Raw genomic sequence first — 57,671 nt, 5'->3', positions numbered from 1 at the left:
AAGTCCCATTTTGTGTGGTTTTATGCTCCGGAATTATATCAAAATTTGCACTTGTACTTTTTAGATGATATACTTCTTCTGTGCCTAAAACTGCAGCAGGAAGCTCAACCGATTCATCTTTGCCAAGGGTGTAAAATAATTGCGAGGGAACTACACTATACAATGCAATATTATAAAGTGTAGGCACAAACATGGCATGCTTGGTAAGATTACTAAACCGAGCATCCAGTGGCACCGAACACACATATACCTGACCTTTTACAACTTTGTTTTTACCAATAAAAACGTCCCCATTTTGCATTTTAAGCAAGTATTCTAGATTGGAATGTGAAGCTTTATTTAGAACATAATGTTGGTGCACAATTGGCAAATCGATGTTAGCTGTGGGCTTCCTTTTTTTATCAAAAACACCGGCGTAGAGAGGATGTGCAAAATTAATTTTATCAACACGTGTTCTTGCTGTATCGAGTCCCGTAAAATAGTTAGCAGGTAGGGGCGAAAGAAAATTTTGGTAAGAAACCAAATCCATTTCAATTGCAGGAAACACCAATAAACTTCCGCCTTTGCTCACAAATTTATTAAGCTCTTGACTTAAACCGCTAGAAACAGTTGTGAGCTCATTCAATACAATGAGTTCATTTTTTTGAAGTGAAGAATAATCAATGTTTTTTTCGAAAGCATTGCTTAGGGTAAAAACAGAATCATTTTTAAAAAGTGTTGAAATTGAATTGTTTTCAGTTAATCCATTAATGGCTAAAACATGAATTTTTGGAGCAACCTCAAAAGAAAAATAATAGCTATCGTCAAAGGTTACCGGGAAATCCGTAAGTTGTACTTGTGCATTTTGAATCCCGATTTCCTTGCAGGTGAAGGTTAATTTAACTTCAGCACTTGTATTGGCGTCGAGCGAAAAGCTGGCTAAGGCCTTTTGTTTTTTATTTAAAAAGAGTTTTATGGGAGCATTTTCTACTGCTACATCTGAAACATTAGTAACCCGCACAGTTAATACCTCAGGTTTATTGAGCTGTCGCGAAGGAGTTTCAAACCAACAGGAATCGATAAACAGGTTGTTGCGACTATTGCTCTGAATGGGAATTAGCCGCACTTTTAAAGCCGTGTCAGGAGTTACATTGCTCAAGCTAAAATTCGATTTCTGGAAATCTGAAATGACATAGGCACACTTGCTTTTTGTAGGGCTGGCTGCCAATAAATCCGCCTGACGCGATAGCACCTCGCTCACTGATTTTACACGTGCCGAGCTTTTTATTTCCTGAAGTGATTCTAAAAACTCCTCTTTGGTTAAAAGTCGTTGGTGTTTAGCCTCAAAGTCATTCGTTAGCAGTTGAAAGCGATCACTTGGTTTATATGCCGCTAAAATCTCAACCGCAGTTTTTTTGGCTTGCTCCAGCAAACTACCCGCCTTGCCTTGCGCATCCATGCTGAAGGAATTATCAATAAAGATACTTACAGCTTCTTCATTGCTGAGTTGTGTAGTTTTGGTTTGAGGGATAAAAGGTTGCGCAAAGGCAAATACTAAAAATGCCAAGGCCAACATTCGCGCAAGCAACACCAATAGATGTTTAAGTTGTGATTTCGACTGGGTTTCTTGCTTAATTTCACGTAAAAATTTTACGTTGGTAAAATAAATACGCTTGAATTTGCGAAAATTAAAAAGATGAATGATAATAGGAATGGCCAGTGCTGAAAGGGCAAACAGAAATCCCGGATAAATAAACTGCATAAGGGCTTCAAAGGTAAAAAAATTATTGGCTGTGGAAATGCTGTTTTAGTGGCTTTTGATTTGGATTTAAGAGTTTTTGGGAATTCAAAATATGTTGATTTTTAAAATCTGCTAGCGTCCAAGTACAAATTCTTTCGCACAAAAAAACAGCCAATGCATTGCATTAAATAGCAATACATTGGCTGAAAGATAGAGGAGTATTGAACTAGGAATTCAATAACGATTGCACCGTAATCTCTGCATTTAAAAGTTTAGAAACAGGGCAATTTACCTTTGCTTCCGCAACACATTCGCTAAATTTTTCAACTGTAATCCCGGGTATAGTAGCGGTTACTTCCAGGTGAATTTTATCAATCGTTCCATTCTCCAAATTCACAGTTGCCTTGGTATCGATGTTATCGGGAGTGAAGCCGGCAGCGCCTAAAACAAAGCTTAGCTTCATACTGAAACAACCTGCATGGGCTGCTCCAATTAACTCTTCGGGATTGGTTCCAATACCTTCTTCAAAACGGCTTCCAAATGAATATTGATTACTTTTTAACACACCACTTTGTGTGGATACTGTTCCTTTTCCTTCTTTACCGGAACCTTTCCAGTTGGCTGTTGCTGTTCTTTTCATAGTTTTTATTTTAAGAGATGATTTTAGAAATATTATTTACAATAAGCTGCGAATTTACAAAATGGCATGAACTCTTTACGAATCATTAATGGTTACGGATAACGAATCAATACGAATTTACGAAATGCTAAAGTTAACTAATCATTGCAGGTTACGAATAACGAATCCTTACTAATTCACTAAATTTAACGGTTAAGTATTGCTAAGCCTTGGGATTAAATTAAAGCTTTGTACTTTGTACTCGCGTCTCACTACTCACTACTCACATCTAAAATCTAATACTCAGAAGTAAAATGAAACTCAATATCCGGATTTTTCTCTTGAGCCATCTGTAAAGCCCAGGCACTTTCGGCTAAGAATACAAAATTGTCTTCCTTATCCTTGGCCATGTGCTGAAATTTATCGTCCACAAAAGCTTGAAGTTTTTTCTTGTCTTTACAAGTTACCCAACATGCCTTATGCAAGTTCATCGATTCAAAATTACAAGAGGCACTGTATTCACTGTTTAGTCGGTACTGAATTACCTCAAACTGAAGTGCTCCAACCGTACCTAATATCTTTGCAGCATTGCTCATTTTTGTAAACAACTGTGCAACTCCTTCGTCTGTTAATTGCTCAAGCCCTTTTGCTAACTGTTTGGATTTCATTGGGTCGGCATTAATTACATAACGAAACAGTTCAGGTGAAAAGCTGGGTATTCCTTTAAAGTTTAGTTTCTCGCCCTGTGTCAATGTGTCACCAATTTTAAAATTTCCGGTGTCGTATAAGCCCACAATATCTCCCGGGTAAGCAGCCTCGATTATTGTTTTTTCTTGGGCCATAAATGCTGTAGGGTTGCTAAATTTTAACTGCTTGGCTAACCTCGAATGGTAGTAATTGGTATTTCGTTCAAATTTTCCGCTGCACACGCGCACAAAAGCTAATCTATCTCTATGCCGGGCATCCATATTCGCATGTATTTTAAACACAAATCCGGTAAATTTATTTTCTTCCGGTTTAATCACTCGCACATCGGTTTCACGCGAAAGCGGAGTGGGGGCTATTTGTATAAAACAATCGAGTAACTCCCTGATTCCAAAGTTATTGACTGCACTTCCAAAAAATACCGGCGAAATTTTACCATCCAAATAATCTTGTTTGTGAAATTCGGGATACACACTCAGTAAATCCACATCTTCGCGCAATTTAGAGGAATAGCGTTCACCAATCATTTCATCAATTTTGGGGTCGTTTATGTCTTTTATTTCGAAAGTGTCTTTTTCTAATTTAGCCCCGCTTGGCGCGAAGAGTAATAGGCTTTTCTCGAAAAGAGAATATACTCCTTTAAAGGTTTTACCCATGCTGATAGGCCAACTGAGTGGGCAAACATTTATTTTTAATTTACTCTCGATTTCATCCAATAAATCAAAAGGATCGCGGCCTTCACGGTCGAGCTTATTGATGAACACAATCACCGGAGTGTTGCGCATACGGCATACTTCCAATAATTTTTCGGTTTGACTTTCTACTCCTTTCACGCAATCAATCACCATGATAACACTGTCTACAGCAGTAAGGGTTCGGTAAGTATCTTCACAAAAATCCTGGTGACCGGGAGTATCCAAAAGGTTAATTTTAACGCCTTTATAATCAAATCCCATTACGGAAGTAGCTACGGAGATTCCGCGTTGTCGCTCAATTTCCATAAAATCGGAAGTGGCTGCTTTGCTGTTTTTATTGGATTTAACAGCACCTGCCGTTTGAATGGCACCACCAAAAAGCAAAAGCTTTTCTGTTAAAGTTGTTTTACCCGCATCGGGGTGACTAATAATTCCAAAGGTTCTACGTCTTTCTATTTCTTCCTTAGCCGACATCACATTATTTTTTTGAGGGCGCAAAGATAATTAAATACCACTAGGGTAATTTTTTGCATTTAAACTTATAATAATTGAAAATTGCTATCGTTTTTTACCGCAGTGTTCGCGGAGAAGGTGCAAAGGACGCAGAGGGCTGAGAAATTAATATAGCTAATCGATTAGCTTAAAGTAAATTCAAATCACTAAGCCGAATCCAGCCTTTACTTATTTTTTTATCCCCATAATAAGTGCCATAGCCCCAATCGCCTTCGATGCGTTGAATACAAACAACATCATTTTTTACCAGGTAAGCTTTTGTTTTTTTATTATCGGATGCGGCAGAATAAAAATAAGTTTTAGGAGTTTCCACATAACGGATTTGAATCCAATCCTGCTTTTTTTCTAATTCAAAGATTATCGGCGCATCGGCAAAATGCTGCACATTCCAGCAACCACCATGTTCTTCTTGTAATTTGATAGACAGTAAGTTGTAGCTATTTATTTTAAGTGTTCCTTTAATTAGATCGCTTATTTTTTCGCCAGGATAATAGGTGTTTATTTCAAGGCTATCCCCTGCAAGGATGGACTCAAAATAAAAGTTACATGCAAAGCGCGGGGTTTTGGTTAATTCGTCCCAACCCGAATAATTTTCATAGTAACCGCTAAGTTTGTTTTGCACTGAATCGAATCCTAACTTCAATCCATTGCCATATTCGCCCGAAACTAATTTTTGTGAATAAGCGGTAAATTCACAAAACCCAAACAAAATCAAAATACTGATTCGTCCAAATCCACCTTCCATAAAACTATCCTATAAAAATCATAATCATCATAACAAATCAGCGTTCAATAAGCTAATTTTCGGTTAAAATCAGATTCTTTTAAACACATAGAAGCATAGCTAACATAGGTTCACATAGAGGTGATTATCACAAAATCTATCCAATAAGCTAATCAACAGAAAAGCGTTCCATTCCACCCCCTACCCCCGCCAGCGGGGGATACAAAATGCAACAAATTAGCTAATCTGCTAATCTGCTAATAAGCTAATCAGCTAATCAACTCATCAGCTAATCAATGCGGGTGAATAAAAAACTCCTGCTTCCCGCAAAGGGCTTTCACATGCGACCAATGCTTGGTTTGCAGATCAATATAAACCGCACCCGAAGTAGGAATATGTAAAATTGGAGGCATACACAACAAGTTGGCTAGCAATGTCATTCCCGGGTTATGCCCAACTAAAAACACTGTTTTGTAATCATCAGAAATACCTTGAATCACTTTTAGTAGAGTACTTACAGAAGCATTATAGATTAAAGAGTTTTGTTCAATTTTGTGCTCCGGATAATGCAACTTTTCCGAAAATAGGTGTGCTGTACTAATAGCACGCATAGCCGGACTACTTAAGATTAAATCGGGCGAAATTTTTTTGTCTTTTAGCAAATGAGCAATTTGGGGTACGTCTTCATAGGCCCTTTTTGCAAGCTTTCGGTCAAAATCGAGTTGACCTTGTTGCTGCACTTCTGTTTTTGCATGACGAATTATACAAAGCTTTTTCATTTAGATCGAAACATTTACGCTGTTGCAGTTTTACAATTTAATCCATTTTTTACTGAATTCCTTGTAACGGATACAATATACACCCGGTTTGTAGGTTGATACATCTAAACTTAGCTCATTTGCAACATCGGTATGTGTTGCAGCCACGCAATCGCCATTCGAATTATAAATAAAAACCTTGTCGGCCAAGGCATGCGTGTTGGTGAACTGAAGCGTGAGTTTATCTTGCACAGGATTAGGTATCAATTCGAATGGATGGATAGGTTCCACATTTGCAATTCCGGTTAGCGTGCCGCAAGGATTCACCAGATTACTAACAGTAACTGCTTCAGAACTGATAAAGCCACCCACTCCTTTTGGCACAAAAACCCAATATTTACCGGTATCAGTTACTTGAATTTGTTGGGTAGTTGCACCGGTATTCCAGATATAAGAGGCATGCCCGCTACCGGCATCTAAATAATAATTGGCACCGTTTTGCGCACAAGTAATAACCGGACGATTTAAATTCCATGGAAGCGAAGGGTAAGCATAGGAGCGGTATGCCGCCAGAGAATCGTCGAATCGAAGCTCAAAAACTTTTGCACCCGAAGGTTTCACCAAATTAAATACAACATCGCCATCTACTACATTGCCATAATTAACTAACGTGTTACCATTGACCAAACGTTGCGCATTTCCCATTGCTGTACTATTGGTTAAAGGGTTATTCACATAACTCCATACCAATGTAGCTGTTAAATTTTGTTCATCTATTTGATACTCTTTTGCTGCAGCCGGATGCATTGGAACTCCATTTTTACCATTATCGAAAAGACTAATGTTCCCATTTGCTAAGCGTCGAATATCGTGTTGTCCGGCAAATTTGAGCGAATCATTAATAAAGGTAAATTGATTGGCATTGCCACCCAATCGCCACATCACCGCGCCGGTGTTACGGTTGATTTTTGTGATTTCATTAAAATGACGGGAAGAGAGAAGTAAATTGCCATCGGTATCCAATTCCACGGCATTGCAATGTGTCCAATCCACATTGGCCGGACCAAACAAACGGGCCACATCCACATCAGCAAAGGAAAAATGATCTTTGGCATGCCACTCAAATACTACTTGTTTAGTTGCATCCTGCTCTTGAATAACTCCGGCTTTAACGTTTGCAGTAGTACTTCCCGGGCTTCCATTCCCACTAAATAAATTGTACCCGCTTAAATCCATGGTTACATTTTCCATTCCCAACAGCAAATAATGGCCGTTCGGTAAAATCTGCAAATCATGACCATCGTGCTGTATCCCATTTTTACAACGCACCGAATCGCGTTTCATGAAGGTACTGTCAAGGAGGTAAAATTTACTTGCGTTACTATATGAAATCATTCCATTGTCTTGTATTTTATAATCCGATGAAAAAACAGAATTGTAAAATACCACATTCCCTTGTCCATCTAAAATAAATTGAGTTTGTGGATAAGTTGGGCTCCCAAATTTATTGACCGATGTAAAATAATAACCACTTGAAGTGCTATCAAAAACCTGAGCAGTAAAGCTCGGATAATTTTGCGCTTTTATAATTTGATTACATAGTAGTAATACTCCTGTAAGCAGCAATTGGCAAGCCTTTAAGGTCATAATGTTAGCATTTTTGGGGCAGCGTTTATTTCTCATATTTAATTAAACGTAAGTATAAATTAACAAACGAATATATTAAAAAATATCAGCTTAATATTTCTTTTCTTTGCAAAATATGTCGCTTTTTATAAGTTCACTTAATTCGGGAAGTAATGGCAATTGCTACTATGTAGGCAATCACGAGGAGGCAGTTTTAATTGATGTAGGATTAAATTGTAAAGAAACGGAACTTCGCTTGAATCGCTTGGGGTTGCAGCTAGATCGTATAAAGGCCATTTTTATTTCGCACGAGCACACGGATCACATAAAAGGTGTTGAAGTGTTATCGAAAAAGCATGATATACCTGTTTATATTAGTAACCGTACTTTAGGAAATTCCAACTTAAAAATAAAGGAACATTTGATTCAGGATTTTGAAGAAGATGTGCCTATTTCTATTGGAAACTTAAGCATACATCCATTCAGCAAACACCACGATGCAGCCGATCCATATAGCTTTACCATAACACATAAAGGAACACGAGTGGCGGTAATTACAGATATTGGGCATGCCTGCAAAAATGTGATTAGCCATTTTTCGAGCTGTAATGCTGCATTTTTGGAAGCTAATTATGATGAGCAAATGCTCGAGAGCGGACATTATCCGCTTCATTTAAAAAAGCGAATTGCGGGAAAAGCCGGCCACTTATCGAATGCACAAGCATTAGAATTATTTATTAAACATCGCCCGGCAAATATTAGTCATTTATTGCTTTCTCACTTATCACAAGAAAACAATGAAATAGAATTGGTTCGAAATTTATTTATAAAGCATGCCGGTTCTACGCAAGTAGAAATCGCTTCTCGGTTCCAAGAATCAGAGGTGTTTGAAATAGTAGCCAAGGGCGCAATCCAAAAAAATATAAAAATAAAGGGCATGCAAACGATGCAGTTAAGTCTCTTTTAAGCTTAACTAAATTACATTATCGAGGAAACATTTGTGGCATTAAAAAATAAACCTACTTTTGTGCCGTCTTAATAAAAAAAACAGAATAAAGCAGGGCATTTTCTCCATACAAATCAGAGAAATAAAATCTAACCAAAACACCCTTCAGTCATGGCTTTAACAAACCCTATAGTTGAAACAAATACCGAAAAAAAAATGGTTCTATCACAAATGTCAATTCACAATCATGAGCAAGTAGTTTTTTGCAATGATAATGCTACCGGATTAAAGGCAATTATTGCCATTCACAATACTGTACTTGGACCTGCCTTGGGCGGAACACGTATGTGGGCTTACGAAAATGAAGAGCAAGCGCTAACAGATGTGCTGCGCCTTTCACGCGGGATGACTTATAAAGCAGCTATTTCGGGTTTGGATTTGGGTGGTGGAAAGGCTGTTATTATTGGTGATTCTAAAACCATGAAAAATGAAGCGTTAATGCGCAAATTCGGCCAGTTTGTAAATAGTCTTGGCGGGAAATATATTACTGCTGAAGATGTTGGAATTGGTACCAAAGACATGGAATACGTGAAAATGGAAACCAATTATGTTACCGGTTTGCCCGAAACGATGGGTGGAGGTGGAGATCCCTCTCCGGTTACTGCTCTAGGGGTTTACATGGGGATGAAAGCCAGTGCAAAAGAAATGTGGGGAAATGATAGCCTTAGCGGTAAAAAAATTATGGTGCAAGGTGTGGGTCATGTAGGTGAAAACCTGATTCGCTTATTGAAAAAAGAAAATGCAATTGTAAGTATTACCGATATTAACTTAGAGCGATTAAAAGAATTGAGCGCGGAGACCGGCGCAACAATTGTGGATGCCGATAAAGCTTACGACGTGGATATGGACATTTATGCTCCTTGCGCTCTAGGCGGAACAGTTAACTCCGAGACCTTACCAAAATTAAAATGCTCTATCATCGCAGGAGCTGCAAACAACCAGTTGTGGGATGAAGTAGTACACGGTAACATTTGCAAAGACAGAGGCATCATCTGGGCACCTGATTTTTTAATTAATGCAGGTGGATTAATCAACGTGTATTCCGAATTGCATGGATACAACCGTGAAAAGGCCTTGGCGCAAGCAGAAAAAATATACGATGTAACCTCCGAAATTTTGAAGAAAGCAAAGGCGGAGAATATCACTACCATTGAAGCGGCTAAGATTATGGCTAAAAAGCGTATATCAGATAAAATAGCCAGCTCAAAATAATACCTTATTAGTACTACACTCACGTTCTTTTCCTTATTTAATGCTAAACAGACGACACTTACGGATTAAAGTAATGCAGGCCTTATACGCCTTTTTTCAGGCAGATAACAATGATTTGCAAAAGGCGGAGAGGCAACTGCATGCCAGCATTGATAAGGTTTACGAACTCTATATTTTTATTCTTTCCTTGGTTCCTGAACTGGCTGATTATGCGGCTAAAACATTGGAAGATGCAAAATTAAAGCGTTTGCCCACCAAAGAGGACTTGAATCCCAATACAAAGTTTGTCGAAAATAAATTAAGTGCAGCAGTTGCGGCCAATAAATCCTTTCAAACGGCAATAAATACCTATAAAATTTCTTGGGCCAACGAACAGGAGCTTATTAAAAAGATTTTTCTGGAAGTGAAGGCCAGTGAGCTTTACAGCCAATATATGAGTTTGGGTGAAAGCAATTTTATTCAAGACCGTGATTTTATGGCCAAGGTGGTGAAGATTGTTTTAGAAGACTTTGAACCACTCAACTATTTTTTTGAAGAAAAAAGCATTATTTGGACCGATGATTTTGATTTGGCTTTTTCGATGGCCATTAAAACCATACGCCAAATTCAGGAAGCAAAGCCGGAGGAGAGTTTTTTGCTGCCTTTATATAAGGATGAGAAAGACGATCGTGCATTCATGGTAGATTTGTTTCGAAAAACAGTTTTGAACAACCAAGCCTATGAAAAACTAATTGGCGAAAAAACACAAAATTGGGAAGTGGAGCGTATTGCCATGATGGACGTGCTGCTCATGAAAATGGCCATTACTGAAATTCTGAATTTTTCAAACATCCCAACCAAAGTTTCCCTAAACGAATACATCGAACTTTCAAAAAATTACAGCACTCCCAAAAGCCAGATTTTTGTGAACGGCATTTTAGATAAGCTCTTGGCTGATTTTAAGGCCAATGGAGAGTTGAAAAAGACGGGTAGAGGATTAATGGAATAATGCAGTTGGCAGGCTTTTTATTTTAGTGCCGTTTGTAGTTTCTCACTCGCTAACTTTTGAATTTCTTTCGCAATCATTTTACTTTTAAATGCCCGTTCAAAGTTACCTTCATTTAATTGCTTCTCGGCGTCTTTATTGAGGCGAGCTGCAATTTCAAAGAGGGAATTGTTTCCACTAAGTACCAACGTTTCATGTTTATCCACAAATGAAAGTGCTCTGATTTTATCTGCTTTCATGCGATGAGAATTTAAGGTTATAGGCGATTAATTTGAACATCAGAAGTTCATTCTCAAAATTCATGAATGAATCGAAAGGCATGTTATAGAATTTCAAAAAAAGTTTATATCATTTCAACTAATGCAATAAAAATGCCGATGAGTTTAGAAAAAAAATCTCTTAATAATTGGAATTGATTTTTTAATTGATGTAATTTGTTGTAATAATTTTTCATTTATGTATGAGTGAAGCGTCTCAATCAAGTGATAAAATTACCATTCTCGACAGCATTCAATTGTCGCACAGCAAAATTGAGCTACGAAGCGACGGAATTGTGGTGCTATCTACCATAAGCGATTTTATGTTTAGCCTTAAAGAAACGGTGGAAGGAATTGATGCCATTGGTAAACTCAGTGGCGGAAATTTGGTAGCTGTAATGAAAATTGCAGGCTTAGGTTCAAGTGTAGATACCGATTCCCGTCATTATATTGCCAGTGGCCGTGGCTCACGCTATTCCATTGCCGAGGCAATAGTTATACAATCCATTGCCCAAAAAATAATAGGAAATTTTTATTTGAAAGTGGAAAAGCCGATTAAACCCACAAAACTCTTTACCGATAGAAGCTCAGCTGAGCTCTGGTTGTATGAACAAATGTTTCTTTCCAGTCAAAAATAATTGACCTTTTTATTGCCTAAAAGAAGCCAATTCGAATTTTTTTATTTTCGAAAATATCCTTTAAAAATATTGATTCCCAAAAGTAAATGAATTCCTTTAAAGCTAATACCATCAAACATTTTGGTATTGGGTATTAAATTAACTGCCCTAAATATAAAGGGTTCAAGAGGCGAAAGTATGGTATATGCGAATTTTTTCAACCCTCGGGTTTTATTTTCAAACTGCGTGTATCCCATGTCAAATCCAATTCTTATGGTGTTAGCACCATGGTAGTTTCGCTTTAACCAAACACGCAAATCTAATTTATCCACTTCGTTATGAAGCACAGTTTGATTGGGTTCTATAAATATTTTGATGCCATTTTTTTTCATCCTCGAATTAAACTCAAAATCCTCAAAACCCGAATGTGGAAAAGCTTCGTTGTAGCCTTCACAGCGTAAAAAATTGGAACGGGTAATTCCTAAAAAACAACTTGCACCCGAAGGGACTTCAAACAACTCATCAAACCAAGGTTCACCTCTTCTCCAGCCTTTTAAACTTACCAATTGGTTCGCAATCATAAATCTTCCAAATGCAGTTTTTTGGCAGGCTGCAATCAATTCGGGTGGATATTCCCAATTCAGATTTAAACAATTATTGGGCTGTTGTTTTAAGAAGTTTAATGTGTACTCCAAATGCGTTGCCTCAAAAACAATATCATCATCTACAAATAGTAGGAGTGGTGTTCTTGCCAAGGATTCGCCTAAATTTCGGGCGGCAGCAACACCACTCTTGGGATTGTTTACCAAACGGATTCTACCGTCATTTTCAGGAAGTATAGGTTCTGCTGTTTTTGAATCGTTTACTACAATAATTTCGGCATTTGCTTTTTCAGCGGCAGCAAGCGCAGCAGCTATGGTTCGGTTAAATACAGCAGGCCTGTCTTTTGTTGGAATTATTATAGTGATGAGTGCTTCGTTCATTTTGTGTTAGCGTATAATACTGCAAACTGGAAGCAGGATTTATCTTTTATCGATTGTAGTAAAAATTTAAAACTACGTAGCATTCTCACTGCAAAGGCATAGCGTGCACCTTTATAAGCTGTAATGAATTGCACTTCATTGCGAATTATGGTTTCAAATTTTTTGGAGTTTGACCCAAAATCACTTTTACCTAAGTGGTGTACTACTTTTGCATCGGCACAATAGTAAGCCTTTAAGCCAATTTGCATAAATTGATAGCACCATTCCATGTCTTCGCCATACATGAAGAATCGTTCACTCAATTTTTTTTGTTCCAGCAATTCTAAATCATCGTATCGAAACATAAAGAATGTTCCCCAAACCCAATCACAATAAGTGTTTTCCTTTAAGTTTAAAAATGCATTTAAATACCGTCGTGCAATTTTATCTCGGTCAAATAATTTATACAAGCGAGTTGTTTCAAGCAGTTCGCCCATGATGGAAGGAAAACTCTGACAACAATGCTGAAGCTTTCCATCGGGGTACTGCAATTGCGCGCTCACTACACCTATATCAGGATGATCATTTAGACAGTTTTGAGCAATATTTACCGCATTGTTTTTTAATTCTGTGTCACTGTTCAATAACAATACATGCTTGCCTCCAGCAGCCTTAATTCCTATGTTATTTGCTTTTGCGAAGCCAAGATTCTCGCTGTTTTCAATGAGTTGAATAAGTGGGTGCGTGTCTAACAGTTCTTTAATATTTCGGTCGCTGCATCCATTACTTACAACAATAATTTCAAACGCGGTATTGCGTGTATGCTCGTATATCGACGAAATACACTTTTCAGTATACGCGTAAGTATTATAATTGACAAGGATAATAGAAACCATGCAGCAATTTTTACTTTTTAGTGCACACTAAAATTTGATAGCCTTTTTGACGCTTACCAAATTCGGATTCGAAATAATTTTTCGATTGCTTTTCATACGCTGAAATAGTTGAAAATTTAGAAACAGCAAGTCGTGGAATTCCCATTACGGATTTTAGTTTTGAAGCAATTCTAAATAGCAATGAAGTATTTTGCAAGGGATACAATTGTACGTAAATGGTTTTAATTGTTAAGTACTCGGCAACTTCCGCTTGAAAGCGCTCAAATCCCCATTCTTGCACATGATAAGGGTTTTTAGGAGCTGCATCTAACTCAACAGCAGAAATTGGAGTGGACACAAGAAAAATACCATCTTGGCTAAGTGAACGATTAATGTTTTGCAAATAGGTTTTTATCTGTGGTAAATGTTCGATGGTTTCAAAACTGATGATAACCTCGTACTTATTTTCTTTCACAAATGCAGTGGCATCTCCCACATTAAAATTTAAATTGCTTGCAGGGAAGCGATGTGTCGCATAACGAATGGCTTCAGGATCCAAATCAATTCCATCCACCGAAAGGGCTTTTCCTTCGGTGGCAATGTAATGCGAGCCTTTGCCACAGCCCGATGCCATGTCAAGCACTTTTTTTTGGGTAGTAAATTGCGTTGCAAATTGATAGCGTTTAATATGACTATCCTCTGTAGTTGGGTCCGAAAATCCGGGCATCCAGCGTTCCAGTTTACCATAATTCACATAGGCAGCAAAAATCCTCGATTCGAGCTGGGTACAAAAAATTTCTTCTCTTAATTGTTCTATTTCACTATTCATTACTAAGCTTTTTTTCTCAAATAATAGGCAGCTGCATCGCCCTTGTTTTCTTTGTTTATGGTATCGGTAAATTGCTTCGCATTTTCAATTTCCTCCTTCGAAAGCAATTTTTCTGCATCCTCCATGCGCGTAAAGCTATAGCCTTTTTTTATCAACTCGCTTCCAATGGCGTAATACGGAGGGGTTTCATATTCCACTTTTACAAATTCCAAGGCAGTACCTTTTATCAATTCACGAATTCCTTTTTCGGTCGTTAAAAAGAGGTGCCGAGGTGCATCAAAACAAAGCCAATGTTCTTTGTATCGATCAAACCCACCACCGCGCACCGGCACTCGTATCATGCATTCACCGCCTGGCTTTAGTATGCTTGCAATTTTTTCGATGATTTCTTTTGGACGCAACATGTGTTCAAAAGAATGGTTCATCATCACTGCATCTACCGGCTCATTCCACTCAAAAATATCTTTTTTTAAAATAACCGGAACAGCATCCAAATAAATATCCTTCTCTATAAAGGGATCAATACCTGTGATACCTTTAAAACCAACCGATTGCATATACCTTACGATATTACCATTACCACTGCCTACATCCAATAATTTACTCTTTGCATTTTTTGCCCATTGTTTGAAGGCAAACTGATAGGCTTTAAATTGAATTTCGGTTTCAGTTAAGGGAAAAACAGCAATTAACCATTTTCCAATTAGGGAAGATTTTACCTTATAAAAATTTAAATCGCGCACTTTAATTAACCAACTCTTAACTGCTCCAAAGCGCTGCAGGGCGCGACTTATAGTGAATGAATAATAATCGTTAGGATAATAACTAGCTAAATTTTCGGGAATTTTTTCAATAATGAGGGAATCGCAAGTAAGGCAACTTTTGTAGGTAAAAAAATCATCTTTCCCATACATCATTTCCTTCACAGAAAGTGTTTCGCCAAATTCAGTATTCCCACAAACGCTGCACTTCATAGCTCCTAGTATACGGTTTCGATTTGCAATGCTACTAAACTTTCGGCATCCAAACTGCCTTTATCCACTAATTTCATCGAAAAATCGATGAGTCTTCCGCAGGCATTTCCATCGGCAAGGTAAAGTAATTCACGTTTTAATGCTTTTGCGTTTTTCAGCGTTTCATTAAGTGCTTCTGGGTTTGTAAATAGTGTATTCAAAAAAGCTTCTAACTCCTCCAAACGATGGTACTCATGAATTTTGTTTTTCTTATCGGCAAATAAATAATCGGCCAACGACTCACCCGAAGTAAGCGAAATAAACGCAAAGGGCTTTTCAAAATACACCGCATCTAAAATGGCACTGGAACTCTGACAACACATAAAATCCGCGAGCAACACCGCATCCGAGAGCGACAATTGCTCATTCGTAAATACTTTTTGATTCGGATAATTATTCTTTTTAATCACCTCATCGGCAATTAAATCAACTTCAACCGGATGTTTTTTTACAATTAAATTCCAATTGTTCTTATAGCAAGTCTTGGAAAGTCCATCAATTATGCTCGCTTTTTCATCGTCAAATATTTTGTTGCCCGAACACCATGTGCTTGCAAATAAAACAGTTTTTTGACTTGCATTTATGTTATGTTCTGCAGAAAATTGGATTTTGTCAGGGTTGCGTTTAGATAAAAAATCATGTTTGCAATAGCCCAAAACAAGTTCATAGCGGGAGGGATCGTTGTTTCTTTTCCAATTCGTGGCTGTGAGCGCACTAATGCAGGCGCGGGCAGTAAAAGGGATATTTGATTTAAGAAACGGACTATCGAAGGTAAAAGAGTATTCTACAAAAACACTTGGAATGTTTTTGTGACGCGCTACATGCGCTAAAACACGGCCCATTTCGGCTTGATTGGTGTAATAACAAATGCTTGGATTTGTTTTATCGAGCATATTACTTATCCATTCATAATGCAATTCACTGCCTTTAAAATGCAGGTTTTCGTCCAAGCTTTTAAACACAGAAAATTTTTCGGTGAGCATGGAAAAGAAGCTTTCATTTTTATTCTGACGCGCATATTTTCGGAATTCCTCAAAGCGAAATACCTCAATATTGCTGCAAGCAAAAGGCTGGAAACTATAGTTAAACTTGGCTTCCATACCGGTTGCGATTTGAACAATGCTCAAGGATAAATCTGAACTGTTTTTTACCAATTCAAAAAAATGCTGAAGCAAAAGCGCATCCGAAGAAACATCATAAGTAAGCAACAAGAAATGATACTTACCTCTTTTGATGCGCGGCTTTATTTTTGATTTAAGTGAAAAAAGTGTCTCATACAGTGGATAAGCCAATTTCTTTATCCGCGCAAATCGTGGATTGTATTTTCGAATGATGCTGCTATCGTAAAAGTTTGAACTTACAGTAAAGTTTGGAAAGCGATTAGCCAGTTCAGGAACAATTATTTTTAAATCGCTACTCAGTTCCAGGTGCAGCTGATTGCTGTCAATCTCCTTTGCGAAAGCTGCCACAAATTGCTCCAGCATGAGTAAAAACATATATTTGAGCAATACATATTTTTTAAAGTAGTCGTAAAAATAAGCGTACAACTGATCCCGTTTACTGAGTCCAAGCAAATATTTATTGGGAACAAATAAATCAATCGGTAAACTCAGAAACACTTTTTCAAGCTCCTCATGCATCGCACCGGCCGCTTTAAACTCAATGGTTGTAGCTGAGGTAAAGTTAAATTGGTCGATACTTGTTTGCAAAAAACCCTGCTGCTCCTTGATATAACAATCGTGGTAATACAACTTAAAAGGAGCATCAGAAGCACGAAAATGAGGAAGGTTATCAGTTACTAAAAACAAGGACATGAACAGCAGAATTCTAGGTAGTAGGATTAATTAGTATGGCTTTGACAGGATTTAAAAAATATATTCCCAAGTTAAAGGGCTGCCTTTTTTAATGTCTTTAATTACTTTTTTATTTTTTAATTCGGCATAATATTTTGGTTCTATGCCATTGCCGGGGCGCACAATGCGAGTGTTTTGCTCTGTAATGGCTTCACCTGCTTTTATATCCTCCGAAACATAAATGGAGCGCTTGTAAAACACATTTTTTTTCTCTGCTTCCTGAATCCCAAATTGCACAGTACCTAAAGCTAAATAGGCACGCTCACATTCCACAACCAAGCTTTTTAATTCTTCGGGCTCCAGCGAAAAGGCTGAATCTACGCCACCTTCGGCACGGCTCAAACAAAAATGCTTTTCAATTACCTTCGCACCCAAAGCCACAGCAGCAACCGAAGCACCAATACCCATGGTATGATCCGATAAACCAACTGTGCAGTTAAACACCTGCTGAAACATAGGAATAGTAAGCAAATTGGTATTTTCGGGAGTAGATGGATAGGTGCTGGTACACTTTAAAAGAGTAATGTCTTTTGCGCCATTAGCCCGCAAAATCCCCACCGATTCAAGAATATCTTCTAAGCGAGCCACACCAGTCGACATAATGATTGGTTTGCCGGTTTTTGCAACTTTAATAAGCAAAGGATGGTCGGTATTCTCAAACGAAGCAATTTTATAAATGGGACAATTCAGGCTTTCCAAAAAGTCTACAGCGCTTTCATCAAAAGGAGAACTAAAGCACAGGATACCTTTTTCATGCGCACGGTCGAAAATCGCTTTGTGCCATTCCCAAGGGGTGTAGGCTTCTTTGTACAAATCGTGCAACTCTTTTCCATACCACAGCGACTTTGGATCATCAATCACATAAGCCCCTTTCAGGGTCATAGTATCGGCAGTATAGGTTTGCAATTTTAAAGCATTAACTCCGCATGCAGCTGCTGCATCCACAATTTGCAAAGCTCTTTCGAGCGATTGATTGTGGTTACCGCTCATTTCGGCAATGATAAATGGAGCGCCCGGATATTTTGTATTGGTATTGGATAAAAAATTCATGTCTTAATCTTAGGAAATAGTTCTAATAATTGTGAATGCTTCGGCAAAGTTGGCACCAATGGCTACACCCCAACGCTGTGCTTGTATACGCAAGGCTTCAGGTGAGCGGGGGTGAGGGAAAGCTCGTTTTTCGAATTCATAACTTTCCATGCCTTTAATTTTGGCCGCTACATTTTTCTCGCTTACACGGATGAAAAAATTCGGTATAAAATTTTTGGGATCACTCGATGCACGCCATTCAGTGCCGGATGGTGTTTCAAACGTAATAATGGTTTTAACTCCTTCTTCAGCCATCGGGCGGCAAGCCGTAATTACAGCTTCAAAAGTGCGTTGGTGGTCAATGTTTAAATCGCCGCCGTGGTGCGTAAAAATCACCTCCGGTTTAAAAGCTTGCTTTTCCTTTTCTATCACTTTAATAAGATCGAGCAAATCCACGCTGTCAAAGCGATTGTCGGCAAAGTCGTAAGTGCTGGTGCTACCATAGCCGATTGCTTTCTGTGCCTTGGCAATATTTTGTTTGTGTGTTTTTAACTCAGCTTGCCAATTTTTACTATCTCGTTTATCGGAGCGGGAGGTAATGCCTTCACCCAAAATCACCACATGGGTTTTAACACCATATTTGCTAATTAATAAGTTCATGCTCGCACCTAATCCCAGCAATTCATCGTCGGGATGGGCAACCACAATAAGAATTCGTTTATTTTTTAGTGATTCTAACATTGGCGTTTAGTGTATTGTCGGCATTTCTGCGCACTTGGGTAAATTCGTATTTTAATTTTTCAGTTTCCAAATAAGCAGCAGGATAACCATCTGCATCAAGCATGCGAATGTAATCGTACACTTCTTGTGTATTACTGAGCTGTTGCAAATTGCTTTCAGCGGGTGTGCGCCGTTTAAATTGCAGCACTTCACCCGTTTGTTCCTGAGGATTAATTTTATCTTGTAGTATTTTTAAAATCATATCATTCACAATCGGAACACAGCGCTCAAATATTTCGCGGGCAGTGCCTTCCAAACTTAGTGGGACTTTTAAATACACAGGTCCTGCATCAAGTTCTTTCACCACTTTTAGCGCACTAATTTTTGTTTCGGTAATTCCGCGCACAATCAAATTTTGAAGCGGCGAACCCCCTCTGCCAAAAGGTAAATCTGTCATGTGAAACACAATGCAGGCATAGTTTTCAAAAACTTCGGCAGGAATAATATGCGACCAATGCGGAAAAAAAATGAAGCTTGGATTTACTTGTTTAAGATATTCCAGCGTCAATTCTTCCTTTTTGCTAATCACTTCTATTTTTTCCAATAAGCTTTCCTTCAGGCTTTTCACAAGGCCTTCGGTATAAATGGGATTAGTGGAAGCAATTAGTATGGGCATGTTTATATTCCGTTTTTCAATCACCTTATAGCATTAAATTAGCTAAGGATTAAAGCTATTTCAGCCTCAAAAATGGCGCTGCAAATTAAGCAAATAAATAGCACATTTTTGGGATGGAATTTCGATTTTCGATGAGCCGTTTTAATCGGATAAAGTTTGCTTTAATCAACTATTTGGGCGCCTGAACCGGGCTGTCACTACTCGCTTTTTGCTTGGCGAAAAGCCGGCGCAAAAGAGCTCAAACAGGCCGTTCCATCCCTGTCGCGAAAGCATCTTTCAAATTGAAAACTTTTATAGAAATGGTCGCACCACACCTACATGCCCATTGGTGGTCAAACTTTTATAACAACAATTCTAACGATATTTGTTATCCTAATAGCTGTAATAATACTTAATCTTTATATGGGGGCTTGTAATAAATCCAATTACATTTTTTATTTAACACTAGTCGTATGTACTCATTTTGGATGCATGTACACACCTATTCCAAAAGATTTAAAAAAACAATTTAATTCTTTTGGACAAAAAACAATTAATAAAGATGGCAATTTGAACTTAGAACGAAACCTTTATTGCGTAAGGATAATTCACTACCTGAATCCTTCTTACATAGACACAGCTCAGGTATTTAGATATATAAACAATCAAAAAATAAATGACACAATTATTAGAGGAAATGAAGTCTCATACAATGGCTTTATTTTTTTTAAAAATGGATTTTGCATAAAAGGTAAACTTTATGAAAAAAATAAAGGGTTTATACATGGCGATTATTATGAATTAGACTCTGTTAAATTAGATTATTCCAGCTCTATTGGAAGTTGTGGGTTTTACGAAATTTTGGGAGATACAATAAAAGTAAAAACTTTAATCCGAGGCTCATATTTGGCGGGTTCTGTTTCTGCAACAGAAGAGTGGTACAGATTAAAGGACAAAAGTCTCGTACAATTAGTGTATTATAAAGATTTAACTTGGGAGCATAATTATTCATCCGGATTAATCCCATATTATGATTCAGTGGCTTTAACTTTTTCAAAAAAATATCAAATAGATCAAGGTTTTATTAATCCAAACTCTACTTGGTTACTAAATAAATCGTGGTTCTGGAATGATAAAAAGGAATATTTAAATTGGAAAAATGATTATAAAAACAGGAACAATTTACATTAGTTATTTTTGACTAAAAGCATTTTCATAATTAGTTAACCATAAACAAATCCGCGTAAATTTTACTCATCCGCTCATCAGCGTTTTATTTATGCTAATTAAATAATTCTATAAATTGTTCTAGTTGCGGCAAGATGCCTATTAATAGCATCACTCGCAGGATGCGAGCGAAGGTGAAAAAATAGGTTAAGTTTTAGTAAACTAAATCAATTAACCGCGAACAAATCCGCGCAAATCTTAATCATCCGCGTTCTAACTAACCCACCTCATTTAAAATCCGAAGAAACTAAAAACGCTTGTCTTCCTTTTTTTATCGTTTCAAGAGCATCCTCAAAACCAACATTAAAGAGCAAATCCAACACACTCAAATAGGGAATAAATGTTCCGTGTAATTGGGGATATGGGGCAGGGATGTAATTTTGGTAAATTAAATCAAGTTCAGTATCAGCAAATGCGCCAGCCGGGTTGTGCTGCTCAATATACACATGTGCACCTCTTGGCGAAAGGTAGCGTGTTCCATTCAGTTTTTGGCAAATATTTACTAAACGAATATCTTTATCTCCACTGATATCAGCTAATTCAGAAGCTTTTACAAATTGGGTTTTAATCCCAATTTGGGGTGCAATGGCTTGAATTATTCCACAATTTAAATCGGATACTGTTGTACTATTATTTTGAATGAGTGGGCTTATAAACGAAAACACATCTTCAAAATGTGGCGCTTTTTTATAATTCATTTCTATCGAACGCAAATGCTTGGCTCTCCAGTTTTGACTGTCATCCAGCAAGGTAGTATTGAATAAAATTTCATTCACTTTTTGCTCCCCCTTTTTTATCGGACAGGCTAAAAACAATTCCCCTTGCGGCGTTTTAATCCGGTTGCGGCAATCAAAAGTGGTGGCGGTTTTGCGCACAATTTGCACATTGTCTAAAAACACAAACACATCCGCACAATCCATCAAATCAAAATAACCCAGCCAAGGAAGATAGGTGGGCTGCATCACTACAATGGTTTTCATTTTATTTTTGACGCAGCATTATTTGTATAAATACATCGCATATTCAAAAGGAATACTATTTTCTTTCACTAAATAATCGTGGCGCAGTGTAACTTTTTTTGTGAGATTTCTTTTACAAAAATCAAACACCTCCAAAGGATCGGTATAATATAAATTATCCGCCTGAAAATCTACGTAAGTGGACATGGCATTAAATGCAATTCCCTTTGTGCTGGCAGCAAACATTTTAGTGATAGCATTCAGCATAAACTCCTTGTTATTCGGCATTTTGTTGTTGAACACGCCACTTAATAAAATGTATTCATAATTGGCCGGAAAGGAATCGTTGATAATGTCAAACACTTGAAAGGCAGCATTGGCATCACTTGCGTAGTTTTTTTTATTGGCTTCAATAAATTCAGGAACAAAGTCCAAACCTAAATATTTTCCGCTGTAACCTTTGCTTTTCATGAAATCATACAAATGTGCCAAGCCACAACCCACGTCAATCATACTGTTTATCTCAGTTGATATTCCCGCGAGTATTTCAAAACGTTTGTATTGTGAAACACTGTCGCTATACTGCACAGCAGCAGAGGAGTTTCCGTGTTCTTGAAATAGTTTTTGATAGTGTTCTTTTAAAGATTCATCCATGGATTAGCAAGTTAAAATTAAGGTTACTAAATTTTCAGTGGAATTAGTGTTGAAAATGCGTTTAGAAGCTTCGTGAAAAGCAATATTTTCTTGGTGTAGTTTAATTTTAGTGAGTTTTTCCAAGGTAAAATCTGCATCAAAATGAAATGCCGTCCCAATATCTAAGGTGAGTTTTTCAGCTTCAAATAATTGTGTATCGGCATAAACACCTGCGGTTAGCGAAAGCGTTGCATTTAGCACCCCACAATAGGCACATTCATATTTTACTAATCCACCGCCTGAAATTATAAAATCGCTTTTGGCATACAATTTTTCAATCTCAAAACCGGGCTTTTGTTGCATAAAGGAATTGGAATTTACACTTTCCCATTCCAAGCTATCGGTTCGACTGCTCACCAGCAACAATTCCACATCTGTAAATGCACGGTCCACAATTTTAACCAATTCCGCCTCAAGTGGCCAATAATCCGGCATTGCGCTTATACAAAATGCAATTTTTTTAATTTCTGTAGAGGGTGTTTCAAGTTTCATTTCCCGAATTGCTTTTAACTCGGGTTTCACAGGAAAATAGGAAATTCCTAAAGCACATTTTTTTGCGTTGTAATCGAGGGTAGGGGCTTGAATAGTAAAATTCAATAGCAAATCTACTCTCGAATAATCGCTATGCGCACAAAAATCATCCAGTAAAATGAATTTAAATTGCTTGTTGCAAGCACTGTCAATAAAGGATTGTGTAATAAAATAGCTGTCTACCAAGAGATGCGTAAATGCATGCGCTTGTGCAATTACTTCATTGTTGTTTGCTTCTGTAAACTTAAATGCGATGCGTTCAAAATTAAATTTAACCAACAGCGATTGCGCAAATTCACTGTAATTTCCCATAAAAGTAATTTTTGCTTGCGGTTGCATTTGCAGAATTTCAAGAGCAATATTTAAGCAACGCGAAATATGTCCAAACCCACTTGTAGCATCCGCATCACATCGAAATAAGAATCGCAATCCGTTCATTCGTGGGTAGTTTTTTGTTGAATGTGGGCATTTATTTTTTGCAATTCCGGATGGGTTTCCAAGAGTAAAATCAATTCATCACAATTCAAATTGTCTCCATCATACTCCACAATTAATTTTTCAATCAAGTCAAAATCTGCTTGCGTATCCAGCGTTAAACGCAGATGACTGGCATTTTTTTTATAAGTGATGTTATTTAAAATTGTTTTACCGGAACAATTTTGAATGAGGTAAGGAGTTACATGTTCTTTCTGTGCTACTGTATCAGCATGCATAGCTGCATCTTTTAATGCGGAGTAAGAAAATATTTCAAAATCAAAACCTCGCGGAAAAGTTTCTTCCAAACCATTCGAAATATAACAATTGGGATTGTCGAGTTGCAGAAAAGTTTCGACTCCGTTTTTAATTAAGGCTCCATCCAATAAAGGACAATCTGAAGTAACACGCACAATAACATCTAATTTATTTTGCTCTGCACATTCCACATATCGGCTCAACACATTTTGTTCATCCCCGCGGTAATAAGGTAGGCCATGAGTTTGAGCAAAATCAACCAATACATCATCCGCAGCATTTGTTGTGGTGGCAATATAAACCGGATAAGTGCTTGCTTGCAAGCGATCGAGGTGATATTCGAGAATTGTTTTGCCATTAATTTTCATCAACACTTTGCCGGGCAAGCGCGTACTGCTCATCCTTGCTTGTGTTATGATTCCCACTTTTTGCATGCGCAGTGTTTAATAAAATTTAAACTTTAAAATCAGCATCCACATACTGTGTAATAAGCTTACGCAGACTTTCCACTGTTTCCCATTCAGTATTATCTTTCGAAGTGTAGGTAAATCCTTGTGGGACCAATTTGGCCGAAAAGTTTTTAATGTAATCGTTTAAATTCCAACACGGAACCTGAGGTAAAATCACATAGTATTTTCCTAAATCGTATGTACTAAAAGAGTCGGAACTGGTAATCATTTCTTCGTGAATTTTTTCACCGGGGCGTATTCCTGTTATTTTGTGTTCACAATTGGGAGCCACTGCTTTCGCAACATCCAGAATTTTGTAAGAAGGAATTTTAGGTACAAATAATTCACCACCCCAAGCCGTTTCCAGCGCATGTAAAACCATGTTTACCCCTTCCTGTAAAGTAATGTTGAAGCGGGTCATATTTGGATCGGTGATGGGCAATACACCTTCGCTTTTCTTCTTAATAAAAAAGGGAATAACCGAGCCATTTGAGCCCATCACGTTGCCATAACGCACCACCGAAAATTTAATTTCCTTTTTTCCTTTTACATTATTGGCAGCGATAAAAAGCTTGTCAGAGGTAAGTTTGGTAGCCCCATACAAATTTATGGGAGCACAAGCTTTATCGGTCGAAAGTGCTACAACCTTGCTTACATTGCTGTCGAAGGAAGCTTTAATTACATTATCGGCCCCGCCAATATTGGTTTTTACACATTCGTCCGGATTATACTCGGCAATGTGCACATGTTTCATAGCGGCGGTATGAATAACATAATCAATTCCGGTAAAAGCGCGTTTTAAACGTTCCAAATCACGCACATCACCAATAAAATAGCGCAATGCAGGGTATTTGCTTTCAGGAAACTCCTGTGCCATTTGAAATTGTTTTTGCTCGTCGCGCGAGAAAATAACCAGTCGTTTTACTTCCGGCCATTTTTCTAAAATTGTTTTCACCAGTTCTTTTCCAAGTGAGCCGGTACCTCCGGTAATGAGGATTGCTTTATTTGTTAGCATGTTGTAGTTCCCATTTTAGGATTTGACTTGTTTTTGCATTTCTACGATGTGCGCGTTGTGTTTTTGAATCCAATACCGTAAAGGATAATATATCACCCGGTTGATCCACCACAAAATTAACGGCAAATGAAGAAGTTATTGATAGATACACCAAATACTCGCCATGGGGCAGCACGTGGGGCTTAATTTTTAACTTGAATGAGGAAGTGCCATTTACAATGGATTCGAAGATATTTGGCAAAAAATCGGTGGTGTCAGTTTCAATAAAAACTTCCTCTTGGCGGCTTTTTACAATCACATATCCAAATGTATTTGGAAGTTTTTCGTTGCAGTTTAAAGTAAAGGAAAGTGTTATTTCTTCGTCAATTTCGAATTGCTCTTTTGATTTTCCTTCTTTATCTAACAGTGCTGCAGCGATGAGCTCAACTGTTTTTCCTTCAGGATTGGGTTTCTTAAACACCGATGTAATTCCACTATTTTGAGATAATCGTGAATAGGTATCAATCGCTGCCTGACTCAATCCCGTAAAGGCAATTTCTCCGGCATTCAACAAAATTCCTTTACTGCACAGGTGCGCAACAGACGCAAGGTTATGGCTTACAAACAAAAGCGTGCGACCTTCGTTGCGGCTTACATCCTCCATTTTGCCGAGGCATTTTTTTTGGAATTCGGCGTCGCCAACTGCCAATACCTCATCAATAATTAAAATTTCGGGTTCTAAAAAAGCAGCAACAGCAAAGGCCAAGCGCAATTGCATGCCACTCGAATAATGTTTTAAGGGGGTATCTAAAAACTTTTCTGTACCACTAAAATCAACAATCTCATCAAACTTCGCTTGAATTTCTTTGCGCTTCATTCCTAAAATGGAACCGTTCAAAAAAATGTTTTCACGTCCGCTAAGCTCTGAATGAAATCCTGTTCCTACCTCCAACAAGCTGGCAATACGGCCTCTCGAAATTATTTTACCGGAGGATGGGGGAGTTATTTTAGATAGTATTTTTAATAAAGTAGATTTTCCGGCACCATTTCTTCCAATAATACCAATGCTTTCGCCTGGAAATACTTCAAAGTTTATATTCTTTAATGCATAAAAATCTTCGCTGGTTGAAGTATTACTTTTAAATATCGACGTTAACGAATCGCGCAAACTTAAATAAGACTGCTTTTCGTGTTGGATGCGAAACTTTTTTGAGACGTTTTGTATTTCGAGTATGGGTTTCATGAATTAGGCTAAATCGGCAAAATAGGTCTCGGTTTTTCTAAAATAATATAATCCTGCAGCAAAAAATAGTAATGCAGTGCTTCCGCTAATCAGCAATAAATCGGGTTGAAGCGTTTTGTGCATAATCGAAAATCGAAACAATTCAATTGCCGAATACATAGGGTTTAGAGCCAATAAATACTTGGCAAATACATATTTTGAAGCAATGGAAACCGGATAAATAATGGGCGTTAAAAAGAAAAGCGCTTGTATTAAAAAGGGTATAACATACCTAAAATCTCGGTATTTAATATTTAAAGCCGCTAAAAAACTACCTATCCCAAATGTTGAAATGGCTGTGATTACTAAACTCAGCAACAACATCGGCACAAACACAAAAATATTAATAGGAGTGGAATAATAAATCAATAATCCAATAAACACCACAAAAGCCATCAAAAAATCAAATAAAGAAACCAATACAGAAGAAATAGGAATGATAAGTCTTGGAAAATAAATCTTCTTAATAATGTTGGCATTACTCACCATACTGTTTCCAGCGCCGGTTAAACCGGATGAAAAAATATTCCATAACAATAAGCCGGAGTAAACAAAAACAGGGTAGGGGGTTGGGTCGTTCGGATCTTTTAAAATGCTTCCAAAAAAGACCGAAAAGATTAGCATCATGGCAAAGGGCTGTAGAATTGCCCACACAAAGCCTAATGCAGTTTGTTTGTATTTAACTTTAATGTCACGCCAGGTAAAAAAGTAAAAAAGCTCTCGATACTGCCATAATTCGCGCAAACCAAGGCTCAACTTTTCATGTGGTTTAATCTCGTATTCCATAATTTTGCTTAGCGCGCAAACTTACGAAATGCATTTAGTTTTGAAACCAGAAAATCGATTGCAGTTCAATTTAATGGGATGAGAAGTTTTTGAGTTGTTTTACTGCTCCATTATTTACAACTTCACGCAACGTAATTTCGTGTGTTTTTTGTGGCCTTATTCTCGGTCTAATTTTTTCAACATCCACAAGTCACAACCAAAATGACCGCTGTTTCCTAGGGGCTTATCAAGATAAGTGAATCCCGATTTCTCATACACTTTCACTGCTTGACTGAGTTCCGGTAAGGTTTCGAGGTACATATTTTTAAAACCAAATTCTTGCGCTGCTTCGATGCACTTGTTTATCAGCATTTTTCCAAGTCCTTTTCCCCGCGCTTCAGGTAGGAGATACATTTTTACCAACTCGCAAGTATCTGCCGGTAGTCCACTTGTTGGAAATATTCCACCGCCACCTAAAATTTTATTTGAAGCAACAGCTACAAAATAGCGCGATTGCTCCGTTTGAAAAAGCGTATACAAATTGTCGGTAGCTTTATCGAAATAAACCGTACCCGGTCGATTAGCTCCAAATTCACTCAAACTAGCTCGTATAATGCTTGCGATAACGTCATTATCTTCAGGCACTATTAATCTGAGCTCAATGGAGGTATTCATTATTGATTGTAATACTTGCTGTTCCAGGCGCTATCGCTAAAGGATGCGTTAGTCATGGAGCCTAAGAATAAAAAGAAAAAGAAAAAGGCAATAGTAAAATGGGTAGTAAGCCAAAAACGAAATACATATTGGCTTTCGCGCGTAACATTTAGCCAATCGAAAGGAAAGCTTATCGCTACAAGGGCGGCTAAAAGTATGCTACTGAGAAAAAAAGTGTAAATACTTTGTAAAGGAAAATTTAAAATGCCGCGATGCCATTTTAAATCATGCCCCCATTTATGCAACAAGTAAAAGTTGTTATCACTCAATTGAGCAAATAACAAGGGGTCTTCATTCACATCCGTTAACTGAAACATGTCATACGGAGCAATAATTTTAAAGTGTTGAATTTTAACTTGATGTGTTTGCTCAAATTCCTTTATTTGATGCAGCGCTTCATAAGGATACTCCGCTTTAAAATGCTTGGAATCCAAAAATCGCAAGCGGTATTTAATACAAATTTGTTTAATGGATTCTTCTGAATATACCTTATTAATGGAAAGTTTGTCTTTTAGCAGCAGCGGCTTTTTATAATTTTCGGGTGACTCATTTAAACGCTTTAACAGCATCGAATCCTTGGTTTCGCCGGCTGTAAGCAAGGTTTGTATTTCCTGAAGAATTTTTTCTTCCGGTTCTTGCTTAAGCGAGAGTTCTTTCGCTATGTTAAGTGTATCAAAAAGCATGGTCGTATTTTAAGTTAAAGGTAAAAAACAATTCTTGAAATATTCAATTTAGTCAACAACAGAATTTTAAACTTGTTTATACTTTTAACAAAAATATCAACGTCTGAATTCGGCGCAAATAATGGCAGCAGCAATAGAAACATTTAAAGAATCAACCGGATGTGCAGCATAGGAAGGAATTCTAATTTTCCTCTCAACAGCAGCAATCAGTTCTTGCGATATGCCTTTGGATTCATTCCCCAATACGATTATTCCATTTTTAGTAAGTGAATTTGAATAAAGGTTTTCTCCTTCCAATACCGCTCCGTAACTTATCATACCATTATTCTTAGCAACTTCCAGCAGGGATTTTAAATCGGTATATATAACCTTTGTCCTTAAAAAAGAACCCATGCTTGCCTGAATTACTTTGGGATTATAAAGATCAACAGTTGCGGGTGAACAAAACACATGTTCAATTCCAAACCAGTCTGCAATTCGCATTATGGTTCCAAAATTACCCGGATCCTGCACATCGCTTAATGCAATGCTTAGCTTGTTTATTAGTTCATCCGGTGAAAACTCCTTCTTTAACATTTGAACTATGCATAGAACCTCATTGGGAGTGCTTAATGCAGATATTTTTTTTAGCTCTGATTCAGTAACTTCTATGCAAGTAATCCCTGCCATGCTTGGCTTTAAACTGTTTTTTTGCATCCAATCTGCAACAGCAAAAAGCGAATGAATAGTATATTCGGACGACAACAATTCTTCCACAATTTTAGTTCCCTCCACCAAAAATAAGTGCTCCTCTTGACGGAATTTTTTTTGCTGAAGGCGCTGTGCCAATTGAATTTGTGCTTTACTGAGCATGAAAAAGATAAAGTATTAAATTTGCATTTCGTAACACAAACCTACATGATTCTGTTGATATCCCAAAAGTGCGGCAACATTCTTGTGTAGGTTCTTTTTGTATCTTGACCCAAAAAATAGCGCATTGCATTAATGACAGGAAAGTATAAAAAATTACTGGTATGTGTTGGCTTGTCTGCAGCGTTATTCCTATTTAGTTGTAACCCGGCTCGAAAATTAGAGACCGATCAATATATGATGAGCAGTTACATTGTGAAGGTCGATAACCGTAAAATCGATGCGGATGAGTTAGAAAATATCGTCAAGCAAAAGCCCAACAAAGCTATTATTCGAATTGGCAATCACCGTTATATTCGTTTCCATTTGTGGTTTTATAACTTCGCAAACAATGGCAAAACCAGAAATTATAAGAATTGGTTAAAGAATGTTATTGGCGAAGAACCTGTAATATTAGATACTGGTCTCACACAAAAATCCACGGCTCAACTTCGGCTGTTTTTAATCAAAAAGGGATATTTTAATGCGGAGGTCAAGGATACTACAGTATATAAAAAGCAGCAATCTTGGGTTACTTATAAAATTAAAGCCGGCGAGCCATACCATTTTCGAAACTACAATTATGTGATTCAAGATACCGCTATTAATCGGATTCTGTTTTCCGATTCGGCAAAAACATTGGTACATAAAGGTGACGTATATGACGAATTTGTTATTGAGCAAGAACGGGAGCGAATTACCTTACTGCTTAGAAATAATGGCTATTATTATTTTTTAAAGGAGTACGTGCACTTTGATGCGGATAGTGCTTTAAATTCAAGACAAGTAGACATTACTGCCGGTATTAAAAATCCCGAGAAAAAGCTGCCCGATTCAGATAAAAAAATAGAAGTTTCACATCAAAAATACAGTTTGAATAAGGTATATATTCTGCCTGATTTTATTGCCAAGCAAAAGGGGAGAGTATTTACCGATACAAGCCTTTTTAAAGATTATTATTTTCTTTACAACCACAAGTTAAAATTCAGACGCAGTATTTTAATTCGACCCTTTTTCTTGATTCCAGGCGAGATTTACCGACAACGTAATGTAGAGGAAACCTATAAACTAATGGGAAATTTACGTGCTTTTAAATATACCAATGTAGTTTTTGAAGAAAGCAAAGCCGATAGCACTTCCCACCTATTAAATGCTTTTTTGCAACTCACTCCATCACCCCGTCAATCCTTTTCTGTAGCTGCAGAAGGAACGTATAACTCCGGTAATTTTGGGGTCTCAGGAAACCTTATCTATCAAAATAAAAATGTATTTAAAGGGGCCGAAATATTTGAGATTCGCTTAAAGGGCGGATTGGAGGTTCAAAATATTAGTACCAGCACAACCTCAACCGGAAGTGCTATTTCACAATCCCTCAATCCTTTTAATATCTATCAAATTGGTCCCGAATTCTCACTCAATTTTCCCCGCATCATTTTCCCCTTACCGGAACGAATTTTATCGCGGAATATTAAGCCAAAAACATCCATTTTATTTTCCTATAATTATCAAAAGCGACCTGAGTTTTTTGGCACAATAGCTAACTTTTCCTACAACTATAATTGGAAACCGTTTAATAAAAAATACATTCGATTTACCTTTACTCCGTCGGAGATTAATTTTGTGAAAGTGTTTTTAGATACTGAGTTTCGGGATAAACTTTTACTATCGGGTAACCCAATTAGTTTAAAACGTTACGACCCCTTGTTTGTGAATTCCATCCAGTTTAATTTGATTTACAACGATCAGGAATCAACTGAACGAAAAAACTTCTCTTACTTTAGATTTGATATTGAAACAGGAGGTAACATTCCAACCTTTTATAATCAACTCACCGGTACAAAAAAGGATGAGGACGGCGACTATGAAAAGTTTGGAATTAAGTACGCACAATATTGGAAAACCAATGCTGATTACCGCTTCTATAAAAAAACTGGAGCGCTAAGTAAAATTGTGGCAAGAACATTCATCGGTTTCGGTCAGCCTTATGGCAATTCCAAAGTCTTACCTTTTGTAAAAAGTTTTTATGGGGGAGGAGTGAACGATATTCGTGCCTGGCGAACACGTAAATTGGGACCTGGCTCCTTACCCGATTCGCTCGAAAGCAAGTTTGACCAAACAGGGGATATGAAAATTGAGTTTAATCTTGAGTACCGTTACAACGTGTACAAATATTTAAATGCTGCAACTTTTATTGATGCTGGAAATATTTGGCTTTTGAAAAAGGATCCGGCTGCACCAGGGGCAAATTTTACGGCTCAAAATTTTATTTCCGATATGGCGCTGGGCGCAGGTTTCGGACTTCGATTCGATTTCTCGTTTTTTGTAATTCGTCTGGATGCTGCCTATCCGGTGTATGATCCTGCTTACGAATTGGGAAATCGTTGGCTCATAAAAAATCCAGACTTAAAAGAAATCACTGTAAACTTTGGAGTCGGTTACCCATTCTAATGATTCACTCATAAGGTCGTCAATTTATTGAATCAACAAGTATCAGTTTGCATCTTGTGATTTGCTCCATTTTTTTTAATGAGGTGATTGTATACATTCGCAAAAAAAAAATCAAATGAAGAAGATACACATTTTAACCTTAGCATTCTTATTTATAATTGGATTTTCATGTAAAAAAGAAATTGAATTAGCTGATAGTAGCACAGCTTCCATCGACAACAGCGCAGCAAAAATCACGGTCGCTATAAATGAGGATTTTGAAAGCGGTACCAAAGCAGCATATACAGCGGCCGATGTTAGCTTAGTTACCGGCATTTGGAACTTAAATGATGCTTTAATCGGTAATTCTGCGTCTGATATAAAGGCAGGATTGCAATCCGTGCGGGTGCGTAACAGTGGAAAAATAACTATGAAATTTGATGCACCGAATGGTGCAAGTACTGTTACTGTGAAGCACGCAAAATATGGAGCAGACGCAAGTGGTACCTGGCAACTTTGGTATTGTATCAATGCCGGAACCAGTTACGCTCAAAGTGGAACTACTATAACCACAAGTACCACAACACTTATCACGCAAAGCTTTACGCTGAATGTTACAGGAGCAGTCCGAATCGAAATTCGTAAAACAGATGGTGGAACAAACCGTATAAATATTGATGATATTACAATAAACGATTACACCGCGTCAAATCCAACTCCGAGTTTAACTTCTATAACTCCAAATACAGTTAATGCTGGAAGTGCGCAGCTTACCATAACCGCATTGGGTACAAACTTTGTAAGTTCTTCAACTTTAAATTGGAATGGAACTCCTTTAACAACAACGTTTTTAAGTAGCACTAACCTTACCGCAATTTTACCTGCAGCGAATTTAACCGTTGCGGGCACTGCAAATGTTACAGTTGTAAGTCCAGCACCAGGTGGCGGTACATCTTCTGCAAAAACTTTTACTATTAATACCGTTGCATCTGGAGTGAAACGATTTTTATTTGATGCTACCAAAGCCGAAACTGCAGGAAATGCTGATTGGGTGATTGATGAAGATGCCGGAGTGCCTAAAAAAGTACCAACACCTGCACAAAGCGGAATAATTTCTAGCACCGCAGGTAGCTACTGGACAGGGGCTATTTCAAGTTGGGGTGTGGAGTTGGTTAAGAAGGGAAACTTTGTTGAAACGCTTCCAGCTGGAACTGCCATTACTTTCGGGGGCACTGGAGCTCAAGACTTATCGAAGTACGACGTATTTGTTATTGATGAACCCAATACCCGTTTTACTGCTGCTGAAAAAGTAGCATTGCTAAATTTTGTGAATGCAGGTGGAGGATTGTTTATGGTTAGCGATCACACCGTTTCTGATCGCAATAACGATGGATGGGATTCACCCGCTATTTGGAATGATTTCATGAATAACAATACCATTCAAAATAATCCTTTTGGTTTTAGTGTTGACCTTACTAATATCTCCCAACTCAGCAGCAATGTATGGACTTCCAGCAGTACCAATCCAATTTTAAACGGAACACAAGGTGCAGTGAGTCAGTTGGAATTTAACAATGGCGCCACCTTAACATTAAATAGCACAGCTAATCCCAATGTACAAGGCTTGATTTGGAAAAGTGGGGTTGCTCAAAACAGTACAAATGTGATGTGTGCCTCCTCTAAATATGGAAATGGAAGAGTATTTATAGTAACCGACTCCTCACCTATGGATGATGGAACAGGAGCTTCCGGAAACACCTTATTTGTGAGTTGGACTAAATACAGTCATTCCAAACTTTTTATGAATGCATCGCTTTGGTTAGCCAAGCTTCAGTAAATATTTGCTGCATAAAAAAAGGGGAACACTTCTTAAATAGTGTTCCCCTTTTTTTATTTTTAAAATTATCAATAGTTTGCAATGTCTTCCGTTTTAAGTTCAATTATCTCTCCAATCGCTTTTAACTTATTCATATCAATTTTCGATTTATCTCCATAAATGGTAATTATAATCGGATGCGATTTAATGTTCTTTTCGTAGTAATTATAAATATCATCAAATTGTATAGCATTTAAAGTTTTAAATTCATTTTCAAGCGGATCTTCAGTAAAACCTTTAAGCTGCATTGCTTCAATAGCTTCACTTCGTTCTCGTTGAGAAGGATAATTAGTGGAAACAGTACTCAGGGCATAAGTTTTAAAGGGCTTTAGTCGTGCCGGATACTTTGGCATATCGGTTAATAATTTCATCATTACTTCAATTGCTTCATTTGTTTTATCCGCCTGGCAACCTACAAAAGAAGTAAATAAAAGGGGATTGCTTTCGAAAACAGGTTTTGTAAATCGACCACCGGCTGAATAAGCCAGGGAGCGGTATTCGCGAATTTCCTGCAAAATTAATCCCGAAAAGGAACCACCTAAATATTGCCCCAAAAGCTTAATTTGAGCGTCGTAATCATGGGAGTAATTTTCGCCAAGTACCGAAAAGTACACCTGATTTTGTCTAGCTTTTGAATCCGATACAATATAAATAGTTGATTTAGTGATTGGAAGTGTTGGAGTATAGCTTAATTCAGGTTTTCCTTTATCACTGAGGGTAAAATTACCGGTAATAGCTGCACCCAACTCTTCTATTGCTTGTTTTCCACAATAATGAAAACTTGCAGCATAGCTCTTTACTTCTTGCACTTGAGTTAAGATTTCGGTAACCGACATTTTCTTAACTGCACTGAGTGAAGCCCTCTTTTTATAATCCGAGTTAGCCCCATAAAGTGCATACGCGCGCAAAATTAGCCCCATGGTTGCAGGATCTTTTTGTTCCTGTTTAAACGCCGCTTTAAGCCCTTCCTCCAGGTTTTTTTTCGCATCCGGTGAAGCCACCGGTTCTTTTAACAACTGATTCACAAGTGCCAAGGCTGCAGGAATGGATGAATCATCCCCTTTCAATTGAGCTATAAAAAAATCATCGTCAACCTCAAAACTCAAATCGCAATTTAGTTTTGAAAGCGATTCTTTAAATTCTTCCAAAGTCATTCCTTTAGGTGCCGATTCATTTAAAATTTGTGCTGCTAATTCTAGGTTCTGCATCTTATTTGTGCCGATATAATACTTTATTTCAAGTGTTGCAATGTCGTTGTATCGATTAGCTACACGGTATAAAACATTATTTTTTCCTAATTCTAATTTTTCTGCGTCATTTTTAAAGTCTATAAACTTGGGTTGAATGGAAGCATCTGCTTTATTCTCAAATGTTTTTGCGTAAGCCGATTTTTCGGTTTGCTCTGTAATTACAGGTTTAAATCCAGGTTTGTCGATTTTATCCTTTTTGGGAAACCCGGTTTTTGAATGAATGGCATAATAATTTTTTTTATAATATTTTTTGGCAATGGCCATGATATCTTGCTTGCTTAATCTTTCAATACGCTCCGGATAGGATAGCACCGATTCCCAACTTTTACCGGTATTAAATACATCCAATAGATTGCTGCCTCTTTCTTCGGGGTCTTCCATATTGGTCTTAAAATTTTTCAACAATTCGTTTTTTGTGCGCAGCAAAAAATCTTCAGAAAAGTCGCCGTTTGCAATCTTGTCAATTTCTGCAAATACAAGCTTTTCAGCGCTTCCAAAGGATTGTCCAACAATTTTTGGAATAATAATCATTAACTCAGCTCCGTCATCCTTCAAATGCAAAGAATTAGCGAATGCTCCCAATACTTTTCCTTTTTGTTGAAGTATATTTAGTAATCCTGTTTCACTTTCATTAAAAAGTAAACTGTTGCAAACTTCAAGTGCCAGTTCATCTTCATGATTTACAGCTATGCTTTTAAAACCAATTATGTCAACCTTCACCGGAGTAACCCTTAGTTTGGTGATTTCGTTAGCTGTAAATTGCATGGGTGTATAAGCCGGAAATACTGGAACGTCAGCATTTCGAAGCCTGCTGAATTTTTCCTGAATAAGTGGCTTTGCAACTTCTACATCAAAATTCCCAACTAAAAATAAAGCCATATTATTGGCTACATAATAGGAATTAAAAAACTCATAGATGCGGTCAATCGGTGGATTTTTTAAGTGCTCAGTTGTTCCCAAAGCGGTTTGCGTTCCATACGGATGATTCGGGAATAGATGCTTGTACAATTGGGTTACCAATTCAAATTGAAAATTGTCAGATGCCCTATTCTTTTCCTCGTAAACCACTTCCAGCTCCGACTGAAAAGAACGAAATACCGGATTTATAAAGCGATCTGAGTATAAGTCTAACCATTTGTTCATTTGCTCCCCCGGAAACGAATTGTGATAAACGGTCATATCGTTTGCCGTAAATGCATTTATTGCTGTTCCGCCAATGGATGACAACAATGTATGAAACTCTGTAGGAAGTCCATATTTGCTCGCTTGCAGGGCTTGATTGTTGATGCGTTCCTTAATCTGTTTTCGTTGAACTTCATCTTTGGTTTTTCCCAATTGCTGATAATAAATAGTGATGCTATCCAGAAATGGTTTTTCTTTTTCATAATTTGTCGTACCCATTGTTGTGGTGCCCTTAAAAAGCAAGTGCTCTAAGTAATGCGCTAATCCGGTTGCATCTGCCGGATCGTTTTTGGAGCCTGCATTAACGGCAACTGCACCATACGTACTGTTTGCATTTTTATCGGGAAGTAGGTACACCGAGAATCCATTATCCAGTTTATAACTTTGTAAGCTCAGGTATTCCTGGGCATGCACAAAAGCACCTGACAGCAGCAGGGTTAGGGTAAGAATTTTTCTCATAAGTAATACAATGATTTTTAAAGTGATTTGAACATCCTCAGATAGGCATACATTAAATGCCCTTTCCGTAAATTTTTTCCACCAAATCTTTATTTTTTTCTAAAATAAATTTACGCTTTAGTTTTAAGGTAGGCGTTAACTCTCCTGTTTTGATAGACCATTCAGAAGGAACGAGCTCTATTTTTTTAACTTGTTCCCATTTTCCAAAGTCTTTATTATATGTATCAATATCCTCTTGAATGCGCGCAATTACATCTTGGTTTTTAATCATTTCCTCATTTGTGCTGTAGGCAATTTCTTTTCGCTCGCACCATTCTTTTAAAAAAGCAAAGGCCGGCTGAACCAACGCTGCGGGAAAGTTTTTGCCTTCGCCTATTACCATAACCTGCTCAATAAATTTAGATTCCTTGAATTTGTTTTCTAACAATTGTGGAGCGACATATTTACCACCTGATGTTTTAAAAATTTCTTTTTTACGGTCTGTGATTTTTAAAAAATCGGTATTCACAATTTCTCCAATATCTCCGGTATGAAACCAACCTTCAGCATCAATCACCTCAGCAGTAAGGTCGGGACGATTGTAATAGCCCATCATCACACTCGGACTTTTAATTAAAATTTCTCCGTCATCAGCTATTTTTACTTGTACGCTTTGAATTGCACGCCCAACAGATCCAAACATAACTCCATTGTTTTTTTCACAGTTTACTGAAACAACAACGGCGGTTTCGGTAAGCCCGTAACCTTCCATCACTGGTATTCGAGCTGCCATAAACACACGCGCTAATCGCGGCTGCAAGGGAGCACTACCTGAAGCAATGGCTTTTACATTTCCGCCTAAGGCTTCACGCCATTTCGAAAAAATAAGTTTGTTGGCAATTTTAAGCTGAAACTCATACCACCAGCCATTCGCACCGTTAACTTCATAACGCAATCCCAAATTAACTGCCCAAAAGAAGAGTGCTTTTTTAATGCCTTTTTGCTCTGAACCTTTCGCAATAATTCGGTCATACACTTTTTCAATTAAACGAGGAACTGCTGCGAAAATATCGGGTTTCACTTCACGTATATTTTCACCGATAGTATCCATCGACTCCGCATAATAAACCGAAACTCCGGTAATTTGAAAAAGATAGGTAAGCATGCGCTCATATACATGGCACAAAGGTAAAAAGCTAAGTGCTTTGGCATCGCTTCCAACCGGTAATCGCTCAATACAGTTTTGAGCATTGCTGATTAAATTTTTGTGCGAGATCATAGCACCCTTAGGATTGCCGGTGGTTCCTGAAGTGTAAATTATAGTAGCCATATCGTTCTCTTTCACAGCATTCTTGCGCGCTTCAATTTCTGGCATCCGCTCCGGCTTGGCGCGATCTAGAATTTCAGTCCAAAAGTTCACTCCTTCCATTTTAGTAAAACTGAAAATTCCTTTCAAACTTGGAACATCCTGCTTAATTGAGTTCACTTTTGCTAAAATCTCAGCATCCGAAACCAGCACATATTTTACTTCCGCATCGTTGAAAATAAATTTATAATCATTTTCCGATACAGTTGGATATACAGGACATACAATTGCACCAAGCTGACCAATTGCAATATCCATGATATTCCATTCAGGGCGATTATTGCTTATCAGAGCAATTTTATCGCCGGCATTAATTCCCATTTCAAGTAAGCCTAAGCTGGCTTTATTTGCTAGGTCAATATATTCTTGAGTGGAGTATTTTTTCCAGATACCGTTCACTTTACAAGCAAAAGCATCTTCTTTTGGAAATTTCTCCAGCTGATAATAGGGCGAGTCAAATAATCGTTTTACTTCCATAAATTGTATTGATTATTTAAGAGTATTTTTGTGTAAATTTAAAAAACGCAAAGGCAAATGCAAATTCGAAACGCTTTAACCGAAATTCTTCATCTCGAATTTCCAATGATTATGGCTCCAATGTTTTTGGTAAGCAATTACGAAATGATGGAATCGGCTATGAAATCTGGCATAATGGGAACTTTTCCAAGTTTGAATTTTCGAAAAGAAGGGGAACTGGAAGACCTAATTATTCGTTTGCATAAAGTGAAGGAAGAAAAAAAATTATCCGGCAATTTTGGGATGAATTTAATTGTTCAAAAATCGAATCCACTTTACGCAAAACACCTTGAAATAGGGGTTAAAAATAAAGTACCCTTTTATATCACTTCACTTGGCAACCCCAAGGAAGTCATTGAAAAAGCGCATGCTTACGGTGCAAAAGTTTTTTGCGATGTTACGAATATTGCCCATGCGCAAAAGTGTTTTGATTCGGGTTGTGATGGATTTATTGCAGTGGGTCAAGCAGCTGGTGGGCACGCCGGACCAAATTCATTGCAGGTACTCATCCCATCCTTACACCATCATTTTCCAACAATTCCGGTGGTAGCAGCCGGAGGAATCGCGAATGGTGAAGCTATTCTTTCTGTATTAGCATTAGGTGCCGCGGGCGTTTCAGTCGGTACCCGTTTTATTGCCAGTACCGAAGCCAAGGTAAACGCAGCATACAAACAAGCTATTGTAGATTCTAAAATGGATGATATTGTAATGACTACCAAAATTTCGGGCACCCCGTGTACAATTATAAATACGCCTTATGCTAAGAAAATTGGGTATACACAAAATTGGTTGGAAAAGCTTTTATCAACTAACAAAACCACCAAAAAATATTTTAAAATGTTGGTGCAAATTCGAGGTATGAAAAACCTTGAACGTTCAGTAAAACCTGCCAACTACGATACTTTATGGTGTGCCGGTCAATCGGTTGAACTTATTGACGATATCCTAAGTTGTGGTCAAATAGTTGACAGAATGAAAAATGAAACAAGCTCCGCTTTCGAAGCATTAAAGCAGAAATACAATTAAGGTATCGAGAATCTTATTTGCAATTTGCGAAGAATTGGAAACTGTTTTATCAACTTATCAGAATCAATGCACATTCTAAATAGCATAAACAAATAGGGGAGTGCCGGAATTTTATAACGCACCAAAGCGCCCAATACCGGTGTGGTTAAACCAATTATCGAGAATAAAATAAACACAAACGAACTGCAAAATATAAAAACCTCCAACTCCTGCGCGCTCGGCTTCTTAAAGTAAAAAATACTTATCACAAAAAGCGCAAGAATCAATAAATTTTCGAGTGAAGCAAAGAGCGATAGGTAGTTTTTACTCTCAAAAACCGTGGGTCTAAAAAATGTATTGGCAAGGGCAACCGGAATATTTTTTAAAATACTCCCAATATTTGGGGCTAGTTTAGGGATGTTTATTTTACTACCGCTGCTGTCTAAATGCATAAGAAAGCGATATCTGGTACTGTCATTCTTACCAATTTGTAAAGTATCAATAATATCACCTTTCTTCCATTTGTACACCATAAGGTTTTGATTAAATTTCCAATAACTGGAATCCGAGGCAAGCGAAATTTGTAACCTGTTTTTTTCCTTCACATAAAAAGTGTCATTCGTGCTTCCTATTTGTTCAAAATAAAATCCGCCATTCGCAATATTTATAAAATCCTTTTGTTTTTGAGCGAGCATTCGAAAAGGACTGTATTTTTCAGATATACTTGAAATGCTTATGGCTCCAACAATGCCAAGTAAACCAATTATAAGTGTTTTACTGAAAAGGGAAGGATTTAGGAACTTTGAATGCCAAAAAAGAATTACAAATCCTGGAATCAGCGCAAATAAAACGTGCACTTTTATCCCAAGCATAAAGAAGCAAAACATTAAAAACAGCATGCAGTTTTTAAGAGAAAATGGACTTTTAAGCAATTTGAAAAAATAGTAAATCAAAAAGCCGGAAGCAAATAAAATCAGGCCTTCTTTTAATACCCCGGATCCCCAAAAAAGTACTGAAGGAATAAGAAATACTGAAAAAATAAGGGATACTTGTTTAGTTGCGAAAAAAGGGTAAAAGGCTTTATATAATGCAGTTAATCCGCAAAGGGATATAAAGCACATCACAATAATATGAACACTATAATGATTATTTGAGAAAGGGAAAACCAGCGCATTGAATCGTATTACAGATCGACTATCATTGTAAAGCGTATAGTTATCGCCTAAAAACCAATTGTTCATTTTTTGGTAATAAGGAAAAAGGTCTGCTGCTCCAGAGTTTATACCAAATGTTATTCTAATATAATCGATAGGATGGCTATACAATGCCGCATAAATTACTTTGGCATCATCGTAGTATTTAAATGCATCAGTTGTATTTCTTACCGTATAAAATCTACTGTAAATTAGGATCAGAATAACGCCGGTAACAATTTTCAAACAAAATAAGATTTGTATCCATTTTACAGGAATTCCAGGGATTTTAAAAAAATCGAAGCGGTAGATTATCCAACAAAAAAGGAGTGTATAAAGGGTGCAAAGAAGTGCTGATTGCAACATGGGTTTTTATGAGAAACTGCTTTGGAATAAAGCAACTGCGCAAATATAAAAATAAGTGCGAGAGAATGCCTGTTTATAAGGAATGTTGATAAAATAATTAATTAGAAAATGCGCCGAGATATGCCTATTTTCGCAGCATTATCAAAATCAAAAATGGGAAAAACACTTACAGTGAATGAAGTAACAGAGACAACAGCTGCTAAATTGGGGCTATTGCCGGAAGAATTTGAGAAAATAAAGACCATCTTGGGACGCACCCCTAATTTTACAGAGCTTAGTATTTTTAGTGTGATGTGGAGTGAACATTGCTCGTATAAAAATTCCATTACTTGGCTTAAAACCTTGCCTAAGAAGGGCTCCCGAATTTTAGCCGAAGCCGGCGAAGAAAATGCAGGATTGGTAGATATTGGTGATGGACTCGCCTGTGCTTTTAAAATTGAATCACATAACCACCCTTCCGCTTTGGAACCCTATCAGGGCGCAGCAACAGGTGTGGGCGGTATTAATCGCGATATTTTTACCATGGGTGCCCGCCCAATTGCTCAATTAAATTCTTTGCGTTTCGGTGATTTGAGTCTCGAACGTACTAAATGGTTGGTTAAAGGTGTGGTGAAGGGAATTGGAGATTATGGCAATGCATTCGGAATTCCAACTGTGGGTGGAGAAGTTTTTTTTGATGAATGTTATAATGTGAATCCGCTTGTAAATGCCATGAGTGCCGGTATTGTTAGAGTTGGTGAAACCATTTCGGCAACTTCAACCGGTGTAGGAAATCCGGTGTTTATTGTCGGTTCTTCTACCGGTAAGGATGGAATTCATGGAGCTACTTTTGCTTCCGCAGATATTACCGAAGATTCTGCAAATGATCTTCCGGCTGTTCAAGTGGGTGATCCTTTTCAGGAAAAGCTTTTGTTGGAAGCCTCGTTGGAAGTAATTAAAACTGGCGCAGTAGTGGGCATGCAAGATATGGGCGCTGCAGGTATTATTTGCAGTACCAGCGAAATGAGCGCTAAAGGTGAACACGGTATGAAGATTCACTTAGATAAAGTACCTACTCGACAAAAGGAAATGCAACCCTTTGAAATATTGCTTTCCGAATCACAAGAACGCATGCTTATTGTAGTGAAAAAGGGAAGAGAAGAAGAAGTGAAGGCGGTATTTGATAAGTGGGATTTAAACTGTGAAGAAATTGGAGTTGTTACTGATACCAAGCGTTTACATTTTTACATGCTTAACGAATTGGTAGCAGATGTGCCGGCCAAAGATTTGGTATTGGGTGGTGGCGCTCCTGTGTATAAAAGAGAGTATAAGGAGCCCGCTTCCTTTGCTGCTTCTAAAAAGTTTTCTATTGATGAGGTTCCGGAGCCGGAAGATTATCTGGCGGTAGCTCAACATTTAATTTCGCATCCCAACATTGCATCTAAAAAATGGGTTATTCAACAGTACGATTCCATGGTGGGAACAGCCAATATGAGCACTAACTTTCCAAGCGATGCAGCTTTGGTTACGATAAAAGGCACCGAAAAGGCACTTGCGTTAACTGTTGATTGCAACTCTCGCTACGTAAATGCAGATCCTGAAACCGGCTGTGCAATCGCTGTTGCTGAAGCTGCTCGAAATATTGTGTGTTCAGGAGGTGTTCCGGTTGCCATTACCAACTGCTTGAATTTTGGAAATCCATATAACCCCGAAGTATATTGGCAATTTGTTGGCGCGATAAAAGGAATGGCTAAAGCGTGTATTAAATTTGATACCCCGGTTACCGGTGGGAATGTGAGTTTTTACAACCAATCTGTAGTTGGTGATACAACCGAGCCTGTATTTCCAACGCCCACAATTGGAATGTTAGGAATACTTGATAACAAGGAGTTTGCAACGACTTTGGCGTTTCAAGAAGTTGGCAACCGAATTTATTTGATTGGAGAACCACAAAATGATATTGCTTCTTCCGAATATTTATATTCCTATCATAAAATTAAAACTTCCCCGGCTCCTTATTTTGATTTAGAAAAGGAGTACCAAGTGCAACGTGCCATTCGAAAGTTGATACAAAAGGGATTAGTTCAATCGGCCCACGACTGCTCGGATGGCGGCTTGTTTATTACACTCTTAGAAAGTGCTATGGTGAACAAGTTTGGTTTTGATATTTCTACCGATGAGGATTTTAGAAAAGATGCATTTCTTTTTGGAGAAGCGCAAAGCCGTGTTGTTGTGAGTGTTAAAGATGTAGATGAAGATGCATTCATCGATTTTATGAGCATTACATCAGTTGAGTTTTCTTACATCGGTGACGTAACACCCGGCGAAATTTTAATTGATGAGACTTCATTTGGATCAATTGACGAAGCAAAACATACTTTTGATACTGCTTTAGAAAACGCATTGAGCTAAATACATTTTACCGTCAATATTGGTTTTCCTGTGATTTTGGTGCTTTTGAACCTACTCCATATTTGCAAATTTATGCAAATATGGAATCTCACTCCATTTTTGCAATTTTATGTAAATATGGAATTTCACTCCATTTTTGCAAATTTATGTAAAAATGGAATCGTATTCCATTTTTTACTAATTTTGTGGAAAGTACTAGAGAATGGTAACCCGATTAATTTTTCAAGAAGCAAAGCAAGCACTTACACAGTTTAGAGCTTTATGCATTACCGGCCCGCGACAAAGTGGAAAAACCACCTTGGGAAAGCAATTATTTAAGGGTAAGCCCTATTTGAATTTTGAAACTCCTTCTGTGCAACATCAGGCAGAAGTAAACCCAAAAGCATTTTTAAAAAAGTATCGGGATGGAGCTGTTTTTGACGAAGTGCAACGCGTGCCGCATATCTTCAGGTATTTGCAGGAAATCTTAGATAGCAATAGAAAGCGTGGTCAGTTTATTTTGACCGGTTCCAATAACTTCTTATTACAAGAACAAGTTTCCCAATCCTTGGCCGGAAGAGCCGGATATTTGTCGCTCTTACCTTTTAGCTATGCTGAACTAACTCAGGCAAAGCTGGCACCGATAGATGTGAATAAGCTTATTCTTCAAGGTGGCTATCCCGAAATATGGACTGAAAAATTGCACCCCAATGGATGGTTGAATAGTTATATTCAAACGTATGTGCAAAGAGATGTTCGCTTGCTGAAGAACATAAGTAATTTGGCTGCCTTTAATCGCTTTTTATATTTATGTGCAAATTATGCCGGGCAAATACTAAATCGAGATGCGCTGGCACAGCAAACAGGAGTGGATACGAAGACAATTCTTTCTTGGATAGGTTTGCTTGAAAATAGTTATATCGTATACCAATTGCAACCTTGGTACAATAATTTAAATAAGCGCATTGTGAAAAGCCCAAAACTTTATTTTTATGATACCGGTTTATTATGCAGTTTATTGGGTATAAAAAATTTAACACTATTGCAACAACATAGTGCCTATGGTGCTATATTTGAAAATTGGATTATTTCAGAAATAAAAAAGAATAATTTTAACGCCGCACAAAATGGGGGCATGTATTATTTCAGGGACAGTGCAGGAAATGAAGTGGATTTGATACTTGAGAGGGAAGGAAAACCAATTGCAATTGAAATAAAATCAGGCAAAAAATACGATTCAGCATTTATTAGAGGCTTGAATTATTGGAATAAATATCAGCCACAAAGCACTTGCTTATTAATTCATGGCGGTAAATCCAATGAAATTGTAAATGAAAAATTAAGTATTTTGCCGTGGACAGAAGTAGCTTCAATTTAGCAAGAATAAATTAAAAACGAAAAGAAAATGGTTTCAAAAAATCAGACAGTGCCCGGTGACTTGGAAATAGCGCAAAATGCTGCAATTGAACACATCAAGGATGTTGCTGCAAAAATTAATATCTCAAACGATGATTTACAATATTATGGCAAACACAAAGCAAAATTGCCGCTCGAGCTTATTGATGCGGAAAAAGTTGCAAAAGGAAAATTAATTTTAGTTACCGCAATAAACCCAACACCTGCAGGAGAAGGAAAAACTACAGTATCCATTGGCTTGAATGAAGGCTTAAATAAAATTGGAAAAAAGGCCATAGTTGTTTTAAGAGAACCTTCTTTGGGTCCAGTTTTCGGAATGAAAGGTGGTGCTGCTGGCGGGGGCTATTCTCAAGTGATTCCGATGGAGGACATTAACCTTCATTTTACCGGAGATTTTTCAGCTGTTGAAAAGGCTAATAATTTATTGTCGGCATTAATCGATAATAACCTTCAAAGTAAATCGCGCAGTTTAAATATTGATCCCCGCACCATCGCATGGAAGCGCGTAATGGATATGAACGACCGCTCCTTACGCAATATTATTATTGGAATTGGAGGAACCGCAAATGGTATCCCTCGCGAAGATGGATTTAATATTACGGCAGCCAGCGAAGTAATGGCAATCCTTTGCATGTCGAAAGATTTGGAAGATTTAAAAAAGCGATTGGGAAATATTTTCATCGGTTTTACTTTTGATAAAAAAGCAATTTATGCGCGCGATTTGAATGCCGAAGGTGCAATGGCATTGCTCTTAAAAGATGCCATTAAACCCAATTTGGTGCAAACCTTGGAAGGAAATCCTGCTATACTTCATGGAGGCCCTTTTGCGAACATTGCGCAAGGCACTAACACCATTATAGCCACAAAAATGGGATTGTCGTTAGGGGATTATGTGGTAACTGAAGCGGGATTCGGTGCAGATTTGGGTGCTGAAAAATTTATGAATATTAAGTGCGGTTATGCCGGATTGGAACCGCATGCAATTGTGTTAGTGGCTACTATTCGTGCTCTGCGTCATCATGGTGGCGCCAAAAAAGAAGAATACAATACTCCGAATTTGGAATATGTGAAAAGAGGATTTGAAAATTTGTTTAAACATATCGAAAACTGTAAAAAATTTGGAATCACTCCGGTGGTCGCCATTAATCATTTCTTTAGTGATTCGGAAGAAGAGGTAAACTTTGTGATAAGTGAATGTGCAAAATTAGCAGTAAATGCAGTCGTTTCGAAAGGATTTGAGTTGGGTGGCGAAGGAACAAAGGAGCTTGCAAATGCCGTTGTGGATGCTATTGAAAAGGATGTGAATCACTTTAAAAAACTGTATGATTGGAACCTTTCAGTGGAAGAGAAAATTAAAATTATTGCTACGGAGATATATGGTGCTGATCATGTGGAATATTCCAATACAGCGCGACAACAGCTTAAAACTATAGTAGCACTTAATTTGGATAAACTTCCAATTTGCATGGCCAAAACACAAAAGTCATTGAGTGATAATGAAAGCAAAATCGGTAGACCAAGGGATTTTGTAATTAACGTGCGTGAATTTGAATTTGCTGCAGGTGCAGGTTTTGTGATTCCAATCTTAGGTGAAATGATGCGTATGCCGGGGCTTCCTGCTATACCGGCTTCTGAGAAAATGGACATTGATATTACGGGAAGAATCTCAGGTTTGTCCTAGTTTTGCTTTAACACTCATATATGAAGGAAATTTTAAAAAAAGTATGGCGGTTTTGCTGGCGGGCTGCGCTTATTTTTATTGCGGCAAGTGTCATTTCAGTAATACTTTTTAGGTGGGTGCCTATACCTTTTACCCCATTAATGCTTACACGTATGGTGGATCAGATGGCTGAAGGAAAAAAAATTAAATGCAAAAAGGATTGGGAGCCTATTGAAAATATCTCACCCAATTTATCCTTAGCTGTTATTTGTTCAGAAGACCAACTTTTTTTGGAGCATCATGGTTTTGATATGAAGGCAATAGAAAAGGCCATGAAATACAATGAGAAAAAAAAGGGAAAAAAGCTTAGAGGCGCCAGTACAATTTCACAGCAAACAGCAAAAAATGTTTTTTTATGGCAGGGGAGAAGCTGGGTGCGTAAAGGCTTTGAAGTATATTTTACAACCTTAATTGAGCTCTTCTGGAGCAAGGAACGAATTATGGAAGTATACTTAAATGTGATTGAGATGGGTGATGGGGTATATGGTGCTCAGGCAGCTTCGCGAGAATACTTTAAGAAAGATGCAAAAAAAATCAACCAAGGGGAAGCTGCTTTAATTGCTGCTGTGCTGCCAAATCCACGCAAATGGAATCCGGGCAAACCGAGCAAATATGTGCGCAAACGCGAAAACTGGATAATGCGCCAAATGAACCACCATGGCGGTAAAATAGAATTGGAACCTGAAGAAGAAGTGGGGGATGATGCTCCGGCGAAATAATTAAAAAATTTTTTTTTCGGTTGTTGCATTTTACTACTTGCTAGCACAAATTCGATGGTTTAATTGATTGAAAATTTCGTTCGGAACGTAACATCAATTCTATAAATTGCGTAAAAGGGAGAAATTAATCACTCTTTTACTATGAAAAAGTTTTTTGCATTTTCAATTATTTTCATTTTTGTTATTTTTCTCGGGTGCAAAAAAGAAGATCAAATTGTAATTAATAATTATCATGTAACCAATGAAGTTGCCAATAACGTTAATGGTACGGATTCGCTATTGGATAATAAACATAGGATTCTGATTCTGATGTATCACAAGCTGGTGCCCGATTACCCCGAAGATTTGTATGAGCGAAGTGGGCGTGATTTTAAAGAAGATTTAAATTTTATTGCTGCGAGAGGTTATCAAGTATTGAGTTTTGACGATTTAGTAAAAATAAAGAGCGGAGCAAAAAAATTAACATCTGATGCAGTTATTATTTCATTTGACGATGGGCATGCCAGCGATTACACGATAGCTTATCCCAAATTAAAGGAAATGGGAATGCCGGCTACTTTTTTTATGGTTACCGATTGGGTGGGCGATTCAGATAGGGTTACTTGGCCTAACATTGCTGAAATGGATCAGTACCGATGTAGTTCTGGCGAAAAATTGTTCTCGATAGAAAGTCATACAGATACGCATCCATTTCTCGTAAAAGACTCCAGCAATTTCTCCAATACTACCGATTATCAAAATTGGTTAAAAGCAGAATTAGGCAATTCTAAAAATGACATTCAAAGTGCAACCGGACAATCCAATATGTGGCTTGCCTTACCTTATGGAAACGGGGCTAATAATTCCTTGCTTATTTCAACCGCCAAAAGCTTAGGATATAGCGGAATAAGAACTTCTATTTTCGGTTCCTTTACCATTAAAACAATGGACCTGTTTGCATTGCCCAGCTTACCAATACTCTCAACAACCGATATCAGCGAAATAGATAATTATATGCCTTAAATCCGAAAGGCTTTTAAAATATTGTTGATCGACCTTTGGGTTTGCACCTTATCGCCTTAATTCACCACTATTTCTTCTGCTTGATAAATTTAATCGGATTCAGGGAATTCTTTTTGAGTCGAATAAAGTACATTCCATCAGGCAAATCAGCTATGCTAAATGTTGTTTCACCAGTGACTTCCATTGTTTTTTTGAGACGTCCGTTGGCTGCATAAATTTGAATTTGCTCTTTCTTTTTAATGTCTTTAACTTTTACTGTAATCGTCTCTGATGTTGGATTTGGGAATATTTTCCAAGCTATTGTTTCTTCCTTTTCTTTTATACCAATTGTGCCACATGTAAATACCATTGTATAAGAAGTAGTATCTGTTGGGCAGTTTGAATTTGGATTAACTACTTTACATGCGTACTTACCGGCAGATGAAATCAGTAAAGTATCTGCATTGGCCATTGATGTTAAAAGTGTGTCATTTTTATACCACTGAATAATTTCAGCACCGGATAAAAATCCATTAATGTGCAATACAGCAAATGCTACCGTATCGCCAATGCATGGATCAGCGATAGGTAAAATATCAAAATAATAGCCCGACCATTCAGGCATATCGGTGCTTGCTTTAGACAATTCGGCACAACCGTTCACATTCGAAAGCACTGAAAAGCCTGACCCATTTGCATATTGATAATAATGCGCCAGGTATTGATTTGTTTCAGGTATGGTTTGACCATTAACAAACCATTGATAGCTTGTTGCCGCTTGTGTCCAAAGTGTATCATTTAGGCAAAGCCATGATTGCATTGTGTATATACTGGGTGTGTGGTTACAAAATTGAATTACGGTATCTGACATGCTTGTATGCATTCCCTGCAAGTCGCAATTTGTTGTCGTTAAGGATACAGTATAGGTTCCGTTTACTAAATAGGAATGAATTGGATTGGATAACGTGGAGGTAGCGCCATCGCCAAAATCCCATAAATAGTTTTCAGCAGTGTTATTGGGTAAAGCATTAAAAATTACTTCATTTATACCGCTGCCGATATAATAGTTAAAGTTGGACGTTGGGAGCTGTTTAAAATCCCACCCTTGTAAATTGTCAAAAACTTCAGTTTTAACCGCAGTTCTTATGGCTGCAGCATCGTTAGGATTCAAGCTCGAATTAAACGAAATAAGGCTAGGATCTTTTTTAAAAAGGCAGGCATAAAAACAACAAGCGGCAGCATAGGAGCCGGCAATTGCCGGATGACTCTCATCGGAATCATACAATTGAATTGAAGGATAATTTTGTCTGATATGTCTCCAAACAACTGAAACCGGACTTACTTCTGCATTTAACGATTTTGCAAGCTTTTCATAGTTTTTTTTTAAGGTGCTATCCATTCCGATATAAGTGCACATCACAGGATAATTAGCACAATTAGTAACATCTCCATTTTTTCTACCCCAGGTCATGTAAAGCATTGCTACCGAACAAGGGTTGTATTGGTTTAATAAATTATTTAATTGAGTACCGCCTGATGAAAATGTTCCATATTGTGTAACAGGTTCTTGACTTTGGCCTTGCAACACTACATAATCCCAAGTACCAGTCATAATTTTATTTTGACTTGTAACATCGGCTGCATGAGAAATTAATTGATAACCACCGGGAGTATTGCTGTCGAAAATTAAGGTATCACCAGCAGAAAGGGCAGCATCATGCACCAATTGTGGTAAATTATTTGCAGCTGTGTAGCTATTTCCAAGAAACAAAACTTTTCGTTTTGTTTGTGCAGCTAGTTTGCCTCCGGTTAAGAGAATAAAGTAGCAAAGAAAAAGCATGAGGTATGCCTTTCTAATTACTTTACTGGTGGTCTTTTTTAGCACACTTGAATGTATTTTTGAATTTCTCATGCTTTATTTCATTTAAAACATAACACCATTTTTTTGCTTGATTAATCTGCAGTTAAAAATTATCCGGAAACATTAAACTCTCTCAAGGCCGCATTTAAAGATGTTTTTAAATCGGTACTTTCTTTTCGCTTGCCAATTATTAACGCACAAGGTACTTGGTATTTTCCGGATGGAAAATCTTTGGTGTATGAGCCGGGGATAACAACAGAGCGTGCCGGTACAAAACCTTTTCGTTCCATAGGCATGGGTCCTGTAACATCAATAATTTTGGTGCTCATGGTGAGTACCACATTTGCTCCCAACACCGCTTCTTTTTCAACACGCACACCTTCCACAACAATGCAGCGAGAGCCAATAAAACAGCCATCTTCAATGATTACCGGAGCAGCTTGAATGGGCTCAAGCACACCTCCAATTCCTACTCCGCCGCTGAGGTGTACATCTTTACCAATTTGTGCGCAGGAACCTACAGTGGCCCAAGTATCTACCATGGTTCCACTATCCACATAAGCACCTATGTTTACATAGCTAGGCATCATAATCACACCATTGGCGAGAAAAGCTCCATATCGTGCAACAGCATGTGGAACAACACGCACACCGGCATCGGCATAATTGGTTTTTAGTTTCATTTTATCGTGAAATTCAAAAATGCCAAGTTCAATAGTTTCCATTTTTTGAATTGGAAAATAAAGTATTACCGCTTTTTTAATCCATTCATTTACTTTCCAACCTTCTGCTGTTGGCTCTGCAACACGAACTTTGCCCTTATCTAATAAATCTATCACTTCGCGGATGCACTGTTGTGTATCTTTTTCTTTAAGCAATTCGCGATTTTCCCAAGCAGCTTCTATAATTTTTTCCATGTTCATCTATTTGATTCAGGCAAAGTTAATTTTATTTGATAAAAGGATTTTGAATTTTTTTGAGAGAAAAATAACTCATTCTATGGGCATAAATTGCATTCAAGACGCCATCAAATGCTTATAACCTAAATAGCTGAGTGGCATAACAGACTTAGATTGTAATTTGCTTCAAAAAATTATCTTTGCAGCACATTTAAAAAAACGAAAAATTCATGGCGCGCATTTTAGCGATTGATTATGGTGGGAAGCGTGTAGGAATAGCTGTTACAGATACTTTACAGCTAATTTCAAATGGGCTGGATACCGTTCCGACCAAAGAGATTTTTGTTTTTTTGAAAAACTATTTTGCGAAGGAGGCTGTTGAATGTGTAGTGGTGGGTGAACCTAAACGGTTAAACCTAAGTGATTCACATTCGACAGAGATGACGGAAAAATTTGTAAAAGAATTTAAGAACCGTTTCCCGACAATGAAAGTGGAACGTATGGATGAACGCTTTACGTCAAAAATGGCATTTCAAGCGATGATTGATGGAGGAGTGAAAAAGAAGGATCGTCAAAATAAGGAAACAGTCGACAAAGTTAGCGCAACCCTTATTTTACAGTCCTTTATGGAGCATTTAAAATTTATAAATCAGCAGAATAAGCCGGAATGATTTTACCGATAGTAGCTTACGGCGACCCCGTATTAAAAAAAGTAGCGAAAGAAATTGATAAAGATTATCCTAAATTAAAGGAGCTAATCGACAATATGTTTGATACCATGGACAATGCGCATGGTGTAGGATTGGCAGCACCACAAGTTGGCAAGTCGATCCGTTTATTTATTGTAGACGCATCGCCTTTTGAGGATAAAGAACCGGAGCTGAAGGATTTCGTGCAGGTATTTATTAATCCGGTGATACTAGAAGAAACAGGAGAGGAGTGGGCTTTTAATGAAGGATGTTTGAGTATTCCCGGTATTCGTGAGGATATTATGCGTAAGCCTATCATTGTTGTTCAGTATTATGATGAGCATTGGGATTTTTATGAAGAGGAATTTAGTGGACTGGCTGCCCGTGTAATTCAACACGAATACGACCATATTGAAGGGAAATTATTTACCGATAAATTAAATCCATTAAAAAAAACACTTATCCGTGGTAAGCTCAACGATATCAGCAAAGGCAAAGTAGATGTGGATTATGGGATGAAATTTCCGGTGAAAAAATAGGCTGATTTGATGATTAGCCGATTAGCTGATGTTGGTTGCGGATAAACGAATCTTCACAAATTTACTAATTTAGTTATAGGGCAGAATAACAATTAATTACATTTTAAATCTCATTACTCAAAAACTCATCCTTCGACTACGCTCAGGATGACATAGGAAATTAATAATTTCAACAACTCGACAAATCAATAACTCAATAACAAATAACTCAATTCACAACACAATACCATGACTAAATTAAACAGTATTTATTGCCTTATAATTATCGTTGCTATGGCATCTTGTTCGAACGATGCGAAGAAAAATGCACCTGAAAAGGTGAGTGAAGCCATGTATATACAACAGATTGATTCGATGGAAAAATTGTTGTATGCCAATCCCGATGCAGGATTTAATAAGGTTGCTGCGCAAAAAACGGTGAATGTGTATGCTAATATTGTGAAGGATTATCCGACGACGAAGTTGGCAGCCGATTATTTATTTAAAGCAGGCGAGATATCCAGCAGTTTGAATCATTCGCAAGAAGCAATAGGTTTTTTTAAAACGGTATATGAGAATTATCCTGATTTTAAAAAGGCATCCTACTGCTTGTTTTTACAGGCCTTTATATATGAAAATCAATTGCACCAATTAGGTCAGGCAGAGCAATTGTATCGTGAAGTAATAAAGAAATTTCCTGATGAAAGAATTTCTCAAGATGCAAAAGCCTGTATTGATAACTTAGGTAAAACAGACGAGGAATTGATTAAAGAGTTTGAAGCCAAAAACAAAAAAAGTTCTTAATTATTATCCATGGCTTTTTCAATTTCTTGAATAAGTCGGTCGGGCGAAATATTTAATGATAATTGCCCATCTCGGGATATGGCTATTTCTCCGGTTTGTTCAGAAACAACAATAGCAAGGGAGGAAGTTACTTCGGTGATACCGGCAGCAGCGCGATGGCGCATACCTAAATTGGCCGGAAAAGATGAATTTTCACTCACCGGAAGTACACAGCGTGCAGCCTGAATAGAATTTCCTGAAATAATAATGGCACCATCGTGCAAGGGCGAATTCTTAAAGAAAATGCTTTCAATCAAACGTACCGAAATTTTTGCATTTATCATGTCGCCGGTTTTAGCATAAAAACTTAAATCCGAATTTGTTTCTATTACAATGATGGCACCGGTCTTACTTTCTGACATGCTGCGGCAGGCTTTAGCAATAGAATTTAATTCTCCTGCGAATTTCTTTTTAGTGTCGGTGCCAAAATTTAAAAGTGAAGTGCTGAATTTTGCTTTATTAAATAAGTTGCTGGTGCCGATTAGCAATAAAAATTTTCGAATTTCTTGTTGAAACACTATAATAATGGCAAGTACACCCACTCCTATAAATTGTCCAAGAATGGTGCTTAGCAATTGCATATTGAGTATACGCACCAAAAACCAAAGAAAATATACAGCAATAATTCCGACAAAAATATTTACAGCAACAGTTCCTCTCACCAATTTGTACAATTGGTAAATTAATACCGCAACAAAAAGAATGTCAAGCACATCGAGCCAACGAAAATGAAAAAAATCAGGTAAGGCGGATAAAATCATTCTTGTTCCTTATAAAATTGATAGAGCTGAATGGCTTGTTTAGCCTGTTTTACATCATGCACGCGTAAAATACTTGCACCGTTTTGCAATGCCAATGTATTTAACACTGAACTACCGTTCAACGCATCTTCGGGTGTTGTTTTAAGAATTTTATTGATCATCGATTTTCTTGAAATTCCCACTAATATTGGTACTTCCAAAATTTCGAGCAAAGATAGATTTTTAAGTAGATGAAAATTTTGTTCTACAGATTTACTGAATCCAAATCCGGGGTCAATTAAAATATCGTTCAATCCATTGCTGTGCAGGTAGCGGATTTTTTCCGAGAAATAGAGAATCATTTCTTTTAACAAATTTTTGTACACGTAGGATTGGTGCATAGTGGAGAAGCTTCCTTGTTGATGCATCATACAATAGGGAACTCCAAGTTCGACAACAGTGTCCAACATTTTTTTATCAAAATTTCCGGCGCTTATATCATTAATCAGTTGTGCACCTGATCGGATACATGTTTGCGCAACTCCGGCATGAAATGTATCAATAGAAATGATTGTTTCTGGGAAGTTAGCGGCAATTAATTCTACTGCCGGAAGCACTCTTTTCAATTCATCTTTTTCAGAAATGATACTGCTTTTTGGTCTGGTAGATATGCCTCCAATATCAATAATATCAACCCCTTCAGAAATCATGACCGCAACTCTGGCTTTTATTTTTGCAGCCACCGTATATTTATTTCCATCAAAAAAAGAATCCGGTGTAACATTTAATATTCCCATTACACGAGGTGTAGAAATATCCAGTAGTTTAGCCCCACAGCGGAGCATTGATTTTTTTAAAAAAGGAGTATCTTTACCAGCCATTTAAAAATAAAATTGTTTCGTTTGCAGTATTAACAAGCCATTACATAAGTTGATAGGTAGAAGACATGAGTAAAACTTCAGCACAATTTGATTCAAGTATAAAGAAATGTAAAGACATTTTTACAAAAAAAATGCATGATTATGGAAGTGCCTGGAGAATTTTACGTACTTCCAGCATAACAGATCAAATTTTCATTAAAGCACAGCGTATCAGAAGTATTGAAGATAAAGGCATGCAGAAGGTGGAAGAAAATATTCAATCGGAATACATTGGAATAGTAAATTATGCCATCATTGGATTAATTCAACTTTCGTTATCTGAAAAGGACGAAATGGAACTGCCTTTAGAAAAAGCAGTACAGCTCTATGACCATTTTGCAAAAATGGCAAAAAATTTGATGGAGGATAAAAATCACGATTACAGTGAAGCATGGCGCGATATGCGAATCAGTTCTTTAACCGATTTAATTTTAATGAAATTGATGCGCACAAAGCAAATTGAAGACAATAAAGGAATGTCGCTGATTTCGGAAGGTATTGATGCAAATTATTTAGATATTTTAAATTATAGTGTGTTTGCATTAATTAGATTGGATGATTAGCTGATTTGTTGATTAGCCGATTAGCAGATTTGGGTTACTGATAAACGAATCGATACGAATTTACGAAAAGCTTTGGATGGTTGCGGATAAACGAATTGAAACGAATTTACAGATACGATTAAGAATTAAGAAAGGAACATATTATATAAACATAACAAATCTAAGTACTTAAATCCTTGTACACATTAACACAATAACCCAATAACGCAATAACTCAATAACCCAATAACCAATAGCTCAATAACTCATTAACTAAATAACACTAGCTACAAATAAATATGAAAATAATTACAGGAATTTGCCGCATACTGGTTGGCGTTTTGTTTATCATTTCGGGGTTAATTAAAGCGAATGATCCCTTAGGGTTTGCTTATAAATTACAAGAGTACTTTGAGGTTTTTGGTACTGAATTTTTAAAACCCATGGCCTTGGGATTGGCAATATTTATTTGTGCTTTTGAAGTATTGTGCGGAGTTGCAACACTCACCGGAAGTAAAATGAAGCCGGTAGCATGGGCACTTTTATTAATGATTGTGTTCTTTACTTTTTTAACCTTTTATTCCGCTTATTTTAATAAAGTTACCGATTGTGGCTGTTTTGGGGATGCATTGAAAAATCTTATAGGAAGGTCACTTACTCCTTGGGAATCTTTTACAAAAGATATTGTATTGTTTATTTTAATTGTGCCAATATTCATTCGAAGAAATCAGATTAAATCGTTTTTCAATGACAAAGTAGATTGGCTTATTGTGGGCGGCTCTTTAGCTTTGGTTACTTTTTTCTCTTTGTATTGTTATTGGCATTTACCGGTTATGGATTTTCGTCCTTACGCGGTTGGTAAAAGTATACCTGAACAAATGAAAATTCCTGAAGGAGCTCAAGCTGATGTTTACGAAAGCGTGTTGGTTTATAAAAACAAAAAGACAGGTGAAAGCAAGGAATTTACCATGGCTGAATATACCAAAGCTAACTATTTATGGGAAGATACGCTCACTTGGGCATGGGAAGCAACAAACAACAAATTGGTGAAAGAAGGGTATCATCCCGCTATTCATGATTTTAGTATCAATACAGCTGAAGGAGAGGACATCACTCAAAAGATTATTACGAATCCAAAATATAATTTTTTGTTGGTATCCTACGATATTAATAAAGCTGATAAAGAAGTGCAAACTAAAATTAATGAATTTGTTGCACAATGTGCTAAAGACAGTGTTGCATTCGTAGGATTGGCGGGCTCATCACCTAAGGAAGTTGATAATTTTCGTCACGATGTAAATGCATTATATGATTATTATATTACGGATCAAACCGTTTTAAAAACCATGATTCGATCGAATCCGGGCTTAATGTTAATGAAGAATGGGGTGGTAGTTGCCATTTGGCACCACAATGATTTTCCTTCTTACGGTGATGTTGCTAGCAATTACTTGAAAAAATAGCCGTGCTCAATTTTATTCTCAAGCGCTTATTTACGAGTATTTTAGTGCTGTTGGGAATAGTTAGTGTGGTGTTTTTTTTATTTGCCGTTTTACCGCAAAATCAGTTGCATGTCTCAAAAAATGAGCAGTTAAAGTACACTGGGTTAGATTCTTTACACAAAGGGATTGCATTCAAAAACTCTTCTTTGAGTGATCAGTATTTAATGTATCTCAATGATTTATCTCCGGTATCAATACAAAATTTAAAAGATGAACAGCACCCATTTTTTATGAATATGGATAAGAATCCAAATTCTAAAATCCTGGTTTCTTTTAAAAATGGAACAGCAATAGTTGTTAAAATTCCCTTGTTACACCGGTCATATCAAACGGATAGAAGCGTTAATTCTATAATAATAGAAACCTTACCTGAGACATTGCTTTTAGTGCTAACTGCTATTATTATTGCTACTTTTTTTGGTGTTTTTATTGGTGTTGTTTCAGCTTTGAAAAAGGGAAATTTTTTTGATGTCATGTGGCAAGTAATAAGCGTGCTAGGTATGGCAAGTCCATCCTTTTTTATCAGTATTCTTATTTCTTGGATATTTGGATATGCTTTAACACATTATACCGGTTTAAACATGACAGGTAGTTTGTATACACAAGATGACTATGGTAATGGCGAATACTTGGATTTACGGAATATTTTACTTCCAGCAATTGCGTTAAGTTTGCGACCACTTGCTATTATTTCACAAATAATGCGAAGTGCATTGTTGGAGGTTCTTGCACAGGATTATATGCGTACAGCTGTGGCCAAAGGAATTGGGACACTTAGAGTTTTATTTAAGCATGCCTTAAAAAATGCATTGAATGTTGTTTTAACATCAATTTCGGGTTGGTTTGCAGGATTAATGGCAAGCTCGGTGTTTGTTGAATATATTTTTGGATGGAAAGGGATGGGAAAAGAATTGGTGGATGCAATAGCAAAATCGGATTTGCCTGTTGCGATGGGTGTGGTATTGGTTTTTGCTTTTATCTTTATTTGTTTAAATACGCTCATGGATATACTTTACGCAGTGCTAGACCCTAGGATTAAACT

General features: G+C 37.4%; 51 protein-coding genes (2 of these 51 running past the window's edge). 19 read left to right on the top strand and 32 right to left on the bottom strand.

What is annotated here, in order from left to right; genetic code table 11:
* The 6 genes from IPP32_15045 to IPP32_15020 form a co-directional block, all read right to left on the bottom strand.
* Positions 1-1,741, bottom strand: partial view of a BatA and WFA domain-containing protein gene (locus tag IPP32_15045; protein MBL0049401.1) — the 5' portion only. 311 nt of this gene lie to the left of the window's left edge; only the first 1,741 of its 2,052 coding nucleotides appear in the window; it begins with the start codon at positions 1,739-1,741; its stop codon lies off the left edge, out of view.
* 205 nt (positions 1,742-1,946) lie between these two features.
* Positions 1,947-2,360, bottom strand: coding sequence for an OsmC family protein (locus IPP32_15040; GenBank protein MBL0049400.1), 414 nt, complete (start codon positions 2,358-2,360; stop codon positions 1,947-1,949).
* A gap of 275 nt (positions 2,361-2,635) precedes the next feature.
* Positions 2,636-4,213 carry a peptide chain release factor 3 gene (locus IPP32_15035; GenBank protein MBL0049399.1) on the bottom strand — a complete coding sequence of 526 codons (1,578 nt, stop codon included), beginning with the start codon at positions 4,211-4,213 and terminating at the stop codon, positions 2,636-2,638.
* 166 nt (positions 4,214-4,379) lie between these two features.
* A complete protein-coding gene (locus IPP32_15030; protein ID MBL0049398.1) occupies positions 4,380-4,997 on the bottom strand; it encodes a hypothetical protein in 618 nt (205 codons plus the stop codon).
* Positions 4,998-5,269: 272 nt separating this feature from the next.
* Positions 5,270-5,755 carry a histidine phosphatase family protein gene (locus IPP32_15025; GenBank protein ID MBL0049397.1) on the bottom strand — a complete coding sequence of 162 codons (486 nt, stop codon included), beginning with the start codon at positions 5,753-5,755 and terminating at the stop codon, positions 5,270-5,272.
* 30 nt (positions 5,756-5,785) lie between these two features.
* Complete coding sequence (locus IPP32_15020; protein ID MBL0049396.1) at positions 5,786-7,417, bottom strand: aryl-sulfate sulfotransferase; 1,632 nt, start codon at positions 7,415-7,417, stop codon at positions 5,786-5,788.
* Between the two features lie 79 nt (positions 7,418-7,496).
* Between IPP32_15020 and IPP32_15015 the strand changes: the two genes are divergently transcribed.
* The 3 genes from IPP32_15015 to nusB all read left to right on the top strand — a co-directional run bounded on the left by IPP32_15015 (position 7,497) and on the right by nusB (position 10,566).
* The gene (locus IPP32_15015; GenBank protein ID MBL0049395.1) at positions 7,497-8,327 is read left to right on the top strand and encodes an MBL fold metallo-hydrolase; all 831 of its coding nucleotides are present in this window, start codon (positions 7,497-7,499) and stop codon (positions 8,325-8,327) included.
* 195 nt (positions 8,328-8,522) lie between these two features.
* On the top strand, positions 8,523-9,578 hold the full coding sequence (locus tag IPP32_15010; GenBank protein ID MBL0049394.1) for a Glu/Leu/Phe/Val dehydrogenase: 1,056 nt from the start codon (positions 8,523-8,525) through the stop codon (positions 9,576-9,578).
* 73 nt (positions 9,579-9,651) lie between these two features.
* Positions 9,652-10,566 carry a transcription antitermination factor NusB gene (gene nusB / locus IPP32_15005; protein MBL0049393.1) on the top strand — a complete coding sequence of 305 codons (915 nt, stop codon included), beginning with the start codon at positions 9,652-9,654 and terminating at the stop codon, positions 10,564-10,566.
* A 17-nt stretch (positions 10,567-10,583) separates the two neighbouring features.
* Here nusB and IPP32_15000 read toward each other — a convergent pair whose 3' ends face one another.
* Complete coding sequence (locus IPP32_15000) at positions 10,584-10,802, bottom strand: hypothetical protein (GenBank protein MBL0049392.1); 219 nt, start codon at positions 10,800-10,802, stop codon at positions 10,584-10,586.
* Between the two features lie 221 nt (positions 10,803-11,023).
* On the opposite strand from IPP32_15000, the gene IPP32_14995 reads away from it, so the two are divergent.
* On the top strand, positions 11,024-11,458 hold the full coding sequence (locus IPP32_14995; GenBank protein MBL0049391.1) for a hypothetical protein: 435 nt from the start codon (positions 11,024-11,026) through the stop codon (positions 11,456-11,458).
* A 41-nt stretch (positions 11,459-11,499) separates the two neighbouring features.
* Here IPP32_14995 and IPP32_14990 read toward each other — a convergent pair whose 3' ends face one another.
* From IPP32_14990 to IPP32_14955, 8 genes are read right to left on the bottom strand one after another with little or no spacing between them, the layout of a single operon-like run.
* A complete protein-coding gene (locus tag IPP32_14990) occupies positions 11,500-12,420 on the bottom strand; it encodes a glycosyltransferase (protein ID MBL0049390.1) in 921 nt (306 codons plus the stop codon).
* Positions 12,417-13,295, bottom strand: coding sequence for a glycosyltransferase family 2 protein (locus IPP32_14985; GenBank protein ID MBL0049389.1), 879 nt, complete (start codon positions 13,293-13,295; stop codon positions 12,417-12,419). Before IPP32_14985 ends, IPP32_14990 begins: the two co-directional genes overlap by 4 nt.
* Before the next feature lie 10 nt (positions 13,296-13,305).
* Positions 13,306-14,103, bottom strand: a complete 798-nt coding sequence (locus tag IPP32_14980) for a class I SAM-dependent methyltransferase (protein ID MBL0049388.1) — start codon at positions 14,101-14,103, stop codon at positions 13,306-13,308.
* A 2-nt stretch (positions 14,104-14,105) separates the two neighbouring features.
* On the bottom strand, positions 14,106-15,077 hold the full coding sequence (locus IPP32_14975; protein ID MBL0049387.1) for a class I SAM-dependent methyltransferase: 972 nt from the start codon (positions 15,075-15,077) through the stop codon (positions 14,106-14,108).
* 5 nt (positions 15,078-15,082) lie between these two features.
* Entirely contained in the window at positions 15,083-16,930 is a 1,848-nt protein-coding gene (locus IPP32_14970; protein MBL0049386.1) for a CDP-glycerol glycerophosphotransferase family protein, read from the bottom strand.
* 51 nt (positions 16,931-16,981) lie between these two features.
* Entirely contained in the window at positions 16,982-18,019 is a 1,038-nt protein-coding gene (gene pseI, locus IPP32_14965) for a pseudaminic acid synthase (GenBank protein ID MBL0049385.1), read from the bottom strand.
* A 9-nt stretch (positions 18,020-18,028) separates the two neighbouring features.
* A complete protein-coding gene (locus IPP32_14960) occupies positions 18,029-18,739 on the bottom strand; it encodes a PIG-L family deacetylase (protein MBL0049384.1) in 711 nt (236 codons plus the stop codon).
* Complete coding sequence (locus IPP32_14955; GenBank protein ID MBL0049383.1) at positions 18,717-19,394, bottom strand: methionyl-tRNA formyltransferase; 678 nt, start codon at positions 19,392-19,394, stop codon at positions 18,717-18,719. Before IPP32_14955 ends, IPP32_14960 begins: the two co-directional genes overlap by 23 nt.
* 471 nt (positions 19,395-19,865) lie before the next feature.
* Between IPP32_14955 and IPP32_14950 the strand changes: the two genes are divergently transcribed.
* A complete protein-coding gene (locus tag IPP32_14950; GenBank protein ID MBL0049382.1) occupies positions 19,866-20,564 on the top strand; it encodes a hypothetical protein in 699 nt (232 codons plus the stop codon).
* 263 nt (positions 20,565-20,827) lie between these two features.
* Here IPP32_14950 and IPP32_14945 read toward each other — a convergent pair whose 3' ends face one another.
* From IPP32_14945 to IPP32_14900, 10 genes are all read right to left on the bottom strand, one after another.
* Entirely contained in the window at positions 20,828-21,580 is a 753-nt protein-coding gene (locus tag IPP32_14945; GenBank protein MBL0049381.1) for a WbqC family protein, read from the bottom strand.
* Between the two features lie 18 nt (positions 21,581-21,598).
* On the bottom strand, positions 21,599-22,213 hold the full coding sequence (locus IPP32_14940) for a class I SAM-dependent methyltransferase (protein ID MBL0049380.1): 615 nt from the start codon (positions 22,211-22,213) through the stop codon (positions 21,599-21,601).
* A 3-nt stretch (positions 22,214-22,216) separates the two neighbouring features.
* The gene (locus IPP32_14935) at positions 22,217-23,221 is read right to left on the bottom strand and encodes a hypothetical protein (protein MBL0049379.1); all 1,005 of its coding nucleotides are present in this window, start codon (positions 23,219-23,221) and stop codon (positions 22,217-22,219) included.
* Positions 23,218-23,949, bottom strand: a complete 732-nt coding sequence (locus tag IPP32_14930; protein ID MBL0049378.1) for a glycosyltransferase family protein — start codon at positions 23,947-23,949, stop codon at positions 23,218-23,220. Before IPP32_14930 ends, IPP32_14935 begins: the two co-directional genes overlap by 4 nt.
* 19 nt (positions 23,950-23,968) lie before the next feature.
* Entirely contained in the window at positions 23,969-24,979 is a 1,011-nt protein-coding gene (gene pseB / locus IPP32_14925) for a UDP-N-acetylglucosamine 4,6-dehydratase (inverting) (GenBank protein ID MBL0049377.1), read from the bottom strand.
* Positions 24,966-26,192 (bottom strand): ABC transporter ATP-binding protein, encoded by a 1,227-nt coding sequence (locus IPP32_14920; GenBank protein MBL0049376.1) that lies wholly within the window; start codon positions 26,190-26,192, stop codon positions 24,966-24,968. The genes pseB and IPP32_14920 overlap by 14 nt, the downstream gene beginning before the upstream one ends.
* A gap of 12 nt (positions 26,193-26,204) precedes the next feature.
* Positions 26,205-27,026, bottom strand: coding sequence for an ABC transporter permease (locus IPP32_14915; protein ID MBL0049375.1), 822 nt, complete (start codon positions 27,024-27,026; stop codon positions 26,205-26,207).
* A 156-nt stretch (positions 27,027-27,182) separates the two neighbouring features.
* Positions 27,183-27,680: a GNAT family N-acetyltransferase gene (locus IPP32_14910; GenBank protein ID MBL0049374.1), complete on the bottom strand. Its 498-nt coding sequence runs from the start codon at positions 27,678-27,680 to the stop codon at positions 27,183-27,185.
* On the bottom strand, positions 27,680-28,402 hold the full coding sequence (locus tag IPP32_14905; protein MBL0049373.1) for a hypothetical protein: 723 nt from the start codon (positions 28,400-28,402) through the stop codon (positions 27,680-27,682). Before IPP32_14905 ends, IPP32_14910 begins: the two co-directional genes overlap by 1 nt.
* A gap of 96 nt (positions 28,403-28,498) precedes the next feature.
* Positions 28,499-29,254 (bottom strand): RNA methyltransferase, encoded by a 756-nt coding sequence (locus IPP32_14900; protein MBL0049372.1) that lies wholly within the window; start codon positions 29,252-29,254, stop codon positions 28,499-28,501.
* Positions 29,255-29,386: 132 nt separating this feature from the next.
* On the opposite strand from IPP32_14900, the gene IPP32_14895 reads away from it, so the two are divergent.
* Together IPP32_14895 and IPP32_14890 are read left to right on the top strand one after the other, a co-directional pair.
* Positions 29,387-31,738, top strand: coding sequence for a BamA/TamA family outer membrane protein (locus IPP32_14895; GenBank protein MBL0049371.1), 2,352 nt, complete (start codon positions 29,387-29,389; stop codon positions 31,736-31,738).
* 115 nt (positions 31,739-31,853) lie between these two features.
* Positions 31,854-33,554 carry a hypothetical protein gene (locus tag IPP32_14890; protein MBL0049370.1) on the top strand — a complete coding sequence of 567 codons (1,701 nt, stop codon included), beginning with the start codon at positions 31,854-31,856 and terminating at the stop codon, positions 33,552-33,554.
* 68 nt (positions 33,555-33,622) lie between these two features.
* Here the strand turns inward: IPP32_14890 and IPP32_14885 are convergent, their stop codons facing one another.
* Positions 33,623-36,484, bottom strand: coding sequence for an insulinase family protein (locus IPP32_14885; protein MBL0049369.1), 2,862 nt, complete (start codon positions 36,482-36,484; stop codon positions 33,623-33,625).
* A 52-nt stretch (positions 36,485-36,536) separates the two neighbouring features.
* A complete protein-coding gene (locus IPP32_14880; GenBank protein MBL0049368.1) occupies positions 36,537-38,306 on the bottom strand; it encodes a long-chain fatty acid--CoA ligase in 1,770 nt (589 codons plus the stop codon).
* Positions 38,307-38,363: 57 nt separating this feature from the next.
* Here IPP32_14880 and IPP32_14875 point away from each other — a divergent pair, with 57 nt between their 5' ends.
* A complete protein-coding gene (locus IPP32_14875; GenBank protein ID MBL0049367.1) occupies positions 38,364-39,371 on the top strand; it encodes a nitronate monooxygenase in 1,008 nt (335 codons plus the stop codon).
* On the opposite strand, the gene IPP32_14870 is transcribed toward IPP32_14875, so the two are convergent.
* Positions 39,368-40,789, bottom strand: a complete 1,422-nt coding sequence (locus IPP32_14870; GenBank protein MBL0049366.1) for a hypothetical protein — start codon at positions 40,787-40,789, stop codon at positions 39,368-39,370. The two genes, IPP32_14875 and IPP32_14870, sit on opposite strands and share 4 nt — an antisense overlap.
* Positions 40,790-41,062: 273 nt before the next feature.
* Here IPP32_14870 and purL point away from each other — a divergent pair, with 273 nt between their 5' ends.
* From purL to IPP32_14845, 5 genes are all read left to right on the top strand, one after another.
* Entirely contained in the window at positions 41,063-43,300 is a 2,238-nt protein-coding gene (purL, locus tag IPP32_14865; GenBank protein ID MBL0049365.1) for a phosphoribosylformylglycinamidine synthase subunit PurL, read from the top strand.
* 202 nt (positions 43,301-43,502) lie between these two features.
* The gene (locus tag IPP32_14860) at positions 43,503-44,657 is read left to right on the top strand and encodes an ATP-binding protein (protein MBL0049364.1); all 1,155 of its coding nucleotides are present in this window, start codon (positions 43,503-43,505) and stop codon (positions 44,655-44,657) included.
* A 27-nt stretch (positions 44,658-44,684) separates the two neighbouring features.
* On the top strand, positions 44,685-46,376 hold the full coding sequence (locus IPP32_14855) for a formate--tetrahydrofolate ligase (protein ID MBL0049363.1): 1,692 nt from the start codon (positions 44,685-44,687) through the stop codon (positions 46,374-46,376).
* 20 nt (positions 46,377-46,396) lie between these two features.
* Positions 46,397-47,134, top strand: coding sequence for a monofunctional biosynthetic peptidoglycan transglycosylase (mtgA, locus tag IPP32_14850; protein ID MBL0049362.1), 738 nt, complete (start codon positions 46,397-46,399; stop codon positions 47,132-47,134).
* A gap of 141 nt (positions 47,135-47,275) precedes the next feature.
* On the top strand, positions 47,276-48,136 hold the full coding sequence (locus tag IPP32_14845; GenBank protein MBL0049361.1) for a polysaccharide deacetylase family protein: 861 nt from the start codon (positions 47,276-47,278) through the stop codon (positions 48,134-48,136).
* A 67-nt stretch (positions 48,137-48,203) separates the two neighbouring features.
* Here the strand turns inward: IPP32_14845 and IPP32_14840 are convergent, their stop codons facing one another.
* Both IPP32_14840 and IPP32_14835 read right to left on the bottom strand, forming a co-directional pair.
* Entirely contained in the window at positions 48,204-50,027 is a 1,824-nt protein-coding gene (locus IPP32_14840; GenBank protein ID MBL0049360.1) for a T9SS type A sorting domain-containing protein, read from the bottom strand.
* A 59-nt stretch (positions 50,028-50,086) separates the two neighbouring features.
* Positions 50,087-50,899: a 2,3,4,5-tetrahydropyridine-2,6-dicarboxylate N-succinyltransferase gene (locus IPP32_14835; protein ID MBL0049359.1), complete on the bottom strand. Its 813-nt coding sequence runs from the start codon at positions 50,897-50,899 to the stop codon at positions 50,087-50,089.
* 206 nt (positions 50,900-51,105) lie between these two features.
* Here IPP32_14835 and ruvX point away from each other — a divergent pair, with 206 nt between their 5' ends.
* The 3 genes from ruvX (at position 51,106) to IPP32_14820 (ending at position 52,886) form a co-directional block, all read left to right on the top strand.
* The gene (gene ruvX, locus IPP32_14830) at positions 51,106-51,546 is read left to right on the top strand and encodes a Holliday junction resolvase RuvX (protein MBL0049358.1); all 441 of its coding nucleotides are present in this window, start codon (positions 51,106-51,108) and stop codon (positions 51,544-51,546) included.
* A complete protein-coding gene (locus IPP32_14825; protein ID MBL0049357.1) occupies positions 51,543-52,103 on the top strand; it encodes a peptide deformylase in 561 nt (186 codons plus the stop codon). The genes ruvX and IPP32_14825 overlap by 4 nt, the downstream gene beginning before the upstream one ends.
* Before the next feature lie 228 nt (positions 52,104-52,331).
* Positions 52,332-52,886, top strand: coding sequence for a tetratricopeptide repeat protein (locus IPP32_14820; protein ID MBL0049356.1), 555 nt, complete (start codon positions 52,332-52,334; stop codon positions 52,884-52,886).
* Here the strand turns inward: IPP32_14820 and IPP32_14815 are convergent.
* On the bottom strand, positions 52,883-53,686 hold the full coding sequence (locus IPP32_14815; GenBank protein ID MBL0049355.1) for a TIGR00159 family protein: 804 nt from the start codon (positions 53,684-53,686) through the stop codon (positions 52,883-52,885). The genes IPP32_14820 and IPP32_14815 overlap by 4 nt on opposite strands.
* Positions 53,683-54,546 carry a dihydropteroate synthase gene (gene folP / locus IPP32_14810; GenBank protein ID MBL0049354.1) on the bottom strand — a complete coding sequence of 288 codons (864 nt, stop codon included), beginning with the start codon at positions 54,544-54,546 and terminating at the stop codon, positions 53,683-53,685. Before folP ends, IPP32_14815 begins: the two co-directional genes overlap by 4 nt.
* Positions 54,547-54,611: 65 nt before the next feature.
* Between folP and IPP32_14805 the strand changes: the two genes are divergently transcribed.
* From IPP32_14805 to IPP32_14795, 3 genes are all read left to right on the top strand, one after another.
* The gene (locus IPP32_14805; GenBank protein ID MBL0049353.1) at positions 54,612-55,148 is read left to right on the top strand and encodes a DUF1599 domain-containing protein; all 537 of its coding nucleotides are present in this window, start codon (positions 54,612-54,614) and stop codon (positions 55,146-55,148) included.
* A 278-nt stretch (positions 55,149-55,426) separates the two neighbouring features.
* Positions 55,427-56,590 (top strand): DoxX family protein, encoded by a 1,164-nt coding sequence (locus IPP32_14800; protein MBL0049352.1) that lies wholly within the window; start codon positions 55,427-55,429, stop codon positions 56,588-56,590.
* Positions 56,591-56,592: 2 nt separating this feature from the next.
* Positions 56,593-57,671 carry the 5' portion of an ABC transporter permease gene (locus tag IPP32_14795; GenBank protein MBL0049351.1) on the top strand. It continues 7 nt past the right edge of the window, so only the first 1,079 of its 1,086 coding nucleotides appear in the window; its start codon is at positions 56,593-56,595; the stop codon falls past the right edge of the window.

The organism is Bacteroidota bacterium (genome assembly GCA_016721765.1).
Lineage (GTDB): Bacteria > Bacteroidota > Bacteroidia > UBA4408 > UBA4408 > UBA4408.
This window is presented reverse-complemented; position numbering and strand designations above follow the sequence as displayed.

Bases quoted from the DNA above. Each gene is read 5' to 3' on its own strand.
- nusB (MBL0049393.1), top strand. From the start codon at position 9,652: ATGCAGGCCTTATACGCCTTTTTTCAGGCAGATAACAATGATTTGCAA.
- IPP32_14930 (MBL0049378.1), bottom strand. From the start codon at position 23,949: ATGCAAAAAGTGGGAATCATAACACAAGCAAGGATGAGCAGTACGCGC.
- IPP32_14940 (MBL0049380.1), bottom strand. From the start codon at position 22,213: ATGGATGAATCTTTAAAAGAACACTATCAAAAACTATTTCAAGAACAC.
- IPP32_14855 (MBL0049363.1), top strand. From the start codon at position 44,685: ATGGTTTCAAAAAATCAGACAGTGCCCGGTGACTTGGAAATAGCGCAA.
- IPP32_14845 (MBL0049361.1), top strand. From the start codon at position 47,276: ATGAAAAAGTTTTTTGCATTTTCAATTATTTTCATTTTTGTTATTTTT.
- ruvX (MBL0049358.1), top strand. From the start codon at position 51,106: ATGGCGCGCATTTTAGCGATTGATTATGGTGGGAAGCGTGTAGGAATA.
- IPP32_14985 (MBL0049389.1), bottom strand. From the start codon at position 13,295: ATGGTTTCTATTATCCTTGTCAATTATAATACTTACGCGTATACTGAA.
- IPP32_14805 (MBL0049353.1), top strand. From the start codon at position 54,612: ATGAGTAAAACTTCAGCACAATTTGATTCAAGTATAAAGAAATGTAAA.
- IPP32_14860 (MBL0049364.1), top strand. From the start codon at position 43,503: ATGGTAACCCGATTAATTTTTCAAGAAGCAAAGCAAGCACTTACACAG.
- IPP32_14950 (MBL0049382.1), top strand. From the start codon at position 19,866: ATGTACACACCTATTCCAAAAGATTTAAAAAAACAATTTAATTCTTTT.
- IPP32_15030 (MBL0049398.1), bottom strand. From the start codon at position 4,997: ATGGAAGGTGGATTTGGACGAATCAGTATTTTGATTTTGTTTGGGTTT.
- pseI (MBL0049385.1), bottom strand. From the start codon at position 18,019: ATGAATTTTTTATCCAATACCAATACAAAATATCCGGGCGCTCCATTT.
- IPP32_15010 (MBL0049394.1), top strand. From the start codon at position 8,523: ATGGTTCTATCACAAATGTCAATTCACAATCATGAGCAAGTAGTTTTT.
- IPP32_14960 (MBL0049384.1), bottom strand. From the start codon at position 18,739: ATGTTAGAATCACTAAAAAATAAACGAATTCTTATTGTGGTTGCCCAT.
- IPP32_15015 (MBL0049395.1), top strand. From the start codon at position 7,497: ATGTCGCTTTTTATAAGTTCACTTAATTCGGGAAGTAATGGCAATTGC.
- IPP32_14890 (MBL0049370.1), top strand. From the start codon at position 31,854: ATGAAGAAGATACACATTTTAACCTTAGCATTCTTATTTATAATTGGA.
- IPP32_14820 (MBL0049356.1), top strand. From the start codon at position 52,332: ATGACTAAATTAAACAGTATTTATTGCCTTATAATTATCGTTGCTATG.
- IPP32_15040 (MBL0049400.1), bottom strand. From the start codon at position 2,360: ATGAAAAGAACAGCAACAGCCAACTGGAAAGGTTCCGGTAAAGAAGGA.
- IPP32_14840 (MBL0049360.1), bottom strand. From the start codon at position 50,027: ATGAGAAATTCAAAAATACATTCAAGTGTGCTAAAAAAGACCACCAGT.
- IPP32_14970 (MBL0049386.1), bottom strand. From the start codon at position 16,930: ATGTCCTTGTTTTTAGTAACTGATAACCTTCCTCATTTTCGTGCTTCT.
- IPP32_14880 (MBL0049368.1), bottom strand. From the start codon at position 38,306: ATGGAAGTAAAACGATTATTTGACTCGCCCTATTATCAGCTGGAGAAA.
- IPP32_14825 (MBL0049357.1), top strand. From the start codon at position 51,543: ATGATTTTACCGATAGTAGCTTACGGCGACCCCGTATTAAAAAAAGTA.
- IPP32_14915 (MBL0049375.1), bottom strand. From the start codon at position 27,026: ATGGAATACGAGATTAAACCACATGAAAAGTTGAGCCTTGGTTTGCGC.
- folP (MBL0049354.1), bottom strand. From the start codon at position 54,546: ATGGCTGGTAAAGATACTCCTTTTTTAAAAAAATCAATGCTCCGCTGT.
- IPP32_14800 (MBL0049352.1), top strand. From the start codon at position 55,427: ATGAAAATAATTACAGGAATTTGCCGCATACTGGTTGGCGTTTTGTTT.
- pseB (MBL0049377.1), bottom strand. From the start codon at position 24,979: ATGCTAACAAATAAAGCAATCCTCATTACCGGAGGTACCGGCTCACTT.
- IPP32_15020 (MBL0049396.1), bottom strand. From the start codon at position 7,417: ATGAGAAATAAACGCTGCCCCAAAAATGCTAACATTATGACCTTAAAG.
- IPP32_14875 (MBL0049367.1), top strand. From the start codon at position 38,364: ATGCAAATTCGAAACGCTTTAACCGAAATTCTTCATCTCGAATTTCCA.
- IPP32_14990 (MBL0049390.1), bottom strand. From the start codon at position 12,420: ATGAACGAAGCACTCATCACTATAATAATTCCAACAAAAGACAGGCCT.
- purL (MBL0049365.1), top strand. From the start codon at position 41,063: ATGGGAAAAACACTTACAGTGAATGAAGTAACAGAGACAACAGCTGCT.
- IPP32_14895 (MBL0049371.1), top strand. From the start codon at position 29,387: ATGACAGGAAAGTATAAAAAATTACTGGTATGTGTTGGCTTGTCTGCA.
- IPP32_14910 (MBL0049374.1), bottom strand. From the start codon at position 27,680: ATGAATACCTCCATTGAGCTCAGATTAATAGTGCCTGAAGATAATGAC.
- IPP32_14995 (MBL0049391.1), top strand. From the start codon at position 11,024: ATGAGTGAAGCGTCTCAATCAAGTGATAAAATTACCATTCTCGACAGC.
- IPP32_15035 (MBL0049399.1), bottom strand. From the start codon at position 4,213: ATGTCGGCTAAGGAAGAAATAGAAAGACGTAGAACCTTTGGAATTATT.
- IPP32_14955 (MBL0049383.1), bottom strand. From the start codon at position 19,394: ATGCCCATACTAATTGCTTCCACTAATCCCATTTATACCGAAGGCCTT.
- IPP32_14945 (MBL0049381.1), bottom strand. From the start codon at position 21,580: ATGAAAACCATTGTAGTGATGCAGCCCACCTATCTTCCTTGGCTGGGT.
- IPP32_14835 (MBL0049359.1), bottom strand. From the start codon at position 50,899: ATGAACATGGAAAAAATTATAGAAGCTGCTTGGGAAAATCGCGAATTG.
- IPP32_14815 (MBL0049355.1), bottom strand. From the start codon at position 53,686: ATGATTTTATCCGCCTTACCTGATTTTTTTCATTTTCGTTGGCTCGAT.
- IPP32_14885 (MBL0049369.1), bottom strand. From the start codon at position 36,484: ATGAGAAAAATTCTTACCCTAACCCTGCTGCTGTCAGGTGCTTTTGTG.
- IPP32_15000 (MBL0049392.1), bottom strand. From the start codon at position 10,802: ATGAAAGCAGATAAAATCAGAGCACTTTCATTTGTGGATAAACATGAA.
- IPP32_14975 (MBL0049387.1), bottom strand. From the start codon at position 15,077: ATGAAGTGCAGCGTTTGTGGGAATACTGAATTTGGCGAAACACTTTCT.
- IPP32_14900 (MBL0049372.1), bottom strand. From the start codon at position 29,254: ATGCTCAGTAAAGCACAAATTCAATTGGCACAGCGCCTTCAGCAAAAA.
- IPP32_14980 (MBL0049388.1), bottom strand. From the start codon at position 14,103: ATGAATAGTGAAATAGAACAATTAAGAGAAGAAATTTTTTGTACCCAG.
- mtgA (MBL0049362.1), top strand. From the start codon at position 46,397: ATGAAGGAAATTTTAAAAAAAGTATGGCGGTTTTGCTGGCGGGCTGCG.
- IPP32_14935 (MBL0049379.1), bottom strand. From the start codon at position 23,221: ATGAACGGATTGCGATTCTTATTTCGATGTGATGCGGATGCTACAAGT.
- IPP32_14905 (MBL0049373.1), bottom strand. From the start codon at position 28,402: ATGCTTTTTGATACACTTAACATAGCGAAAGAACTCTCGCTTAAGCAA.
- IPP32_15025 (MBL0049397.1), bottom strand. From the start codon at position 5,755: ATGAAAAAGCTTTGTATAATTCGTCATGCAAAAACAGAAGTGCAGCAA.